Consider the following 47,286-nt stretch of genomic DNA (forward strand, 5'->3'; position numbering starts at 1 on the left):
ACCGCAGCCCCACCCGCACCAACGCCGCGTGCAACTGCTGCGACAACGCCACCAACTCCCGCGCCGTCTCCGCCGCCCGCGCCCGCGCCGCCGGATCCGACTGCCGCGCCAACGGCGCCACCAACTGCGCGAACAGACCGACCTCCCGATCCGCCGCCGTCCGGTACGCCCGCAGGTGCCGCGGCTCCAACCCGTACGCCGCCAGACCCGCCACCGCCCGCGCGATGATCAACGCGTCCGCGTCGTACCAGCCCGGCGGATCCGACACCAGCACACCGAGCCGTTCCAACTCGGCCAACGTCGACTCGTCGACGCCGCTGCGGGAAATCAACTCCGCCCGACCCAGCCGCATCTCCGACGACTCGGCGGGCTCCGCCGCCTCCCGGCCCGGCACCTCACCACCGGGACCCACCGCCACCAGATTCGGCCGCTGCCGCGCCGGCCCCGCACCCGACGAGTCCCACTCCGCCAGCTGGTCCCGGATCACCCGCAACGGCAGGTACTGGTCCCGCTGCGCGGTCAGCACGAACCGCAACCGCGCCACATCGTCCCAGCTGAACTTCCGGTACCCCGCCGGCGTCCGCTCCGGCTCCACCAGGCCCTCGGCCTCCAGGAACCGCAACTTCGAGATCGTGACGTCCGGAAACTCCACCCGCAACTGCGCCAACACCTCGCCGATGCTCATCAGCGGCGTCGCGGACGAGCGCGGCGGATCGTTCGCCGCCCCGGGCGACGTCGAAGCCGCAGGCCCGCTCACCCCCGGCCGGCCTCCTCCTCCGGACGCGGACCGGCGATGAACACCACCCGGAACTTGCCGATCTGCACCTCGTCGCCGTTGCTCAGCGTCGCCGCCTCGACCCGCTCCCGGTTCACGTACGTGCCGTTCAGGCTGCCCACGTCCCGCACGGTGAACGTGCCACCGTCCCGGTGGAACTCCGCGTGCCGCCGCGACACCGTCACGTCGTCGAGGAAGATGTCGCTGTCCGGGTGCCGGCCACTCGTCGTCACATCGTGGTCCAACAGGAACCGGGCGCCCGCGTTCGGACCCCGGCGAACCACCAGCAACGCCATCCCGGGCGGCAACGAACCGGACATGCGGCTCGGCACCACATCGGTGTCCGGACCCTCCAGCACTTCGTCGAGCGAACCGAGATTGAGCGTCGAAGTGACGTCGAGCGGGGGGAACTCGTCGTCTGGGCGCGTCATGGGGACCACCTCACGGATCTGTTTCGGTCGGCGTCGGGCAATGGCGGGTCTGGCCGCCGGGCGGAAACACACCCGGCGGCTGGCTCCCCGTGCCGGGAAGGCGCATTCCGCAACGCTCAAACTATTGGTTCTCGGTCAACTGGGCGAGCCTAGCCAGCGCCGAAAAACAGGGCAACCGGACGCGCGGACAGGAGCCCGCCGCCCGGAACGCACGAACTCAACTCTCGGTGAGCTCGCGGTACGCACCAGCGGTCAACAAACCCTCGACCGCCGCCGGATCATCCGGGGTGATCTCCACCAACCACCCCGCACCGTACGGATCCGTGTTGATCACCTCAGGGGTGTCGGCCAACGCCTCGTTGCGCGCCGCCACCGTGCCGCTCAACGGCGCGTAGATCTCCGACACGCTCTTCGTCGACTCGATCTCGCCCAGCGACTCACCCGCCGCCACCACCGCGCCCTCGTCCGGCAACTGGACGAACACGATGTCACCCAGGGCGTCCTGCGCGAAGTGCGTGATACCGATCCGGACGGCACCGCCGTCCCCACCAGCCACCCACTCGTGCTCGGCGGTGTACCGCAGATCCTCAGGAATCACCAGCTGCGTCCTTCGTCATCGGTGCACCGGGGAAAACCGGCGCGGCCGCGACCGGTCAGGAGACCGGCCGGGCGTGTTCCAGCTTGATCGGCGCGTGCAGCTGCGAAACCTCCACAGCCTCACTGTCCTCCGGCGTCACGTTACCGCCGGCCTCCTCCACCGATGCGACCACCCCGCCGGGAATGTTCAACGCCGTACGCAGCGTCGCCGGATCACCGATCACCAGGATCGTGTACGGGCCGTTCAACCGCCGCCCGTCCACCACCAGGCCACCACTGGGCCCGTCCACGAAATACGTCGACGCGATGACCCGCACCGCCGTCCCGTCCGAGCCCGCGACCTGCATCGCCTCCGCGCCCGCGCCCCGCAGCTCCTGCACCGCGTCCAGGATCCGCGCCGCCGAGATCGCCTTGTCCGGACCGTCGAACCGCACCGACAGGCCCGGCCCCACCGCCGGCAACGTGCCCGCCAGGATGCCCAGCTCGTCCGCCCGCCGCGTCGCCTCCTCCAGCGCCGCCTGCCGACCCTGCTCACCCGAACGCAACTGCCGCTGGCTCTCCTCCAGCGCCTCGATGTCCTGCCGAAGCCGCCGCTCCCGCGAGTCCAGGTCCGACGAGATCCGGACCAGGTCCTCCTCCCGCGTCGCCGCGAGAGTCGGATCCGTCGACGTCGTCTTCAACTGCACCACCAGGGTGAACCCCAGCAACGCCAGCAACACCGCGATCATCGCGCCCGCCGACGTCAACCGCCGCGACACGGGCTTCGCCCCGGCCGGCGACGGCTCCTCCGCCGGCCCCGGCTCCTCGGCTGCCGCTCCCGGCTCCTCGGCCGGCGGCGGCACGTCCTCCTGCTCGACCGGCGCCACCGGCGCCAACGGGCTCAACTCGTCCGGATCGGGCGCGTCCGGACGCGGATCCGGCTCACCGGCCGGACCCGCCGGCCGCTCCGGCTCCGCCGGCTCCGGCCAACCCGTGCCCGTCTCCCTGTGCTCCTCGCTCATCGCCACAAACCTACGCCCGGAACAGGTGCCGGCGGATCGCCGCCACGTTTCCGAAGATGCGCACCCCGAGCACGACCACCACACCCGTGGACAACTGACCGCCCACCCCCAACTGGTCACCCAGGTAGACGATCAGGCCCGCCACCAGCACGTTCGAGATGAACGACACCACGAACTGCTTGTCGTCGAAGATCCGGTCCAGCTTCGCCCGCACCCCACCGAACACCGCGTCGAGCGCCGCCACCACGGCGATCGGCAGGTACGGCTGCAACGCCGCGGGCACCGTGGGATCCAGGTACACCCCGAGCACCACACCGGCGAGCAACGCCAGCACCGCGATCATCGGCCACCTCCGGAGGGGCGAGGAGAGGAACCCGAGCCGGACGGCTCGGGACTGGTCGAACCGGCGACACCCGAACCCGACGGGCTCGGACTCACCGAAGGCTCGGCGTAGCGTAGCCGCGGCTGCGGAGCGGCCGGCAGGGTGAGGTTGTCCGCGTCCCTGACCTTGAACGACAGGCCCGTCGTCCGCTCCACGTCACGCATCAGGTCCGCCGCCCGGCTGTCCTCGAACCGGTCCCGCATCGACCCCGGCCCGATCGCCGACACCTCGTACGGGCTCGTCACCGGCCGGTAGTCCACCAGGATCGCCTCACCCGCCTGACGGATCGTCGACGTGGCCGTCAACCGCTGGCCGTTCACCGCCACCGCCTCCGCGCCCGCCGCCCACAGCGCGTTCGCCACCTTCTGCAGGTCGGAGTAGAGCACCTGCGACGGCCCCGCCTCCGCCCCGGTCACCGCGTCCTTGTCCCTCGGCGCGTCCGCCAGGCGCACCACCACACCGTCACCGCGCACCCGGCCCAGACCGGTGCCCGCCTCCAGCGTGCGCAGCCGCGACGCCTGCGAACCGCTCAACGCCGCGTCCCGCTGCCGGCTGACCTCCTCGCGCAGCTGGTCCGCCCGCGCGGTCAACCGGTCCGTCTCCGCCTCGCGCTGCTTGATCTCGGCGATCAGCCCGGCCCGCGCCTTCGCCCGACCCGGCTCCTCCGCCATCGTCTCCCGGTAGGCCACCGCGAACAGCAACCCGATCACCAGCAGCACCACCACGCTCACCGGCCGGGCGAGCACCCGCCGCAGTCGCGACGGCGGCGCCACCGCCCGCCGGGCCGCCGCGTCGGCGTAACCCGGATCGAGCGGGTTGCGGAACAGCTCGGTGAGGAAGTCCGGGGCGTACACCCGCGCCGACGGGTCACGGCCCTTGTCCTGGGGCGGCACCGCGGTCACGCCGCCGCTCCCGCGCGCCGCGCCCGCATCGCCCGCACCAGGCGGTTGGCCTGCACCACGTACATCGCGCCGGCCACCCAGTAGAGCACCAGGCCCCACCAGGCCAGCCCCCAGCCGATCGCCCCGGCCGCGTCGGCGACGCTGTCGACGGCGGACGCCAGCAGCAGGATCGGGAACGCGGCCAGCAGCAGGAACGTGGCGGTCTTGCCGACGTAGTGCACCGGCGGCGGGCCGTAGCCGTAGCGGCGCAGCACCCCCAGCGAGCCGAGCAGCAGCAGCTCGCGGGCCAGCAGCGCCCCGGTGAACTGCCACGGCACCACCTCGCGGGCGGTGAACGCCAGCAGCGTGGCCAGGATGTAGAGGCGGTCGGCGAGCGGGTCGAGCAGCTCGCCCAACCGGCTGACCTGCTGGAGGCGGCGGGCGATCCAGCCGTCCACCCAGTCGCTGGTGCCGCCGATGGCCAGCACCACGATGGCGGCCACGTCGGCCTTGACCACCAGGAACAGGTAGAGGAAGAGCGGCACACCGACGAGCCGGACGAAGCTGATCAGGTTCGGCACGGTGAGGACACGGTCCCCCACGACCTCCGCCGCACCGCCGGTAGCCGGGTGCTCCGATGGAGCCGGCCGACGCGACACCGAACCTCCCTTCGCAGCACGGTCCGGCGGCCGAGTGAACGGCCGCCGCGAGAACGTGCGCGTTGCCGGCCGGTCAGACGCCGGCGCCCTCTCTGCGATCCCGGGCTGGGACCTCCCCCTCGCGGCCCAGGATCGCGTCGATCATGGGCCGGCCAGTTGCGCTGCCACTATATCGGGCTCGCCCGACCCGCTCCGGGCCCCGCGCTGCGCCGGTGCCCAGGTTCGGACTGTGTGCGGCGCCACACCACCGCTAAGGCGTCCTAGGACACTAGTTGAATGCCATGCCCGCCGGGCCACTCGGCGCGGTATTGAGTCAGGCCGTGCGGGCGGTCGAGTCGGCGGCGGCCTGGGGAGCGTGCATCGACGCCGCCTGGCCGAACGCGACAAGCGCCAGCAGCAGCTCGTGCTGCACCCGGTTGGGCATCCGGTCCAGCACCGCCTGGACCGCCCGGTGCCGCCGCTCCGCGAGCTCACGCAGCAGGGTCTCCGCCGCGGCCGTGGGGATCAGCCGCACCTCACGCCGGTCGCGCGGGTCGGCCACGCGGCGCAGCAGGCCGACGGCCTCCAGCCGGTCGCACAGCCGGCTGGCCGACGAGGGCACCACGTCGAGCAGCTCGGCCAGCCGGTTCACGTTGGTGCGCGGGTGCGCCATGATCAGCGACAGGACCCGCAGCTGGGTCGGCGAGACGCTGACGGTGTGCCGCGAGGTGGCGGAGTCGAGCACACCGATGAGCGCTTCGGCGGCCGCATCGATGGCCGCGGCAAGATTCGGAGGTCGCTCCACCCGGTGTCCCCTGCGATCGTCCCGCTCGTGTTCGCTCCGCCGGTCCGTCACCGCCCGCCGACGTCACCGTCCGGCGGGCGGGAACCGCGCCAGTCCAGGCAGACGACGACCGCGTCGTCGCGGAGATCCGCCTCGACGTGGTACGCGTGCAGTTCGCGCATCACCGTACCAACTGCCTCGGTCGCCGGCTGCAACCGAGTGGACCGCATCGCACGCGCCATGGCCCGGTCCCCGTACGGCTCCCGGCCGGCCGGCTCGGCGGCGTACACCCCGTCACTGACCACGAAGAGCCGGTCCCCCGGCTCCACGGTGAACTCCTGCACGTCGTAGCGGGTCTCGGCGAACATGCCCAGCGGCAGTTGCTGATCCAGCGTGATCGGCGTGACCGTCCCGCCGCGCAGCCGCAGCACGTGCGGCGAGCCCGCGTCCACGGCCCGCACCACGCCCCGCCCGCTGTCCAGCTCCAGCAGCAGCGTGGCCACGTGCCGGCTCCCCCGGTGCTGGTAGAAGATGGTGTCCGAGGCCAGCTCGGCCTGCTCCACCAGGCTGCCGCCCGAGCGTCGCGCGTTGCGCATCGCGTTGACCGTCACCGCGGTGAGCAGCGAGGCGGCCAGGCCGCTGCCGGCGCCGTTGAGCACCGTGACGGTGAGCCGGTCGCCGTCGACCGACCAGTCGAAGTGGTCGCCGCCCACCGTGTACGCCGGTTCGAGCTGCCCGGCCAGCACGAAGTCGCCGTGCGTGACGCTGCGCCCGGGAAGCAGGTCCCACTGCATCTCGGCGGCCATGGTGAGCCGTTCCCGCCGGCGGGCGCGGCGGTACCGGTCGGTCTCCCGGTCGGCCGCCCGCAGCGCCACCGCCAGCTCCCCCGCGGCGTCCCGGGCCGCCGCCACCGTCGCGGCGTCCGGTGCGCCCGGCAGCTCGACCATCAGCACGCCGAGCCGCTCCCCCCACGCGGACAGCGGCAGGTAGGCGCGGCACCGGCCGTCCTCCCCGGTGTCCAGCACCGGTTCCTGGCTGCTGAAGCAGCGCTGCGCGACACCCTGGCAGGCGAGGAAGCCACCCTCGGGCAACTCCGGGTCCAGCACCGGCCAGAGCCCGGTGAACCGGTAGTCGGCCACGAACACCTCGGTCCGCGACGCGCCGAACACCCGGCGGACCGCCGCGTCCGCGGCCTCCGCCAACTGGTCGGGGGGCGCGGCGCGCAGTGCGCGCGACACCGCTCCGGACGCGTCCGGCATGCTGACATCCTCCGATGACGACTATTGCTGTAGGGCAAGCATCATACGGAGGCCCGCCGACACCGGCACGACCCGGCTCCGGCCGGCGCCGTTCGCGGTGGACGGTCCCGCCTCAGCCGGCCGGCTTGGTGGCCAGCGCGCCGTAGAAGGCGTCCGGCACCGGCTCCGGGGCGCCGGCCGGCCGCCACCGCGCCACCGGCACGATCCCGTCCGCCGTCGGCTGCCAGCGGCCCAGCAGCGGCGCGAACCGCGCGGGCGCCCGCATCCGGAACGCGGGCCCCATCAGGGCCAGCGCCTCCGGGTACGCGGCGAGTTCCTCGCTGTCGAAGTCGATCGCCAGGAAGCTGCCCGGCGCGACCGCCTCGTACAGCTCGTCGAGGGTGCGGGCGAGGGTGTCGTCGTCGAGGAACGCGGCCAGCCCGAGGAAGACCACCCCGACCGGCTGCCTGCCCCACCCCGGCACGAACCGGTGCAGCTGGGCCGGGTCGACGGTGCCGATGTCGGTGGCGTCGCCGTAGCCGTAGCCGGCCCGGTCGCTGTCGGCCAGCAGGCGCTGGCCCAGCCGGATCGTCACCGGGTCGACGTCGGTGTAGAGCACGGTGGCGTCCGGCGCCACCTCGTGCACGTTGCCCCGCGTGGGCACGCCCGCCCCGAAGACCAGGAAGCTGTCCACCCCGGCCTCGGCGATCGAGCGGACGGCCCGGCCGAGGAAGTCGCGCAGCGAACGGAAGATCTCCGCACACGGCCCGTAGGCGCCCTCGAAGGCGCCCGCCGCGGCCACGTCGACCGGGTAGTGGTGCTCGCCGCCGAGCCAGTGGTCGATCATGCGGGAGGTGCTCGGCTGGTCGGGCTCGGCCATCGACGACGCTCCCTCTGTCCGGCGACGGTCGCCAGCGTACCCACGGGTCGGCTCGCGCGGTATCGCCTCGGCGACGGCCCGGCGGCCGCGATACTGGCCGCGGGCGCCCACGGCGAGGAGGTACGCGTGAACTCGGCGAACGGCGCGGCGGTGGTGGTCGGGGTCGACGGCTCGGAGCCGGCGCGCACCGCCGTGCGCCTGGCGGCGCGGGAGGCGGCCCTGCGGCAGCGCCCGCTGCGGGTGGTGCACGGCTTCATCTGGCCGCTGCTGCGCGTACCCGTGTCGGCACCGGCCGAGGGACCACCCGGCGGCGGCCTGCGGCACCAGGCCGAGGAGCTGGTCGCCGAGGCGGTCGCCGAGGCCGAGGCGGCCGCGCCCGGGCTGCGGGTCTCCGGCGAGATCATCGACGGGGAGGCCTCCGCCGTGCTGCTCGGCGAGTCCCCGACCGCCGCGATGATCGTCCTGGGCGACCGCGGTCTCGGCGGATTCGCCGCCCTGGTCCTCGGCTCGGTCGCGATCCAGGTCGCCTCGTACGCCGACTGCCCGGTCCTGGTCGCCCGCGGCGCGGCCCGCACGGCCGGCCCGGTGGTGGTCGGGGTCGACGGCTCCACCCTGTCCCGCGCGGCCGTGGACTTCGCCGCCGAGGAGGCCGCGATCCGGGGCACCCGGCTGCACACCGTGCACGCCTACACCCACCCGGCGTCCGCCGGCCCCGGCGACATGCAACCCCTGGTGTACGAGGAGAGCGACCTGCGCGACGAGGAGGACCGGGTGCTGGACGAGTCGCTCGGCGGGCTCACCGAGCGCCGGCCGGAGGTGCCGGTCACCCGGGCCGTGGTGCACGCCCGGCCGGTCGCCGCGCTCGTCGAGGCGTCCCAGGAGGCCCAGCTCCTGGTCGTGGGCCGGCGCGGCCGGGGCGAGCTGACCGGCCTGCTGCTCGGCTCGGTGAGCCAGGGGGTGCTGCACCGCGCCGACTGCCCGGTGGCCGTGGTCCGCGCACCGGGCTGAACGGTTGGCCCCGGCCACGGCGGGTAGACCGTACGGTCAGCCACAGCGACCGGAGGAGGCAGCGATGCCAGGACCACGGCCGGGCAGCAACGCGTACGACAAGGAACGGGCGCGGCTGCGCGATGTGATCGAGCAGTCCGGGCGCGCCGCCGACCAGGAGGCGAACCAGGTCGCGAACCGGATCCTCCAGGACGACCGCGGCCAGCGGGGCGTGGTGCGGGGCGAACGGACGTTCGGGCCCAAGGGCGAGCGCGAACCGGGCGACCCGAAGTGAGGGCCGCTCCCGTGGTCGACGGCGCCATCGCTGGCGCCGTCGGCAGCGCCGCGTTGAACGTCGTGAGCTACCTGGACATGGCGGTGCGGGGGCGGCCGGCGAGCAGCACGCCGGAGCAGACCGCCGGCAGGCTGGCCGACGCGGCGCACGTGGACCTGGGGCCCGAGGCGAAGGCGGCGAACCGCCGTTCCGGCCTCGGGCCGGTCATCGGTTACGGCACCGGCATCGCGGCCGGCGCGCTGTTCGGTCTCCTGGCCGCCCGCCGCCGGATCCCCGTGCCGGTGGCCGTGGGGCTGCTCGGCGGCGGCGTCATGGCCACCTCCGACGGCTCCATCGCGGCGCTCCGGATCAGCGACCCGCGGACCTGGGGCAGGGCCGACTGGCTGTCCGACCTGGTGCCGCATCTGGCGTACGGAGCGGCGGCCGCAGCCACCTGGCGGAGGCTGCGGCCGCCGGCACGGCGGGGCTGACTCAGCCCCGCCGGTCGCTCTCGTCCTCGGCCACCGGCTGGCCGGCCGGCCCGTACGGCGACACCTGTCCCTTCGGGACGGGTCGCCCGACGTCCGCGTTGGAGCTCCCACCCTTGCCGTGCGGCCCCTTGCTCCCGCTCTGTGGAATGAGTTCCCGGCTGTCCTGGCTGGTCGCGCCCTTGTCGTTGCGGCGCAGTTCCTCCTGCTGCGGCTTGACCACAGGTCTCTCCCTCCGCTGGCGGCGCACGGTTGGACCGCGCACCTGAGCTGGGTACCCGCCGCCGGGAGACGCATTCGGGCTGGGCCGCGGGCGTCTGGTCGGCCGCCGGGCGGGTATCACCGAGGGATGCCAGACGATCGGAACGTGGCGCGGGCGCTGCTGGACCGGCAGTCCCGGACCTACGCGGAGGAGGCCGGGATCGCGCTCGCCGACCGGCCGGGCCCGCTCTATCAGCTGCTGGTGCTCACCACGCTGCTGAGCACCCGGATCCGGGCGTGCGTGGCGGTCGCCGCGGCGCGGGAACTCTTCGCCGCCGGCTGGCGCACCCCGCAGGCCATGGAGGCGGCGAGCTGGCAGGACCGCGTCGACGCGCTCGGCCGGGGCCACTACCGGCGGTACGACGAGCGGACCGGCACCATGCTCGGCACCGGGGCCCGGCTCTGCCTGGACCGGTGGCACGGGGACCTGCGCCGGATGCACAAGGAGGCCGACGGCGACCGGACCGTGCTGCGCCGGCTGCTCACCGAGTTCCCCGGCATCGGCCCCACCGGGGCGGACATCTTCCTCCGCGAGGCGCAGGCCGTGTGGCCGGACGTGCGCCCGTACGCCGACCGGCGCACCCTGGCCGGCGCGCGCCGGCTGGGCCTGCCGGCGAACCCCGGCGGTCTGGCCGGGCTGGTCGGCGAGGCCGACTTCGGGCGGCTGGCGTCGGCGCTGGTGCGGGTGGCGCTCGGCGAGGAGTCGGCCGGCGAGATCAGCCGGACCGCGGCGGCCCGCTGAGCCGGCCGCGCCTCACTTCGCCGGGCCCGGTTTGGTCAGGTTCCAGGCGAGCGCCGAGGCGAGCAGGGCCAGCAGCACCACGCCGCCGGAGATGCCCCCACCCTCCTCACCGCTGCTGCGATGCCCGGTGGCGCCGAAGTAGATCACGGCCAGCCCGGCGAGCACGGTGATGAACGTCCGCAGTCCTCGGTCCTTCACGTTCCGGACGGTACGGCGCCCCGGCGCCGCGGAAGGCCGGTTTGGCGTGCCTGTCCCCCGGTCGGGTCATTCGGCCCGGCAGCCGGCGGCCGGGCCGCGCAGCCGCACCCGGCGGATCGTCCGGTCGGACACCTCGACCACCTCGACGGTGAGCCCGGGCAGCCGGATCCGCTCCCCCGGTCCGGTGGGCAGGTGGCCCAGCCCGGCCAGGACCAGCCCGGCGACGGTGGTGTACTCCCGGGTCAGCGGGAAGGTCACCTGCACGCCGGCGTCGGGCAGGTCGTGCAGCGGGAAGTCGCCGGGGAGCAGCAGCGCGCCGTCGGGCTCCCGGACCGCCTGGTGCACGTCCCGGTCGGTCTCGTCGTACAGCTCGCCGACCACCTCCTCGAGCAGGTCCTCCATCGTGACCAGGCCGTCGACCCCGCCGAACTCGTCGATGACCAGGGCGAGCTGCTCGCGGCGCTGGCGCAGCTGCCGCATGGCGTCGGCGACCGGCAGCGTGCCGGGCAGCAGCACCGGCGGCCGGGCGCGCTGCCCGACCCCCGTACCGTCGGCGTCGACCAGGTCGCGGATGTGCACCACCCCGCGCACGTCGTCCAGCCCGCCGGGGCCGGTCACCGGCGCCCGGGAACGGCCGGTCACGGCCAGCCGGCGCATGGCGTCCGCGGCCGACAGCTCCACCGGCAGCATCGTCACCTCCCGGCGCGGCACCAGGATCTCCCGCAGGGTCCGGCCGGCGATGTCGAACGCCCCGGACAGGATCTCCCGCTGCTGCGCGGAGAGCCCCCGCTGGCTGACCAGCATCTCCCGCAGCTCCTCCTCGGTCACCTCCTGCCGGTTGGCCCGGGGGTCGCCGCCGGCCAGCCGGACCAGCAGGTCGGTGGCCCGGCTGAGCAGCCACACCGCCGGGCGGGACACCCGGGCGAGCAGGTCCAGCGGCGCGGCGCTGAGCAGCGCCCAGCGTTCCGCCGACTGCATGGCCAGCCGCTTCGGGGCCAGCTCGCCGACGACAAGCGTCACGAAGGTCAGCGCCACCGTCACCAGCACCACGGCCACCGGGTTCGCGGCCCGGCCGAGGAAGCCCAGCGGGCCGACCAGCGGCTCCGCCAGGGACACCGCGGCGGCCGCCGAGGCGAGGAACCCGGCCAGGGTGATGCCGAGCTGGATGGTGGCCAGGTAGCGGTTCGGCTCCCGGGCCAGCCGGATCAGCCGCGCCCCCCTGCGCCCGGTCCGGCCCAGCCGCCGCAGCTGTGCCTCCCGCAGGGTCACGATGGCCATCTCGCTGCCGGACAGCGCCGCGTTGATCAGCACCAGGACCAGCACCAGGACCAGCTGACCGGCCATCAGTCGGTCTCCAGGTCGTCCAGGGAGATCGCGTGGGTCATGAGCCACCGGGCCAGCGCGCCCATCCCGAACAGCCACAGCGGCGCCGACTCGGTGGTGCCGTTCGTGGCGAAGATGGCGAACCGCAGGTCCGGTGCCCGGTACGCCTCGATGCGCCACCGGTGGTTCCTGTCCCGCCAGACCGCGGAGGGGTCCATGGCGTCACGGTAGGTGACCGGGTGGGGCCGCCGGTGCCGCTTGGCTCACCCGCCCGGGCGGACCACCTCGCGGACGTCGTCGGGCAGCCGCCGCGTGGCGCCCCGCCGGTCGAGCAGCTCCAGCAGCGGCACCGCCACGCGGCGGGTGGTGTCCAGCGCCTGCCGGGCGGCGCTGAGCGTGAACGGCTGCGGCAGCCCGGCGAGCACCCGCACCGCGTCGTCCAGGGCGCCGGGCAGCAGCACCACGTTGTCGGCGAGCCGGAGCAGGGCGCCCGCGCGCACGGCCGCCCCGATCTCGCGGGGGCCGAGGCCCAGATCGGCCAGGCGGTGCGCCTCGGGGGCCTGGAACGGGCGGTCGCCGTACTCGGCGCGGACCCGGGCCACCGCACGGGCCACCGGTTCCGGCAGCGCGTCGCCGGCGGTGGCGGTGACCCGGCCGGCGCGCAGCCGCAGCGGCGGGCGCAGCAGCGCCTCCACGAGCGCCCGGTCCGGCAGGTCGAGCCGGTGCCGGAGCACGTCGACCGGCACGCCGGCCGCCAGGGGCTGCTCGCGGGCGTACCGGGCGACCTCCTCGGCGAGCCGGCGGCCCAGCTCCCGCCAGTGGTCCGGGTCGGCCAGCCAGTCCCCGGCGACCGGGGCGGCGTCGGCCGGCACGCCCATCCGGGTCAGGTCACCGGCGCGGACCAGGCGCCGCCGCCGCAGCTCCCCCGCCAGGTCGGGCCGGCCGTCCAGTCCGGCCAGCACGCTGGCCCGGGCGGCGGCCGCGCCCCGGCGGCGCAGCGGCGGCGGGTCCACGTCCAGCACGGTCACCCCGCCGCTCACGTGGTGCCGGCCCGGGTCGCGCAGCAGCGCCCGGTCGCCGATCAGCAGCGGCAGCGGGCGGGAAAGCCGGAGCCGGACGGTGTCCGGGCCGAGCGGGCGGACCCGGGCGGGCACGGCGGCCGAGCCGACGTGCAGGGTGAGGGTGGGCGGCAGGTCGGCCGCCGGATCGCCGGCGAGCCGCACGTCGAGCAGGTCGGTGGCCCGGAACCGGCCGGGACTGAGCAGGGCGTCCCCGCGGGCCACCCGGTCGCGGGGCAGGCCGCGCAGGTTCACCGCCACCCGGGCCACCGCGTCGACCTGGGCGTGGGCGGTGTTCAGCGCGTGCAGGCCACGGACCCGGACCGGTTCCCCGGTGGCGGCGAGTTCGAGCGTGTCGCCGACGCGCAGCCGGCCGCCGCCGAGGGTGCCGGTGACCACCGTGCCGCTGCCCCGGACGGTGAACGAGCGGTCCACCCACAGCCGGACCGGGGCGTCGCGGGCCGGGTCGGGCAGCCGGGCGGCCAGCCGGTCCAGCGCTGAGCGCAGCTCGGGCAGGCCGGCGCCGGTCACCCCGCTGACCGGCACGGCCTCCACCTCGCCGAGCGAGGTCGCAGCGATCTCGGCGCGGGCCCGGGCCATGGCGGGGCCGGGGTCGGCCAGGTCGGCGCGGGTCACCGCCAGCAGCCCGTACGACACCCCGAGCGCGTCCAGCGCGGCCAGGTGCTCGGCGGACTGCGGCATCCAGCCCTCGTCGGCGCCCACCACGACGAGCGCGGCCGGGACGGGCCCGACGCCGGCCAGCATGTTCGGCACGAACCGCTCGTGCCCGGGCACGTCGACGAACGCCATGGTGCCGCCGGAGGGCAGGGTGGTCCAGGCGAAGCCGAGGTCGATGGTCATCCCGCGGCGGCGTTCCTCCGCCCACCGGTCGGGCTCCATCCCGGTCAGCGCCCGGACCAGCGTGGACTTGCCGTGGTCGACGTGCCCGGCGGTGGCCACCACCCACACGGTCAGGCCCCGACCCGCAGGATCGCCGCCCGCACGTCCGGGTCCGCGGCGGCGGGCACGCAGCGCAGGTCGAGCAGGAGCCGGCCGTGCAGCACCCGGCCGAGGATCGGCGGCGCGCCGGTGCGCAGCGGCTCGGCGTACCGCTCGGGCAGGCTCAACGCCCACGAGTCGAGGTCGACCCCGGGGGCGCCGCCGCCGCCGACCACCGCCACGCTGGGCACCACCTCGGCCTTGCAGCCGTCCTCGCCGAGCCGGTCGCGGAGCCGCTCGGTGCGGGCGCGCAGCGCGCCCGGCTCCGCGTGCAGCGCCTCCCGGGTCGGGGTGGTCGGCGCGTGCAGGGTGGCGGCGAGCGCGGCCAGGGTCAGCTTGTCGACCCGCAGCGCCCGGGCGAGCGGGTGCCGGCGCAGCCGCTCGACCAGGTCCGCCGCGCCGAGCAGCAGCCCGGCCTGCGGCCCACCGAGCAGCTTGTCGCCGCTGGCCGTGACCAGGTGCGCGCCGGCGCTCAGGGTGGTCGCGGCGTCCGGCTCGTCGGGCAGCAGCGGGTCGGGGGCGAGCAGCCCGGAGCCGATGTCGGCGACCACCGGCACGCCGAGGGTGGCCAGCTCGGCGACCGGCACCGCCGAGGTGAAGCCGGTGACCCGGAAGTTCGACGGGTGCACCTTGAGCACGAACCCGGTGCGCGGCCCGACGGCGGCGGCGTAGTCCGCGAGGGCGGTGCGGTTCGTGGTGCCCACCTCGCGCAGCCGGGCGCCGGTGCTCTCCAGGAGATCGGGCAGGCGGAACCCGTCGCCGATCTCCACGAGTTCGCCGCGGCTGACCACGATCTCCCGGTCCGCGGCGAGCGCGGTGGCGGCCAGCACCAGGGCGGCCGCGCCGTTGTTGACCACATGCACGCCCGCCGCGCCGGGCACGGCGGCGGCGAGCGCGTCGAGCGCCTCCCGGCCGCGCCGGGCCCGCCGCCCGGTGCGCAGGTCCAGCTCCACGTCGGTGTGCCCGGCGGCGGCCACCAGGGCGTCGACGGCGGCAGCAGCCAGCGGGGCCCGGCCCAGGTTGGTGTGCAGCACGACGCCCGTGGCGTTGAGCACCGCCCGCGGGGCCGGCGCGGGCAGGTCGGCCAGCGCGGCCTCACGTACCTGCTCGGGGGTGAGCTCGCCGGCGCGGGCCCGCCGCTGCGCCCGGACGATCGCAGCCTTGACCCGGTCGCGGCCGAACGTGCCGGCCGCGGCGGCCAGCGCCGGATCGGCGAGCAGCGCGTCGGTCCGCGGCACCCGCCGCCGCGGGTCGACGTCACGCATCGGGTCTCCCAGGGAACGGCTTGGCGGAGACGGACGGGAATCGAACCCGCCTGGCCCGGGTCCCGGACCACACCGGTTTTGAAGACCGGGAGGGGCACCAGCCGCCTGAACGCCTCCACGAGCACTTAACCACACCTGATCTCGGGCCGCCCGGGGAGGACCGGATCAGGGCCCCGGCGTCTGGAAGTGGGGCCGTGGCTCGCCGGGAGCGGTGGGCAGGCGCGTGATCGGCGGAAGCACCAGCGCGACGAAGGCGAGGATGCCGATCACCGTGAACGGCAGGGTGTAGCTCTTGTCGCTGGCCTCGTAGAGCAGCGAGGTGAGCAGCGGACCCACCACCCCGCCGATGCTCCACGCCACGATCATCGCCCCGTAGATGGCGCCGGCGTTCGGTGTGCCGAAGTAGTCGGCCGCGGTCGCCGGCATGGTGCCGAAGCCGCCGCCGTACGCCAGGTAGACCAGGGCGGCGAGGACCGCGAACAGCCAGAACGCGGAGGCGTGCGGCAGGATCAGGAAGCAGACGCCCTGCAGGACGAGCATGCCGATGAAGGCGGTCATCCGGCCGATCCGGTCGGACAGCCAGGCCCAGGCCACCCGCCCACCACCGTTGAACAGGCCGAGCACGCCGACCATGCCGGCGGCGGTCGCGGCGCTGACTCCGGCGATCGCCTGGGCGGCGTCCGCGGCCTGGGAGATCAGCGCGATGCCGCAGGTCACGTTGAGCGTGAGGATCAGCGTGAGCAGATACCACTGCCGGGTGCGCAGGGCCTCGCCGAAGGTGTAGACCCGGGTGCCGGCGACGGCCCGGCCGCCGACCGCCGGGGTGAAGCCCGGCACCTGGTAGCCGGCCGGCGGATTCCGGAAGAAGGACGCCCCCAGCAGCACCGCGACCAGGTAGGCGAGGCCCAGCGGCAGGAAGACGCTGGTCTTGTGGTCGGTGCCGTTCAGCAGCGCCTTCGCCACCGGCGCGGTGATCACCGCGCCGAAGCCGAAGCCGGCGACGGCGATGCCGGTGATCAGCCCGCGCCGGTCCGGGAACCACTTGCTGAGCATGGCGATCGGCGTGATGTACGCGGCGCCGAGCCCGATGCCGCCCAGCACGCCGTAGGTGAGCAGCAGCAGCCACAGCTGGTCGCTCGACGACACCAGCGACGCCAGCATGGTCCCGACGGCGTAGAGGATCCCGCCGCCCAGCGCCACCGGCCGTGGCCCGCGCCGGTCCTGGATCCGGCCGCCCACCAGGCTGCCGATGAAGATGGTCCCGATCGCCACCTCGAACGGCAGCACCACCTCGGCCTTGCTCCACCCGAACTCGGCCTGGAGCGGCTTGTTGAACACGCTCCAGGCGTACACGGCGCCCAGCGCGAGCTGGACGAGCACGGCGGCGACGACGAGACCCCAGCGGCCCCGCGTCGGTGATCGATCTCCCCGCGAACTCGCGGCTGTTGTGGCCATGAGCGGTACCCCCGTATCGGCTCATGGGCCGGCGCCTGTCCTGCCTATCCCCCGTTCGGGCCGGCGCCCGGCCCGCTGATGTCTGTTCCCGGGCTCTCCCGTCGCCGGGCCCGTTCCCGCTGTGGCACCACGGTGTACTTCGGGTCCCGCGCCGAGGCGACCCCGCCGTGGAAGATGCCGAACCGGGTGCAGACCGACGCGGCGAGCAGCGCGCCGCCGGAGAGCCCGGAGAGCACCCGGCTGCGGCGCCCGGCCAGCGCGCCGAGCACCCCGGCGGCGGTGAGCGCCCGCCCGGCGCGCAGCAGCTTCCCGGCCGTGCCGGTCGCGTAGGGCTCGCTGAGCAGGCCCAGCCGGGTCTCCACCCGGTGTGAGCCCCACAGCTCCAGCGCCGCGCCGGCGACCGCGAGACGCCGCGCCGGCCCGGCCTGCCGGGTGGGCGCGGCCAGCAGCCCGACGCCGGCCCCGCTGGCCAACGCGCTGCCCGCGAAGATGACCGGCAGTTCCGGGTACGCCTCGTGCCAGGACGGCACCGCCGTGTCGGCGAGCAGCACCCCGGTGTACGTGGCCAGGGCCGGGGCGGTGACCGCGGCGGCCAGCCCGGCGGCGTTCCCGGCCGGCGGCAGCAGCCTCCGGCCGAGCCCGAGCACGCCCCGCTCCGGCAGCCAGCGCGCGGCCTCGGCGACCGCCGCGACACCGGCCGCCGGGCCGAAGACGCTGAGGATCCAGGTGCCCATCGACATCGGCGAGGTCGGCTTCGCCACCCGCAGCATGTGGTGGAACCGGGCCGGCCGGCCCAGGTCGTGGATGAGGAAGTACGTGCTGGCGCTGACCGCCGCGAGGGCGGTGACCCGACCGGCCCGGCGCAGCGCCGGGCGGTCGGTGAGCTGTCCACCGGCCGCCAGCAGCGACGACCCGGCCGCGAGCCCGCCGGTGAACAGGTACGCCGCGATGTCCCACTTCCACACCGGCGCCTTCAGGATCGGCCGCCCGTAGTACGAGGTGAACTCGGCGGGCGGCACGGTGAGCTGCTCCCCGCCGCCGCCCCCGCGGCGACGCCGGCGCCGTTCCGCCGGCGGGGCGTCGCGGGGTGGCTGCGGCGCCAGCCGCGCGTCGGCGGCCCCCGCGTCGGTGCGGGCCACGCCGGCCCCGGTGCCGGTCGCCCGGCTCCCGTTCGCGCCCGTCTTCGGGGCGTGGCCACCCGGCTGGCCGGGGCGGACCGGCCCCTCGGCGGCGAGCCGCTCGCGGAAACGGCGGAACAGGTCACCGACGGCGGGGCGGTCCGGACTCACGATGAACCTCCGACGAACGCGGCGACGGCCGCCGCCGCCATGGCCAGGGCGGCCAGCCCCGCGCGCTTCCACATCCTCGGCAGGTCCCGCGTGGTGACCACCGGGTCCGGCGGCAGGCCGTACACCTCGGGCTCGTCGAGGAGCAGGAAGAACGCGCCGTCCCCGCCGACGCCGTCGGTCGGGTCGTGGCCGTAGAGGCGGGCCTCCGGCACGCCGTGCTCGTGCAGCTTGGCGACCCGCTGCGCGGCGCGTTCCCGCAGCTCGTCCAGGGGGCCGAACTGGATCGACTCGGTGGGGCAGGCCTGCGCGCAGGCCGGCGTCTTCCCGGCGCCCAGGCGGTCGTAGCAGAGCGTGCACTTCCATGCCCGGCCGTCGTCCTTGCGCTGGTCGATCACCCCGTACGGGCAGGCGGAGATGCAGTAACCGCAGCCGTTGCAGATGTCCTCCTGCACCACGACGGTGCCGAACTCCGTGCGGAACAGCGACCCCGTGGGGCAGACGTCCAGGCAGGCGGCGTGCGTGCAGTGCTTGCAGACGTCCGACATCATCAGCCAGCGGAAGTCGGACCGGGTGTCGGCGCCGGTGGCCCGCCCGGGCGGCTGGGCGCCGGGCATGCCGAGGAACTCCGGGCCGGCCGCCATCCGCGCCGCCGCCTCCGGCCGGCCCGGCGGCAGCCCCGGGTCGGTGCCGGTGTCGGTGGCCGTGACGGCGGCGGTCGCCGCGCTGCCCGCGCTGCTCGGCGGGCCGGTCGGGTTGTCCGCGAACGCTGGGGTGCCGTGCCCGACGGGGCGGGGCTGCTCGATGAACGCGACGTGCCGCCAGGAGTTGGCGGTCAGCGCGCCGGTGTTGTCGTAGGACATGCCGAGCAGGTCGAAGCCCGAGTCCGGGACACCGTTCCACTCCTTGCAGGCGACCTCGCAGGCCTTGCAGCCGATGCAGACGCTGGTGTCGGTGAAGAACCCCATCCGGGGGCCGGCCTCGACCCAGCCGGCGTCCGGGGCCGGGTCGAGCGGGCCGTAGAGGCTGTTGACGTCAGGCATCCCCGCCCCTGTCCCGCGCCGCGTCGGCGGACCGCTCGTCGGTGCTGCCGGCGGCGTCGTCCCCGCCCGCCGTGCCGGTGGTGACCAGCGGCACCTTCCGGCCCGGCGTCAGCCCGGCCCGGCGCTGGTAGTCGGCGACCAGATCGAGTAGGGCCGGCCCGGTGGGCCGGCGGCCCGGCCGCACGTCGCAGGTGCCCACCTTGCTCTCCTGGATGAGCACGTTCGGGTCCAGGGTGATGCCGAACAGGTCGTTGGCGGAGTCGCCGGTGACCAGGCCCTCGCTGCCGAAGTGGTACGGCAGCCAGAGCTGGTGGATCACCCGGCCGTCGACCCGCAACGGGGTGAGCCGGTCGGTGACCAGCACCCGCGCCTCGATCACCGCGCGGCCGCTGACCAGGTGCGCCCAGCCGAGGTGCGTCAGCCCGACCTCGGCCGCCAGCTCCGGGGACACCTCGACGAACATCTCCGGTTGCAGCTCGGCCAGGCGCGGCACGGTCCGGCTCATCCCGCCGGCCGTGTGGTGCTCGGTGAGCCGGCTGACCGAGAACACGTACGGGAAGACCTGGCTGTGCGCCTCGGGCGGGCTCGGGTTGACCGAGTTCACCGGGTGCTCGTACACCTTGCGGGTCGGGTTGGCCTGCTGCCCGTAGAGCGGGTTGCGCATCGGGGACTCGGCCGGCTCGTAGTGCGTCGGCAGCGGCCCGTCGAGCACGCCGGTGGGCGCGTACAGCCAGGCCTTGCCGTCGCCCTGCATGACGAACGGGTCGTCCCCGGCGAGGGCTGCCGGACCCGCGGCACCCTCCGGGGGCCGGTAGCTCGGCGGTTTGGTCTTCTCGAAGTCCGGCACGTCGTAGCCGGTCCACTCGCCCTTGTCGGCGTCCCACCAGACGTACTTCTTGCGCTCGCTCCACGGCCGGCCCTCCGGGTCGGCCGAGGCGCGGTTGTAGAGGATGCGCCGGTTGGCCGGCCAGGCCCAGCCCCACTCGGCGGCCACCCAGTCCTGCTCGTGCCGGGACTTGCGGCGGGCCGCCTGGTTGACGCCGTCGGCGTAGACACCGGTGTAGATCCAGCAGCCGACGGCGGTGGAACCGTCGTCCCTGGCCTCCGGGAAACCGCCCAGCAGGCGGCCGGTGGCCACCTCGTAGCCGTTGATCTCCTTGAGCACCGCCTCGGCGCTCGGCTCGGCGTCCGGGCCGTGCGTCGGGTAGTCCCAGGCCAGGTCGAGCAGCGCCCGGTCACGGGGCTTGGTGGAGCCGGCCAGCTTCTCCCGCAGCACCCGGCCGAGGTGGTAGAAGAACCACAGCTCGGAGCGGCAGTCGCCCGGCGGGTCGACGGCCTTCTCCCGCCACTGGAGCAGCCGCTGGGTCTGGGTGAAGGTGCCGTCCTTCTCCACGTGCGACGCGGCGGGCAGGAAGAACACCTCGGTGCGGCACTCCTCCGGCACGATCTCGCCGGTGGCGATCTCCGGGCTGTTCCGCCAGAAGGTGGCGCTCTCGATCATGAACAGGTCGCGGACGACGAGCCAGTCCAGGTTGGCCATGCCGAGCCGCTGGGCGCGGCCGTGCGCGGAGCCGACCGCCGGGTTCTGCCCGAGCAGGAAGTAGCCCTTGATCTTGCCGTCGATCATGTTGAGCACCTGCTGGTAGGTGCCGTGGTCGCCGGTCATCCGGGGCAGGTAGCCGTAGCAGAAGTCGTTCTCCGGCGTCGCCGCGTCCCCCCAGTACGCCTTGAGCAGGCTCGCCGCGAAGGCCCGCGAGTTGCCCCAGAAGCCCTTCTGGCCAGGGTGCCGGATGCTGTCCACCCACTCGTCGAAGGTCGGGTGGTCGGCGTGGTGCGGCATCGGCAGGTAGCCGGGCAGCAGGTTGAACAGGGTCGGGATGTCGGTGGAGCCCTGGATGCTGGCGTGCCCGCGCAGCGCCAGGACGCCGCCGCCCGGCCGGCCCATGTTGCCCAGCAGGGTCTGGATGATGGCGCCGGTGCGGATGTACTGCACGCCGACGCTGTGCTGGGTCCAGCCCACCGAGTAGACCAGCGCCCCGGTCCGCTCCCGGCCGGAGTTCTCCGTCCAGGCGCGTGCCAGCTCCAGGAACTTCTCCTCGGGGATGCCGCAGACCCGGGCCACCATCTCCGGGGTGTAGCGGGCGAAGTGCCGCTTCAGGATCTGGTAGACGCAGCGCGGGTGCTGCAACGTCTCGTCGCGTTGGGTCTGCGCCGGCACGGGCATGCCGTGCGACTCGTGCCGCAGGCCGGCCGCGCTGTCGCGCTCCTTGCCGGTGCCCCGTTCCGCGGACTCGCTCTCGTGCCCCTCGTACTGCCAGGTGGTCTGGTCGTACGAGCCGGTCTCCGGGTTGTAGCCGGAGAAGAGCCCGTCGAGGTCCTCGGTGTCGGCGAACCGCTCGCTCACGACGGTGGCCGCGTTCGTGTACGTCAGCACGTACTCCCGGAAGTCCAGCTCGTTGTCCAGGATGTACCGCACCACGCCGCCGAGCAGCGCGATGTCGGTGCCCGCCCGGATGGGCAGGTACGTGTCGGCGAGCGCGCTGGTCCGGGTGAACCGGGGGTCCACGTGGAAAACCTTGGCGCCACGCTTCTTCGCCTCCATCACCCACTGGAAGCCCACCGGGTGGGCCTCGGCCATGTTGGAGCCCTGGATGACGATGACGTCAGCGTTGACCAGGTCCTGCTGGAAGTCCGTCGCGCCGCCGCGACCGAAGCTGGTCCCCAGACCGGGGACGGTGGCGGAGTGTCAAATGCGGGCCTGGTTCTCGATCTGGAGGGCCCCCATCGCCGTGAACAGCTTCTTGATGAGGTAGTTCTCCTCGTTGTCCAGCGTCGCCCCGCCCAGGCTGGAGATGCCCAGCGTCCGGTTGAGCGGGCGGCCCTGGTCGTCGACGTCCTCCCAGGTCTCGTCGCGGGCGGCCAGGATCCGGTCGGCGATCATGTCGAGCGCGACGTCGAGATCCAGGTCCTCCCACTCCGTGCCGTACGGCCGGCGGTAGCGCACCTTGGTCTGCCGCAGCGGGCTGGTCACCAGGCTCTTGCTGGCCGAACCCTTCGGGCAGAGCCGGCCGCGGGAGATCGGGCTGTCCGGGTCGCCCTCGATCTGGGTGACCTGCCCGTCCTTGACGAAGACGCGCTGCCCGCAGCCCACCGCGCAGTAGGGGCAGACCGAGCGGGCCATGCTGTCGGCGGTCTCGGTGCGCGCGGTCAGCGCCGCCGAGCGGGCCGACTGCGCCGCGGCGCCCCGACCGAGCGGGTCGGTGCCGGTGAGCTGCCGGTAGACCGGCCATCCCTGGATGAAGGTCTTCACACCCATCGCGGCGCACCTCCTCCCCCGTTGGTGGAAGCTGACGTTGTCGACACTAGGCCAGCAGCCGGGACGGCGCGACTCGAGCGGCCGATCGGACCGGTTCGGGGGACCGGACGGCGCCGCCTGCGTCCACATCACGGTGGAACGTGAAATGAGGTGCGTTTCAGTCAGGCATCCGACAGCGCCCACGGGTGCCGCGGGTTGATCATCGACGGATCCGGTCCCGGGGGAGGTCGTGGTGGCAACCGAACTGATGCGCGTACGCACCGACGACGGCGAGGAGGTCTTCTTCGAGATCCGTCGCCAGGAGTCTGGATTCGGTGAGGCTGGCCTCGACGACGAGAAGATCGTCGAGGCCCGCAAGCGCTTCGAGACCGGCCTGCGGGAGATCAACGTGGCTGCGCAGAAGGCGTTGGCCACCTTTCGCAACGCTGTGCACCGTCCGGACGACATCGAGATCGAGTTCGGGGTGAACTTCACCGCCGAGGCGGGCGCGGTCTTCGCCAAGACTGGGATGGATGCCCATCTCACGGTCAAGCTGACCTGGTCCGCCGCGTCAACTCCGGGTGAGGCCGCGGGGCGGTGAACTTCGAACCGGAATGGCACGCCAGGATCGCTGCCGCAGCCAGCGGCAGCGGTTTCCTCGTCGACGACCTGCACGTGCTGACCTGCGCGCACGTCGTCGGCGACCGACCGGACGCCACCGTGTCGTTCCTGGCCCTGGGGCGCGACCACGCCGTGCCGGGGACGGTGGTCTTCCGCGGTCCGTGGCGGCCCGGAGACGGGGAGGGCGACGTCGCGGTGATCCGACTCGACGAGGCGGTCCCGGTGGCCCCGGCTCGGCTAGCGCCACTGCACGGGGTGGACATCTTCGACGGGCACGACCTGGCCGCCTTCGGTTTCCCCAGCGGCTACACCGCGACCGGCCAGATCTCCTACTTCCACGCCGACCCGCAACCCCGTCTCGCCGGCCGGGCCTGCCAGACCCGCGCGCTCGACCGCAGGGGGTTCGTCCTGCGGGAGGGCTACAGCGGCTCGGCCGCCTACGTCACCGGCTCGTACGAGGTGATCGGCATGGTGATCTCCGCCGACCGCGCCGGGCCGAACGGTAGCGGCAGTGGGGTCATCCTGCCGGTCGACGAGCTGAACCGGCAGTGGCCGCAGCTCGCCGAGCGGATCCCGCTCGGGCCGTTCGGGGCCGGCCCGTACCGGGAACTGCGCGACATCCTCCAGGACGTCGATCTCCCCGACGCGCACACGCTGCGTCTGAGCGTCTTCTCTGGGCCCGACGCGCCACCGATCCACCGTCGCCCCCTGCCGTCGGTGCTGGCCGTGGTGGAGTCCGTGGCGGTGCTCACCACGCACAGCAAGGAGCGGGTCTCCGAGCTGGTCGTGCAGTTGCTGCGGGAGGTCGCCAAACGGGCGCCGCACCGCCGCAACGACCTGCACGACTGGACCGGCAGGCACGGCTGGGGCATCGACCCGGCCGTGACCGGCGGATCGTCCGTTGACACCGTCGCCCGGCAGGCGTGGGTGGTGGTACGGGTCGCCTCGACTGGGAAGTCCCGCCGGCTGCACACGCTGACCATCTGGACAGCGACGGGCCCCGAAGGCGAACTCGACGAACTGGTCCTCGACAGCATGGAGGTCTCCCGGGCAAAGGTCCAGAGCCTGGTACAGGAGAAGCTGCCACTGGCCTACGCGCGGATCCCCCGCTCCTGCGAAACGATCGGCGTCGAGTTCGTCCTGCCCCGTGGCCTGCTCGGCTGGGACGTGGAGAACTGGGTCGCCAAAGGTGACCCCGTACCGTTGGGGTGGAAGGGACCCGTCGTGGTGCGGGACGTGGACTGGTTCGACTCGGCCGCGCCGCACGAGATCCAGAAGCGCGCGCGAAAGCTCGGCGAACACCCCGGCACGCTGGACACCACGATGCGCTGGCTGGACTGTGCCAGCACCGAACCCGAGCCGGACCGGTTCACGCCCTGGTTGTGGCTGGACGACACACCGGTCGCCCTCGGCCTGGCCGGACGCTGGGCCGCTGAGCAGCACGTGCACCAGGCGGTGGCCAGCGGGGTGCCGGCGCTGCTGTGGCGCCGGACCGCGTGCGACCCGCACCCAGAGCCGACCACGACGTGCCCCGGCAGCCGATTCCACCGGGACATGGCCGAACGCCTGCGCAGCCTACGCAGCGACCAGCTGCCCGGGCAGATCCGGAAGCTCCGGGTGGAATCTGGACTGAACGACGATCCCGAACACTGTGGACGGCACGTGACACTGCTGTGGGACGAACCGCGACGACGGCCGGTCCAACTGGGCGTGGCGGAGTAAGGAGCAGACGTGTCCGAGCGACCGGGCTGGTGGATCTACCAGGGAACGGGCATCCCGCACGACGGCATCGACCGGCTGCCCGAACCGCCGCCATGGCGGCTGTTCGACGAGCACGCCACCCCGGTCGCCCCCCGGGTCGAGGAGACTCCGACCGACGTCCGACGCGGCCGGAACTACCGGCCCGACCGGGAGACCGTCGAACTGGTCAACGCGGCCATCTACCTGCGCCGCCCGCTGCTGGTCACCGGACGCCCCGGCACCGGGAAGTCCACCCTGGCCTCGGCCGTCGCGCACGAATTGCAGCTGGGCCGGCCACTGCGGTGGAACATCACCAGCCGGGTCAGCGTCAAGGACGGCCTCTACCAGTACGATCCGCTGGCCCGGCTCTACCAGGCGAAGCAGGACGGGGGCACGACCGGGGACGACGCGAGTGAGGACGTCGGTCGCTTCATCCGCCTGGGCCCTCTCGGCACCGCCTTGCTGCCGGCGGACCGCCCCCGCGTGCTCCTGATCGACGAAATCGACAAGGGCGACCTGGACCTACCGAACGACCTGCTCACCGTCTTCGAGGACGGCTCGTACGAGATCCCGGAGCTGGTGCGGCAGGCGGACCGGTCCGCCGACGCTCGGGTGATGACCGCGGACAGCACGGTCCGGGTTCCCATACACCACGGTCAGGTACGCTGCCGGACCTTCCCGATCATCGTGATGACCAGCAACGGCGAGCGGGATTTCCCGCCCGCGTTCCTCCGCCGCTGCATCCAGGCGACCCTGCCCGAACCCGACGCCGACAAGCTGACCCGGATCGTCGACGCCCACCTCGCCGAGCTGGCCCCGAGCAGCGGGGAGCTGATCCGGGCCTTTCTCGCCCGCCGCGACGAGGGCGGCCTCGCGACGGACCAGCTGCTCAACGCGATCTACCTGACCGACCAGGCGGGACGGTCCGCCGGGGTCGACCGGGACCAGCTCGCCGAGAAGGTCATGGCCCATCTGGCCCACCGGCCCGATGACGATTGACCGGCTCCATCGGGCGATCACCGCGGGCGGTGGGGACCCCACCGCCCGGGACCTCGCGGAGGCGCTCTGGCTGAGCCTTCACCTGGGTGCCGGGGCACCCGCCCCGGCACCCCCCGACCCCACGGACGACCCGCAGGACGTGGCGCCCGCCTCGGTCGAGCCCGATCCGCCGGTGACCGCCGGGCCACCGGAGCCGCCACCCCCGGACCCACCCCCACCCCGGACCGTGTCCAACCGACTGTACGTGCCGCCGGCATCACCCGGCAGCGTACGGGCCGACGAGATCGCGGTGCCGCGGTCGGCCGCGCTGTCCGACCGCCTGGGCCTCCAGCGGGCGCTGCGCCCGCTGATGCGGCGGGTGCCGTCCCCGCGGGAGCGGGTCCTCGACGAGGAGGCGACCGTCCGCGCTGTCGCCGAGCATGTGCTGGCCGACCGGCCCTGGCCCGCGGTCATGGTGCCGGCGACCGAACGGTGGCTGGAACTGGCGGTGGTGGTGGACACCACGGCGTCGATGACCCTGTGGCGGGAGCTGGCCACGGAGGTCGTGGACACTCTCTCCGGCTCGGCGGCCTTCCGCCGAGTCGCCCGTTGGCGCCTCGACCGAGACGGCGCCGGCCGGGCGGCACTGTCGACCTGGCGCGACGAAGCGCGTCCCGGGCCCGAGCTGGTGGACCCGAGCGGCCGGCGGGTTGTCCTCGTCGTCAGTGACTGCGTCGACCCGATCTGGCGCACCGGTGCCGCCGGCGCCCTGCTGCACCGGTGGGCGCGGCACGGGCCGGTGGCCATCCTCCAGCCGCTGCCCGAGAGGATGTGGTCACGCACTGGCGCCCCGACAGTGGCGGGCCTGCTCAGCGCGCCCCGACCCGGCTCGCCCAACACCGACCTCAGGTTCGACGCGTTCGACGGATCACCGGCGCCGCGGGGCACGATTGTGCCGGTCCTCGAGATCGACGCCCAGTGGGTCGGCCGCTGGACCCGGCTCGTGGCCGGGGCTCCGGCGGTCACCGGGGCCGTCACCGCGGTCACCGATGCGCGGCCGACCACCGCTCCCGTCCGGCGCGGCCAGTCACCCGAGCCGCCGCAGCGGGTCCGGCAGTTCCGCGCCTCGGCGTCCCCCGATGCCTTCCAGCTCGCCGCCTACGTCGCGATGAGCGAGCCGGTGCTGCCCGTCATCCGCTACATCCAGCAGGCCATGTTCCACCGGTCCACGCCGTCCCAGCTCGCCGAGGTCGTCCTCAGCGGGCTGCTGCGGGTGGTCGAGGCGCGCACCGGCCGGTACGAGTTCGTCGACGGGGTGCGGCCGCTGCTGCTGGACGCCCTGACCCGCCCGCAACTGTTTCGCGCTGGGGAACTGCTGGAACAGCTTTCCCGCACGGTCCAGGCCCGGCTGGGCGTGGCCCGGGACCACTTCACCGCGCTCACACCCGGCCCCGGCCGTCCCGGCGTCGCCGCCGACAGCCGCCCCTTCGCTGTCATCAACCGCACCGGCCTGGCCCGACTCGACCGGGTGGGTGCTCTCCCGGCGGACACCTCCACCGGGCCGCCGGACGACACGCGCGCGCAGGCCGGGCCCGACGACCAGGACGGGACACCCGGCGGACCCGGCGACGACGAGACCGAGGGCCCGGTCGCGGCGAGCGCCGCTCCGGCGGACCTGCTCTCGCCGTGGCGACGGGTGGTGCGCTGCACCGGTCGCCGGCGGGAGCTGGCCGAGCTGCGACGGTGGCTGGACGCACCGGGCCCGTCGTTGCGGGTGCTGACCGGTGGGCCGGGCGTCGGCAAGACCCGGCTGGTGGCCGAGCTGCTCGCCACCGAGCTCGCCGGGACCGACGAGGAGCTTCACCTCACCCTCCCGCTGGCCACGGGGGGCGAGCTAGTCGTGATCGACCGGGCCGAGACCCGCCCGGGCGCGGTGCGACGTGAGCTGGCCCGGGCCGCCCGGGGGGAGGAGGTCCGACTGCTGCTCGTCGCGCGCTCCACGGGCGACTGGTGGCAGGAACTGCGCCGCACCGGCCCGACGGACCTGGTCCACGGCGCGACGATTGACCGGCTGGCGCCACCCTGGCCGGCCGGCGAGGAACGGCAGGCCGCGCTGCGCGATGCCCTGACCGACCTCGCTGCAGCGCTGGACACGCTCGCCGGCACGCGACGCTGGCGCCCGCACGCGGAACGGATGCGGCTGCCGGACGTGGGCGACGACCGGTACGCCGCACCGATCTCGCTGCACCTGACCGCCCTGCGCATGCTCGTGCGCACCTTCCGGGGACCGGCGCCGGTGACCGCGCAACGCCTGCTGGTACGGCACCTGGCGCGGGAACGCCGGTACTGGGAGGCGACCGCGGTCGCCGCGCAGATCTCGTACGCCCGTCCGGGGGAACTCGACGAGTACGTTGCCGCCGCCACGCTCTATGGCGCCGACAACGCCCGCGACGCCCACGAGGTGATCGCCCGGCTACGGCTGGACGAGACCGCCGACCGGCAAACCCTGCACCGGGTGGCGAACTGGCTGCACGAGCTCTACCCCGATGGCGACAGCCGATACTGGGCACCGCTCAACCCGGAGGATCTCCGCTCCGAGATCGTGGTACCCGCGGTCCTGGCCCACCCCGAGCTGGTCACCGACATCCTCGCGGATCGTCCGGCCGACCAGCTGCGGCGGGCGATGAGGCTGCTGGGCCCCGGCTGCCACCGGGAGCCGCGACTGGCCGAGACGATCTGGACGGTGGTGCGGGACCGGCCGCCACTGCTGCTCGCCCTGCTCGAACAGACCCGGTCCCGCACCGCCGTGCCGCCGCCCCCGCTGGTGGAGCGGCTGCGCCGGCTGGTGACCGACCCCGGCACCCCGGAACCCGTGCTGCGCGCGGTCGCCGACGGGATGCCCGACCCGGGGGTCCTCTTCGCCGACCAGCCGGTATCCGTCTCGGAACGACTCGTCGCCGGCCTGCGCCGGCTGGCTGGACGGGACCGCTATTTGCCGGTGCTGGCGGAGGCGTTGGCCCGGCACCGGGCCCGGCTGCTGCACGACGGGATATCCGTCGACGTGACGGACGTCCTCGCCGAGGAGGTCGAGCTGCGGACGCGCATCGCGGAGCGCGCCGCGCCGCAGTCCGTCGAGCGCCTCGGGCGGCGGCTGGCCGGCACGCTGGACGCACAGGCCGAGCACCTGTCCCGGATCGGCCTCGCGGTGCAGGCGCTCAGTGCCGGCAACCGCGCGGTGGCGCAGTACCAGCGGCTGCTGCCCGGCACCGAAGGCGACCTGCGCGCGCCGCTGTGCGCCGCCGAGATCCGCCGGGCCCGGCTGCTGGACGACCTCGGCCGCACCCACGAGGGGTTCGAGGCCGCCCACGCCGCCGTGGCGCACGGCCGTGACCTCTCGGCGACGCGAGCACCCGGCGGCGCGGCCCTGCTGAATGACGCTCTCGGCACGCTGGCCGCGCTGCACCGGCGTCACGGTGACTCGGCCGCCGCCCTGACCGCCGAGAACCAGTGCGTCCGCCACTACCGGGATCTGCACGCCGCCGACCCGGCCCGCCACGCCGTGGCGTTGGGTCGGGCCCTGCTCCGGCAGGCCTTGGACCTCGACGACCTCGGCACCACAGAGCAGGCGCTGGCCAACAGCGAGGAGACGTTGCATCTGGTCCGCGACGCCGCGACGGCACCCACGGTCGAACTGGCGACCGCCCACCACTGTCAGGCGTTGTTCCTGCGGCGCCTCGGCCGGCAGGACGACGCCGCGGTCGCGCTGCGCGAGGTGGTCGCCCTGCACCGCCGCCTGGCGACCGCCGCCCCTTCCCGGTACGGCGGTGACCTGGCCGAGGTGCTGCGCCAGCAGGCGCGGATGCTCGCCGAGACCGGTCCGGTGGAGGCGGCGATCGAGGCGCAGACCGAAGCCACCGACGTGCTGGCCCGGCTGTTCCGGGAGGACCCCACCGACGGTGCCTTGCGCGGCCGGCTCGTTGCCGCGCACCGAGACCTCGCCGAACTCTGGGAACGGGTCGGTGACCGGACGTCGGCCGAGCGCCACCGGGTCCGGGCCCGGCTGCTGCGCGAGGCGGCGGGCCACCCCACTGGGCGGACCTAACCGAGCATCGTCCACACCGTCCAGCAGGTCTCCGACACCGCCGCGACCCAACGCTGCACCTCCTGCGGCAGTCCGTACCACACCGACCAGGCGGCCAGCCCGATCACCGCGGCACCGGTCAGGCTGAGCACCACCAGCCGCCACGCCCGGTAGGAGGGGGGCAGGTCAGCGGAGCGCACGGGCCACCTCCCCCCGGACGGCGCGTTCGCCGCGCAACAGCCACCGCAGCGGCTCCACCGCCGCGGGCACGTCTCGGCCGGCGAGGAAGAATCCCACCTGGGCGAAATCGCGGACAGCCGCGGTCACCAGGTGGTCCAGACCCAGCGCCTCAAGCCACCGCCGGACCTCGTCCGGTGCCGGCCCCGGCACCCCGCCCGCCGGCAGTGAGCGGAACCCGTCGGCCTTGGACACGACGACGGCCAGCCGGCACCGGCCGGTGTCCACGCCCCGGTACCGCAGGCCCACCACCACCGCCTCGTACGCCTCGAGCGGATCGGACGCGAGCCGCACTCCGGCCGGCGCACCCGCGTCGGCCGCGTCCCCGCGGGCGCCGTGGCCGGCGGGCGGGTCAAGGACGAAGAGGAAGTGCCGCGTCTCGTGCAGGTATGCGTACGACCGGCAGAGCACGGGGTCGAGCAGCCCACGGCCCGGCGCGTCGAAGAGTTGGAGCCGTTGGTTCGCGCCATGGGTCAGGACGGTCGCGGTGACCACCTCCGGCCGCAGTGGATCCCGGCCGCGGCCCCGCCGGCTGATCGAGCAGCGGTCCGGCGGGAAGAGCGCAACAAGGCCGGTGACCAGAGACTCGACCAGGGTGCTCTTGCCCGCGCCGACCGCGCCGAACAGGGCGACGCGGACCTCGCTGCTCCGGCCGCTGCCTGCGGCGAGGCGCGCCCCGCACTTGGGGCAGGACGCGGCGAGTTGGGCACCGGCCGACGCCAGTCGCACCGGCAGGACACATCCGCAGCCGCACCGCCGCCGCCAGAGTCCCCGCAGGCCGGGACGGAGCATCCGGTGCCGATCGGCGCCCGCCGGTGCGTCCGCCCCGTGTTCACCCGGGCACCGGTACTCGGGCAGCTCGACAAGGAAGTAGCAGTGCGGGCAGCACAGGTCCGTGCCGCGCCGGGTACGCCCCCAGTCGTCGGCCAGTCGCAACACACCGGTCGAGACGACAGCGAACAGCCAGGCCACCGCCACGACCGTGACGACGACCGCGCCGAGCAGGACCAGCGCGGCCACCACACCGACGGTGAGCCCGGCCAGTCCGGCGACCGGCAGCGCGAGCAGCGGCCAGCCGATCAGCACCGTCCAGGTGCGGGACCGGGCGGCGTACGGGCTCTCGGGGTCGACGTGCGGGTCCACGAAGCGCAGGTGGTAGCGCGGCAGTCTGGGCAGCGCCCGCCAGCCGCGGGACCAAAGGCCGGCTAGCCGGTCGCGGCAGCGCTCCGAGACGTGTCGCAGGTCGTAGCCGGCCTGCCGGTGGGCGTAGTGGATCCAGGCGTAGTCCTGCCGGTACGCCCCGGACCGTCCCCGCCGCGCACCGGTGAATTCGTCACGCGGGGTCCGTACGCGGGGCACCCCGGCCAGCCCGGCGAGGACGAACGTCGCCTCGGCCAGTCCCATCACCAGCCCGGCCAGGCATCCGGCGAGGAGGGCGCACAGGGCCAGCGGCCCGACCGTCACTCCGGCCAGCACGTAACCGGCCAGCGCCAGCACGACGAGCAGGACCAACAGGAGCACGCCAGGGTTCACGGATCACCGTCCGTCCGGGCGCAGGCGGCGGAACACGCCCCGCCGGGTCGTCCGCACCAGCGTCTCCCAGCGCGTCGACCACATCGGGCCCACGCCCTGGACCTGCATCGTCATCTCGTCCAGTCGCTTCTGCGAGCAGCGCGCCACCACGACGCGGACCTGCCGGTCGAGATCGGCGTGCGTACCGGTCTGGATCATCGCGGCCATCTCCGCCGACTGCCGCTCGACGTTGACCAGAACGAAGGCCAGCGCCACGTGGGCCGGCCGGGAGTTGTTCCTCAGTTCGGCGCGCAGCTTGCGGGCGCACGCCTCGGTGAGCCGGGGGACGTGCGTGAGCACGGTGAAGGCGGCGGCGGCCACCGGGGCGGCGACGAGGGCGTCGCAGAGCTGTGGCAGCCGCGCGTCCACCAGCGGCGGCGGCAGCCGCACCGACGCCAGATTCAACATCCCGAGGTCGGGCCGGACGGCCCTCACCTGGTCGAGCACGGCGGCCAGCGCCAGGTGCGCGTCGACGGCCCGCCCCACCTCGGGCGGCACTATCCAGAGCCCGTGGTCCACCAGCACCCGCACCGCCTCCACAAACTCGGGATCCGAGCGGTAGCCCAGCACGGTGGCGCCGAGATCGGCGAAGATCCGCGGGTCCAGTGGGGTGCCGGGCGGCAGCGTCCGGCACAGCATCTGGGCCTCGGCCAGACTGATCGGCCGCCCGGTCCAGATCACCGCAGCGGTGCGGTTCAACATCGCTACCTGGTGCGGCGCCTCCAGCGCGGTGTGCAGGCACTGGTCGATGAGGTCGTACTGTTGCGGTGGCGGCAGGTGTCGCAGAGCCGCGGACACCACCGCGGCGTCCAGGGGCTCGTCCAGGCGCATCGGCTCGCGCAGCAAGACGTCCCACCACTGGTCGCCCAACGCGTCGGCGATCAACGGCTCCGCCGCCAGCCGCCGGCCCAACTCCTGCCGCAACAGCCGCAGGATCTCGTCCGCGCCAGCCCACGCCTGCGGCTGGTAGGGACGCTCGGGATGGTCGGCCCAATCCAAAACGAACTGCTGCACCGCGAGTCGCAGGTCGCCGACCGGGGGGAGCAGCCGGAACCGCGCGCACAGCCGCAGCAGCAAGTCGAACCGCGCGGGGGACGCCGTACGAAGGGCATCGGTAACCGCATCGAGCGCCCGACCGTCGTCCTCCCCCGTCCAGCCGTCCGGCGGGGGCGGTGCCGGCTCGGGCAGCACCCGGCCCGTCGCCGTCGCCTCCCGCCGCTCCGCGTCGATGAGGGCCGCGCGGACGGCAACCGCGCGATTTGTGGACATGACCGCCCGGCTGGCCCGGTCGAGTTCGCGCAGCACGGCCACCGGCCACTGGTCGGCGGCCTCCACGAGCAGGTCCACGATGCCGCCGCCGTACCGGCGCACAAGCGACGGAGGTCCGTCGCGCAGCCAGGTGACCAGTTGTCCGGCCTCCTCCCGCCCGGGGCGGCGACGCAGGATCGCGGCCAGCGCGACGCCCGTGCCGGCCTCGCCCGGCAGCCCTGAGGCCGCCGCCACCTCCACCGCGTCGACCACGTCCAACGGGTCCTCGTTGAGGAACAGGTCAGTCCACCTCCGGGCGGCGGCGGTCTCGACGATCGGCGTCCACGCGTGCCGTACCAGGTCGACCACCACGTAGCCCTGGTCGTTGTCGAGGCTGGCCGCCGGGCCGGCCCAATCGGGATGCACGGCGAGGATCCGCTGCGACGCGTACGCCGGGTCGAGAGTGAAGACCTTGAACCCGGTACGCAGCGCCACCCGCTGCGGCAGCAGCAGCGTCACCGCGGTCACCCAGCGCATCACCTCCGTCGGCTCCCGCGCCACGAAGAGGATCCGCCGCCCGGACTCGGCCTGGTCCAGCAGGGTCGACAGCAGGACGGTGAGCAGGATGTCACCGTTCGGGGCCGAACGGACGAACCCCTGGGCTTCCGCCGCGCCGAAGGAGCCCGGCTGCCAGCCCGCTTCCAGCGGCGGGCAGCGGAGTCCGGCCGCCGGTTCGGTGGTCCAAAAGGGCGCCTCGAACAGCTGGGCCGGCCGTACCAGCCCGTAGGAGGTGGGGTCGCCGGTCACGATGGCGTGGGTGAGGTGGTTGCCCTCCCGCCCGCCGACGCTCTCCCGCCCCAGGTAGACGCCGGCCGAGGTGGCCAGCAGCCCGTCCCAGACGTGCGCGAAAGAAACCGGGTACGCACTGACCGGCCGCCGCTCACGCATCCAGCGTGGGGGCGGCTCATAGAGGAGGCTGCGTTGCACCACCGCCTCCGCGCCGTCGTCCGCCCGGGCGGAGCGGGACTGGAACTGCAGCCCGGGTGTGCCGAGCAGCCCCTGGCCCTCCCGGCAGTCGGTGTAGATGAGGGTGTCGAACCGGCCGGTCATTCAATCCTGCCGGGGTACGACGCCGAAGCGGTTGAGGCTGAGCAGCCAGAGCAATGGCTCGTCCACCCGGTACGGGCGCACGCCGCCGGGTTCGACGAGGGCGTTGTCGTAGTCGGGGGGCGCGCCCAGGGCGGAGACGCAGAAGTAGCGGAAGGTGCGGTAGTTCTGTCGCAGGTGCTGCTCGATGTCGTCGCCCCGCCAACTGCGCAGCAACGCGGCGACCTGTTCGTGGGTAGCCCGGCCCAGTCGCTCGTCGTACCCGGGCACCGGGCGCGGCTCCTGGCGCAGCGGATGGTCGCGGCCCAGCAGGTCGAAGAAGGCGTCCATCTTCGCGAACGCGACCGCGACGGGCTTGCTGATCCGATCGCCCCCGCCCACCCCGGTGCTCGCCCGCAGGCTCTGGGTGAGCCGGTCGACCACCGCCATGGTCTCCTCGGTGGAGCGGATCGCGGACGGCGGCAGCCGCAGCCGCTCCCGCGCCTCGGGGAGCATGAACGGGTCGAGCAGCAGGATCAGCCCGTCCGCGGCGCCGATGTAGGCCAGGTCGTACGCGCCGCTGAGAGTGCCGACGTCCTCCCCCGCGGTGTCGTGGAAGGACAGGTAGCTGGTGCGGTAGGAGGTACGGCGGCCCCAGCGCCGACGTTCGCCCCGCCACTCGAATACCAGCGGCTCGCCGCGACGTTCCCGGTTCGGCGGGGTGGGGTCCGGCAGCCGGTGCTCGGTGAACATCAACTCTACGTTCTGGGTGAGCCACGTCGAGGACGACTCCTGCCCACCCTGCCGGTCGCCGGTCATCCGGATGTCCGCCCCGAAGCGGCGGCGCAGTTCGGAGGAGCGCAGCTCCCGGGCGAGCACGGTCAGGTAGACCGACTTGCCGGTGCCCTTGCCGCCGAACATCGCGATCATCGGGCTGGAGGAGTGCCCGAAGTTCGGCGGCAACGGGGTGTGGCACTGCGGGCAGGCGCGGACCCCGGTACGGCCGCCGCAGTCGGGACACCAGGCGAGCCGTACCGGCCGGAGCCGTTGGTTGCGGGGTGGCGCGAAGGTGGGCAGCACCGCCGCGTTGAAGCCGGCCAGCCGCCTGCGGCGCTCGTCGACGCGCCGACTGCATCCGTCCCGGTCGGCGTCCCCCCGGCCGAGGCACTGGAACCACAGCGCGGCGCCGTCGATGCGCTGGTAGCAGAACGGGCATGCCACCTTGGTCATTCAGGTCACCTTCATCGACTCGACGGCGGGCAGGGCGACCACGGTCGGGACCGGGCCGCGGACGAAACACCGGATCCAGTACGGGTGGCCGCGTCTCGGCAGCGCCGGCACGATCACCTCCAGGTCGTGCGGCTCACCGGCGCGCAGGTCCAGCGGGCCGCTCTCGGCCAGCACCGTGCCCTGCTCGGCGTCCTCCGGCAGGGTGGGTTCCGAGCCGAGCACCACCGTCACCGTGACGCCGGTCAGCTCGGCGTCCGCCCGGATCCGCACGGTGAGCCGCCGCCGCACGTACCACAGCGGCTGGCGGTTCAGCGTGTACGAGACGGCCACCGGCCGCGGCGGCAGCACGACCTCGCGCGCCGCCGACCGCGCCTCGTCACCGACGACGTCGGACACCACGGTCACCCGGGCGACGGTGGGCCGGGTGACGGCCGGGATCCGGAAGCCGTTCCCGCTCGCGTACGCCGACCGGCTCACCTCGTGCCGGCTGGTCGCGTCCGGCGTGGCCCATTCGACGACGGCGTACCGGGCGCCGTGGGGCCAGATCCAAGTGACGACGACGTCGTCGCCTCGCCGTTCGGCCAACAGCCGGCGGACCGGATCGGCGATGCCGAGCGCGACGAACCGGCCCATCGTGACCCGCTCGCGGTCGATCAGGAACGGCACGTAGAGGTGATAGCCGACCGGAACCTCCGCGATGAGCCGCACCTCGCCGTCACTCTCCTCCCGGCTGCCGGTCAGTTCCGCACCGAAGGCCTCCATCTCGGCGCGCGACAGCGGGGTTTCGGCCCTCCAGCGCGGCGGCGTGGCGCAGCGGCGGATCCGGACCTGCGCGGGGCCGGCATCGCGCCAGGACACCCGTACCCGACATTGGTCGCCCCGGGCTCCCAGCGCCGTCACGGTCAGTTCGGGAACGAACTCCGGAGAATCCGTCGCCCGCTGTCCGGAGGCGGCGGCGCCCGCTGTCGCGGCTGCGCCGGTGTCGCCCCGTTCCGCGCCGGCCGTCCGGACAGGTGGAGCCGATGCGGCGGCGTCGGCCGGGCGGTCCAGCCGCGCCAGGATGAACGCGCGCGCCTCGGCTCGCCACGACGGGTCCACCGGGCGCTCCCCGCCCCACACCGACGTCTGGTCCGGCGCCCGTTCCGTCGGCGTCGTCGTACGCGCCGCCGACACCTCGTCGCGGATCCGGTTCCGCACCTGTCGGGGCGAGGTGCCGGGGGGCGCGGCGCCGTGCTCCTGCCACCAGGCAGGGTCGTTCATGAGGTCACCGGCTGTGCGGATCAGTTCCTCGTCCGCGCGGATCAGCAGTCGGCAGATCTCGGCCCGGCTGTCCGGCCCGACTGCGCGGTCCTGCCAGAACCGGCGGACGACGGCAAGGTGCTGGACGAGGTCCTGTGCCGTCCAGCCGGGTTCCACCGCGTAGCGGGCGGCGAGGTTGCCGGGTGGGAGACGCCCGTGCTGGCCCCGCAGCGGCTTGATGACCTCGCGGTCGTAGCGCTCGGCGTCGAACGCCATCGGCTCAGCCCATGCTCGACCGGCGTGGACGGAAGCCCTCGGGTATGCGGCCACTGTCCATATCCGACCCCCCTGCCGTCCCTGTCGGCAGTAAGATCATCACAATCGCGAGGCTGATCACAAGTAAGTGTCGGCGGCTGGACAGATCCGGCGTAGAAACAGTTCCGCCCCCGGCCTCGGCCGGGGGCGGAACGAGAGTCGGTGTGCAGGTCGCCTCTCGGCGAGTAGCGCGACGCGGCTCCAGCCGAACGGTATTCCGCGAAGGCAATTTAGGTGAGGCCCGGGGACACTGGACACACCGACCCTCTGCACAACGGTACTGGCTCGCTCGTTCTTCCGCCGGGTTCCGGTGACGCCGGTCACCGGAGACGCCGCTGGCCGGCACCCCAGGTTCGGGGTGCCGGCCAGCTTGCTCGGCTCAGCTGTTCCAGTACTGCGCGACGATGTCGGCGGCCTGCTGCTCCCACTGCGCGTACGCGTCCGGGTACGCCGACACCTGCACGGTCTGGGCGGCCTCGGTCAGCGGCATGGTCTCCCAGCCGTCGACCTGCTTCAGACCCTTCAGGAAGGCGAGGGTCGAGTACTCGGGGTCGGTGATCTGCTCCGGCGTGCCCCAACCACTGGACGGGCGCTGCTGGAACAGGCCCAGCGAGTCGTGGTCGTTCTGGTCACCCAGATGGCCCAGGTTCTCCAGCTTCGACTCCTGCAGGCTCGTGGCGATCGAGATGACCGCCGCCCGCTCGGGCAGGCCGGCCTTCTTCGTCGCCGCGATGATCGCCTTGGCGTTCGCCACCTGCTCGTCGCTCAGGTCGACGTGCGACTGGGCGCCCTGCACACCGTGCGGGATCAGCTTCGCGGTGTCCGGCCGGTCCGCCTGCACCACCGCGGCCTCCGACAGACCCGCCGACGGGGCCACCTCGTGGTGGTTCAGCGGACCGGCAGCCAGACCACCGGCAACCGCCAGGCCAGCAACACCCAGCACACTCTTCCGCAGCATCGTGTTCATGGGAAAGCTCCATTCGGGGGTCGGCGCGCAAGGCCGATGGGGGTCGGCCGCGCGCAAGCACCGTCAGGCGCTCAAAACGTCATGTCGGGGGATCGTCCGGCCCGCGGGGCAGAGCCACGTCGCGGCGCCGGGACCATGTACAACGACCGCCGGCCCACCCACATTCCAGGCCCGGGGCACCCGCCCTGGCGGGCCGCCCTCCTCGGTCGCGCACCCGGATACAACGACCCCCACCCACCCGCCATTCCGCCGCCGGGGTGCCGCCGGTCACCGCCGATCCGGACAACCACCCCAGGCGGCGCGGGACGGCGCGGACCGCGGATCCGGTCGACTCGGGGGTCCGGTGGCCGGCCGTGGCAGGTCAGGGCGATGGGAAAACGCCGGACAGGGGTTACCCTGACACCATGTCGGCCACCAGCACCGCGTACCTCGCCCGTCCCGGGCGACCCGCCGTGGTGGCGCGCACCCTCGGCGAGCTCGCCGGCCCCACCCGGGGCATCGTGGAGCTGCCGGTGCGCCTGATGTGGAGCAGCGAGCGCGCCTTCGACCTGGGCGACCCCGACGACCTGCTCTGGATGTACGAGAACGTGCTGCGCGAGACGAGCCGCGTCGAGGATCTGCGCGAGCTGATCCACGGGGGCACGCTGCGCCGGGTGTGGCCGATGTTGAACCTGCCCCGGGGCGTACGCCTCGCGTGGGAGAGCCGGCACCGGGGCCTGCGCGCCGCGTGACCCACCTGCACGACTTCTACCGGGAGGTGGCCCGGGTGGCCCTCGCGGCCGCCGGCCCGCACCGGTTCGTGCTGGGCGGCGGGGTGGCCTGGGCGGCGCACGGCCTGGTCACCCGCCCGACGGAGGACGTGGACCTGTTCGCCGACGTGGAGGGCGCGGCCGCCGCGGCGGCGGCCGGGGTGCGGGCCGCCCTGGAACGGGCCGGCTACCGGGTGGCCGACGCCGATCCGGACAGCGAGCTGGGCGAGCTGTTCGACGGCTACGACCGGGACCTGCGGGACTTCGTGGTGAGCCGGGACGGCCGGCAGATCCGGCTCAGCCTGGCCCGGCTCGACCGGTACCGCAGCCCGGTGGTGATGGACCTGGGGCCGGTGATGGACGTCCGGGACCTCATCGCCAACAAGACCGCCGCGCTGGTCAACCGCCGGGAGGTCCGCGACTACATCGACGTGTCGGCGGCGCTGGACCGGTACGCGGTGGCGGAGCTGCTGGAGCTGGCCCGGCAGGTCGACCCCGCGCTGGAGGACGACGACGTCCGGGCGGCCGGGCGCTACCTGGACCGGGTGCCGGACCGCCGGTTCGCCCGCTACGGCCTGGACCCCGACCAGGTCGCCGAGGTCCGCCGCCGGATGGCCGCCTGGCCGCGCTGACCGCACAGGCCGTCGGTGTTACGCCGCGAGGCCCCGTGGCGCTGCTGGTGTGAGATACCTCTGGGCGATGTGGCGTCTGTGACAGCTGGTCGTTATGGTGCGCAACGGCGCCCACGAGGCGCGTCCACCCCCATGGAAGGGCACCTCATGACCTCCTCCTCCGGCGCCTCGCGCCGCCAGGTGCTGGCCGTCGCCGCCGCCGCCGCGACCGCCCCCCTGATCGCCGGCGCTCCCGCCGAGGCCAAGCCGAAGCCGCCGAAGACCTGGGACCTGACCGTCCTCGGCACCTCGGACACCCACGGCAACGTCTACAACTGGGACTACTACCGGGACGCCGAGTTCGACGACAGCAAGCACAACGACGTCGGCGTCGCGAAGCTGGCCACCCTGGTCAACCAGATCCGCGCGGAGCGCAAGGGTAAGGCGACCCTCGTGCTGGACGCCGGCGACACCATCCAGGGCACCCCGCTGGCCACCTACTACGCCAAGCAGGAGCCGATCACCAGCACCGGTGAGACGCATCCGATGGCCAACGCCATGAACGTGCTGAACTACGACGCCGTCACGCTGGGCAACCACGAGTTCAACTACGGCCTGCCGCTGCTCGCCACCTGGATCGGCCAGCTCGGCTTCCCCGCCCTGGCGGCGAACGCGATCAACGAGAAGACCGGCAAGCCGGCCTTCCTGCCGTACGTGATCAAGGAGGTCGACCTCGGCGGGCACGACGCGCCGGCGCTGAAGGTCGGCATCCTCGGCCTCACCAACCCGGGCGTGGCCATCTGGGACAAGGGCAACGTCGAGGGCAAGCTGGTCTTCGCCGACATGGTGGCCACCGCCGCCACCTGGGTGCCGGTGATGCGCGAGCGCGGCGCCGACCTGGTCATCATCTCCGCCCACGGCGGCGACAGCGGCACCTCCAGCTACGGCCCGGAGCTGCCGAACGAGAACCCCGTCGCGCTGATCGCCGAGCAGGTCCCGGGCATCGACGCGATCCTCTTCGGCCACGCCCACAACGAGGTGCCGGAGAAGTTCGTCACCAACACGGCCACCGGTGCGCAGGTGCTCACCTCCGAGCCGTCGAAGTGGGGCCAGCGGCTCACCCGGATGGACTTCACCCTGACCCGGGAGAAGGGCCGCTGGAAGGTCGTCGGCAAGGGCTCGACCATGTTGAACACCAACACCGTGGTCGAGGACCCGGCGGTGCTCGCGGCCGTCCGGGGCCAGCACACCAAGACCGTCGGGTACGTCAACCAGGTCGTGGCGCAGTCGGAGGTGGAGCTGTCCACCGTCGAGTCGCGGTACAAGGACACCCCGATCCTGGACTTCATCAACCACGTCCAGGCCGAGGTCGTCACCGCGGCCCTGGCCGGCACCGCGTACGCGAACCTGCCGGTGCTGTCCCAGGCGTCGCCGTTCAGCCGGACCGCCGTGTTCCCCGCCGGGGACGTGCGGATCCGCGACGTCGCCGGGCTGTACGTCTTCGACAACACCCTCGAGGCGGTCGTCATGACCGGCGCCGAGGTGAAGGCGTACCTGGAGTACTCGGCGAAGTACTTCGTCACCGTCCCGGTGGGCGCCGCGGTCAACCCGGAGACGATCAGCGACCCGAACGTCCCGGACTACAACTACGACGTGATCTCCGGCCTCGACTACGACATCGACATCTCGAAGCCGGTCGGCCAGCGGATCACCCGCCTGGTCCTGCCGGGCACCGACACCCCGGTCGCCGCGGACGCCCAGTTCGTCGTGGCGGTCAACAACTACCGGCGCAGCGGTGGCGGCAACTTCCCGGGCATCGTGAAGACCCAGGTCTACAACCAGCAGCAGGAGATCCGCCAGTTGCTCATCGACTGGGCGCAGGCCAAGGGCGTCATCCGCCCGGCCGACTTCTCCGTGCCGAACTGGAAGCTGGTCCGCGAGGGCGTGCCGGTCTTCTGATCCGTACCGGTCACGACGGGCCCCGGGTGTCGCACCGGGGCCCGTCGGCGTCACCGGCCGGTCAGCCGCCCCCGGCCCGCAGGTCCCACTCGTGCTGACCACCGGTCGGGTCGGGCCGGTCCCGGCGCGGCTCGGTCTCGCTCTCGGTCGACTCCAACCGCTCCTCCGGGCGCACCCCGGGCGGCAGCTCGCCGAAGCGGACGTGCCGCAGGAACGCGTACTCCTCGTCGGTGAACGACTCACGCGGTTCGCTCATGACCGCATTGTCCGCCCGCCCGTCCCCCCGCCGCATCAACCGATCCGGCCCGGGTAAGCCGCCCCGACGACCCGTCCGGCGACGAGGTGGAGGGCGACCATGCGCGCGGTACGGATGACCGCACCCGGAGTGCTGGAGCAGGTGGAGGTGCCGACGCCGACCGCCGGGCCGGGCGAGGTGCTGCTGCGCGTCGGCGCGGTCGGCGCCTGCCACTCCGACCTGCACATCCTCGACGCGCCGGCCGGGGTCTTCCCGATCCCGATGACGCTCGGGCACGAGATCGCCGGCACCGTCGACCAGGTCGGCCCCGGCGTCACCGGGTGGTCCGCCGGGGACCGGGCGGCGATCTACGGGATCATCGGGTGCGGCCGCTGCCGGGCCTGCCTGCGGGGCGCGGAGAACCAGTGCCGGGTGGTGCCGGTCGGCGGCGTCGGGCTCAGCCGCGACGGAGGGCTGGCCGACCAGGTGGTGGTGCCCGCCTCCCGGCTGCTGCCCGTCGGGGACCTGGACCTGACCCAGGCGGCGCCGCTCACCGACGCCGGGCTGACCCCGTACCACGCCGTCGAGCTGGCCCGGGACCGGCTGCGTCCCGGCACCTCCTGCGTGGTGATCGGCATCGGCGGGCTGGGGCACATGGCCGTGCAGATCCTGGCCGCCACCACCGCGGTGCGGATCATCGCGGTGGACACCAGCGTCGCGGCCCTGGACCTGGCCGGGCGGATGGGAGCGCACGACCTCGTGCAGGCCGGCCCGGACGGCGTGGACCGGATCCGGGCGCTGGTGGGCCCGCCGCCGGACGGCGCGGACGTGGTGCTCGACTTCGTCGGCGCGGACCCCACCGTCACCACCGCCCGGCAGGTGGTCGCCACCGGCGGCCAGATCCTGCTGGTCGGCCTGGCCGGCGGCACCCTGCCGGTGCGGCCGGTCGCCGACGAGCCGCCGACCGTCCCGCTGGAGACGGTGGTCGAGGTGCCGTTCTGGGGCACGCGGGCGGAGCTGCAGGAGGTGATCGCGCTGGCCCGGACCGGGCACCTGCGGGCCGACGTGCAGACGTTCCCGCTGGCGGACGCTCCCGAGGCGTACGAGCTGCTGCGCCGCGGGGAGATCCACGGCCGCGCGGTCGTCGTGCCCTGACTACCGCGCGTGCTCCGCGGCGTCCGGCTGCCGCGGCGGCAGCCGGTCCAGCAGGGCCAGGCCGGCCCGCACCGGGCGGCGGGCCAGCACCCGCGCGAAGCTGGCCTGCCCCTGGCAGAACCGGACGAACATCCGCCAGCCCGGCGGGGTCGCCAGCAGGGCGTGGAACACGTCCGGCCGCCGCGTGAAGACCTCCAGGAGGCGGTGCCCGGCCCGCATCTCCGGCACCAGCCCGCGGTGGACCTCCCGCTCGTAGGTGTCGAGGTCGCCGCCGGCCACCGCCTCGCCGGCCAGCCGGCCCGACCGCAGGGCGAAGCTGATGCCCTCCCGGCTCCACGGCTCCAGCAGGCCCGCCGCGTCGCCGGCGACGAGGACCCGGCCGCGGCGCAGCGGCGAGTCCTCCGCCCGGCACCGGGTCAGGTGCCCCGAGTCGTGCTCCGGGGTGAGCCCGGCCAGGCCCAGGCGGGCCACGAAGTCGCGCAGGTAGGCGCGGGTGCGGTCACCCTCGCCCCGGGCGGCGATGACGCCGACGGTGAGCCGGTCGCCCTTCGGGAAGACCCAGGCGTACGAGCCGGGGACCGGCCCCCAGTCGATGAGCACCCGCCCCCGCCAGCGGTCCGCCTCGGCGGGTGGGACCGGCAGCTCCAGCTCCAGCCCGAGGTCGACCTGCCGCCACGTCACCCCGACGTGCCGGGCCGTCACGCCCGACGAGCCGTCGGCCCCGATCACGGCGTGGGCGCGTACCGTGTCGCCGTCGGCCAGCCGCAGGCGTACCTCGTCGGGGTCCTGCTCGACGGCGCGGACCGCGACGCCCTCGCGGACCTCGACCCCGGCGGCGACCGCGGCGGCGCGCAGCCGGTCGTCGAACTCCTCCCGGCGGACCATGGCCACCAGCGGCGCGGAGTGCCGGCGGGTGAAGCCGCGTCGCCCGTCCCGGGTGAACGTGATCCGGTCGACGCGGTCGTGCGCGGGCACCTCGATCCGGTCGGCGATCTCGGTCAGCGACGTGCCGATGAGGCCCCCGCCGCAGGTCTTGTACCGGGGATGGGTGGCCCGCTCGACCACCAGGGTGCGGACGCCGGCCCGGGCCGCCGCGTACGCGGCGGAGAGGCCGGCGGGGCCGCCACCGACCACGACGAGGTCCCAGATGATCACGGGAGCAGCCTAGGCCACGGCGCCGACCGCCCGCCCGGCGCGCGCCGGCCCCGACCCCCCGATCGGGTGGGCATCATCGGACGCCGCCCGGGTAACCGCCCGGCGCAGACCGCCCGCCGGTCGGGCGGTCCACGCCGAGGAGGGAAGCGATGCAGCAGGTACGGCTGTCTGCCATCGAGGAACGGGTGTACCAGGCGGTGACCGCGCTCGAGGTGCGGGGCCACGTCCCCTACCCGGACCTGATCGCCCAGGAATCCGGTATGACCGAGGAGGAGCTCCGCGAGCCACTGCACCTGCTCACCGAGCGGGGGCTGCTGCACCGGGAGGACTCCCCGATGGCCGGCCTGGACTTCGGGCCGCGGTGGTGCGCACGCCAGCCGACGTGACATCGTCGTTTGCCCCACCGGGGGCCGGGTAGCGATCGGGAATGCATGATCGGCGGTCTTCGGGAGGCACGATGAGCACGGAACGGTCGTCGGCGCCGGTGGACACCGGCGGATCTGACGACCGGCGCCGCTGGAAAGCACTCAGCGTCGGCCTGGTCGCGGCGTTCATGACCCTGCTCGACGTCAGCATCGTGAACGTCGCCGTGCCGTCGATCGACCGGGCGCTCCACGCCACACCCAGCGATCTGCAGTGGGTGCTCTCCGGCTACGCGCTGACCTTCGGTCTGGTGCTGGTGCCGGCCGGGCGTTTCGGGGACGCCCGCGGCCGGCGTACCGCGTTCGTGGTCGGGGTGGCGCTGTTCACCGTGACCAGCGCGCTGGCCGGCCTGGCCCGCTCGCCGGAGTGGCTGGTCGTCGCCCGGCTGGTCCAGGGCGCCGCCGCCGGCGTGGTCAACCCCCAGGTGAGCGGCATGATCCAGCAGTTGTTCCGGGGCGCCGAGCGGGGCCGGGCATTCGGCCTGCTCGGCGCCACCATCGGCATCTCCACCGCGGTCGGCCCGCTGCTCGGCGGGCTGCTCATCCAGCTCGGCGGCGAGGAGCACGGCTGGCGCTGGGTGTTCTTCGTGAACATCCCGGTCGGCATCCTCGCCGTGGTGCTCGGCTGGCGACTCATCCCGGCCCGCCCGGCCGGCCAGCCGGACCGGCACCGCCTGGACCCGGTCGGCGTGGTGCTGCTCGGCGTCGGGGTCACCATGGTGCTGCTGCCGCTCGTCGAGCGGGAGCAGTGGCGCGGCCCCGGCAAGTGGGCGCTGATCCCCGCCGGGCTGCTCTTCCTGGCCGGCTTCGCCCTGTGGGAACTGTGGTACGGCCGGCACCGGCCGCCCCTGTTCGACCTGCGGCTGTTCCGGATGCGCTCGTACAGCCTGGGCTCGCTCATCGGCCTGGTCTACTTCGCCGGGTTCACCGCGATCTTCTTCATCTTCACGCTCTACCTGCAGGTCGGGCTCGGCTACAGCGCGCTCGTCGCCGGCCTGGCGATCACCCCGTTCGCGCTCGGCGCGGCGGCCGCCTCCGCGGTGGGCGGCCGGGTCGTCACCCGGTACGGCCGACCGCTGGTCGCCGCCGGCCTGCTGGTGGTGATCCTCGGCCTGCTCGCCACCGTGTGGGTGCTGCGGGACGAGCCCCGGCACTCGGTGCCGCTGCTGCTCGCCGTGCCGTTCCTGCTCGCCGGGCTCGGCAGCGGCCTGGTCATCGCGCCGAACCAGACCCTGACCCTCTCCGAGGTGCCGGTGCCGCAGGCCGGCAGCGGCGCCGGCATGCTGCAGACCGGGCAACGCATCGGCTCGGCGGCCGGCATCGCCGCGGTCGGCGCGCTGTTCTTCTCCACGCTGGCCGACAGCCGGGGCGACTTCACCGTCGCCTACCGGCACTCCCTGCTGCTGGCCGTCGCGATCATCGCGCTGGCGCTGGTGGCCGCGCTGGTCGACGTCGTCGCCGGCCGGGGCCACTCCGACTCGTCCTCCTGACCCGCGCGACCGGGGACGGCCGGTCCGCGCCGGCCCCGCCGTGCCGCCCCGGCTCGAATTGAGAACCGGCGCAGAACAGCTTGCGAATTCGCCGTCCCAAGGGGTGCGTCGGAGACGTAGACGGCGGTAGATACATGGGTCATGACGAACACCCTCGACCGTCGTACCCTCCTGCGCCTCGCCGGCGCCTCCGCCGGCACCGCCGTACTGGCCGGCACCACCCTCGCCGGACCCTCCCCCGCGGGCGCGGCCACCGCCGCGTTCCGGCACGGCGTCGCCTCCGGTGACCCGCTGCCGGACGGGATCCTGCTGTGGACCCGGGTCACCCCGACCCCCGACGCCCTGCCCGGCTCCGGCCCGGACGTGGAGGTGACCTGGCAGGTGGCCACCGACCCCGACTTCCGGTCTCCGGTGGCCGCCGGCACGCTCACCACCGGTCCGGCCCGGGACCACACGGTGAAGATCGCCGCCTCCGGCCTGGCCCCCGCCACCACCTACTGGTACCGCTTCGGCCACGCCGGCGCCTGGTCGCCCACCGGCCGGACGATGACCGCCCCGCCGGCGGACGCCGCCGTCGACCGGCTGCGGATCGGCGTGGTGTCCTGCGCGAACTGGGAGGCCGGCTACTTCGCCGCCTACCGGCGGCTGGCCGACCGGGGGGACCTCAACCTCGTCGTCCACCTCGGCGACTACATCTACGAGTACGGGACCGGCGAGTTCGCTGCCGCCGGCCGGGTGGTCCGGCCGACGCAGCCGGCGCACGAGGTGCTCACCCTGGCCGACTACCGGATCCGGCACGCGCTCTACAAGACCGACCCCGACCTGCAGGCGCTGCACGCCGCCGTGCCCTGGGTGATCACCTGGGACGACCACGAGGTGGCCAACGACGAGTGGTCCGGCGGCGCGGAGAACCACACGCCGGGCGCCGAGGGCCCGTTCGCCGACCGGCTGGCCGCCGCCCGGCAGGCGTACCTGGAGTGGATGCCCGTGCGGATCGGCGCGGACGGGGCGATCTACCGGCGGTTCCGGTTCGGCCGGCTCGCGGAGCTGTCCATGCTGGACCTCCGCTCTTACCGGTCGGCGCAGGCGTCCGGCGACGACGTCGACGACCCGGACCGGACGATCACCGGCGACGCGCAGATGGCCTGGCTGAAGGCGGGGCTCGCCGGCTCCGCCGCCCGCTGGAAGCTGGTCGGCAACCCGGTGATGATGGCCCGGCTGGACGTCGGGGCGTTGCCGTCCTGGCTGCTCGGCCCGCTCGGGAAGCTGCTCGGCATCCCGGAGAACGGCGCGGTGCTCAACGCCGACCAGTGGGACGGCTACAACGCCGACCGCAACGAACTGGTCAACCACCTGCGGGCCACCGGCACCCGCGACGTGGTCTTCCTGACCGGAGACATCCACACCTCGTGGGCCAACGAGGTCACCACCCGGACCACACTGTTCGAGCCGGCCGCCGCGGAGTTCGTCGTCCCGTCGGTGACCAGCGACAACGTCGACGACTTCCTCAGGCTGCCGGCCGGCAACCCGCTGAGCCGGCTCGGCGCGGGGCTCCTCCGCTCCACGAACCCGCACGTGCGCTGGGCCGAGCTGGACGGGCACGGGTACGGGGTGCTCGACGTGACCCCGCAGCGCTGCCGGATGGACTGGTATCACCTCACCGACCGGACCAGCGCCACCAGCGGCAGCCGGTGGGTGGCGGGCTGGTCGGTGGGGACGGGCTCGTCCCGCCTGCGCGCCGAGAGCGCCCCGGTGTGAAGACGCCGCTGGCCGGCACCCCCGTGTTTCGGGGTGCCGGCCAGCGTTCGTTTGCTGGGTGTCAGCTGTTCCAGTGCTGGTGGACGATGTCGGTGGCCTGCTGCTCCCACTGGGCGTAGGCGTCCGGGTAGGCCGACACCTGCACGGTCTGCGCGGC

Annotated in this window: 43 protein-coding genes and 1 tRNA gene (1 of these 44 only partly in view); 15 read left to right on the top strand and 29 right to left on the bottom strand. The window is 74.0% G+C overall.

What is annotated here, in order from left to right:
* The 10 genes from NFX44_RS15480 to NFX44_RS15525 all read right to left on the bottom strand — a co-directional run.
* Nucleotides 1-685, bottom strand: the 5' portion of a protein-coding gene (locus NFX44_RS15480; protein WP_262284243.1) for a MerR family transcriptional regulator. 17 nt of this gene lie to the left of the window's left edge; the window shows 685 of its 702 coding nt (coding positions 1-685); its start codon is at nucleotides 683-685; the stop codon falls past the left edge of the window.
* A 68-nt stretch (nucleotides 686-753) separates the two neighbouring features.
* Nucleotides 754-1,206, bottom strand: coding sequence for an FHA domain-containing protein (locus NFX44_RS15485; protein ID WP_007071101.1), 453 nt, complete (start codon nucleotides 1,204-1,206; stop codon nucleotides 754-756).
* Nucleotides 1,207-1,423: 217 nt separating this feature from the next.
* Entirely contained in the window at nucleotides 1,424-1,804 is a 381-nt protein-coding gene (gene gcvH, locus NFX44_RS15490; protein ID WP_262284244.1) for a glycine cleavage system protein GcvH, read from the bottom strand.
* A gap of 55 nt (nucleotides 1,805-1,859) precedes the next feature.
* Nucleotides 1,860-2,804 carry a DUF881 domain-containing protein gene (locus NFX44_RS15495; RefSeq protein WP_262284245.1) on the bottom strand — a complete coding sequence of 315 codons (945 nt, stop codon included), beginning with the start codon at nucleotides 2,802-2,804 and terminating at the stop codon, nucleotides 1,860-1,862.
* Nucleotides 2,805-2,814: 10 nt separating this feature from the next.
* A complete protein-coding gene (locus NFX44_RS15500; RefSeq protein WP_007071104.1) occupies nucleotides 2,815-3,147 on the bottom strand; it encodes a small basic family protein in 333 nt (110 codons plus the stop codon).
* Nucleotides 3,144-4,088, bottom strand: coding sequence for a DUF881 domain-containing protein (locus tag NFX44_RS15505; protein ID WP_262284246.1), 945 nt, complete (start codon nucleotides 4,086-4,088; stop codon nucleotides 3,144-3,146). The genes NFX44_RS15500 and NFX44_RS15505 overlap by 4 nt, the downstream gene beginning before the upstream one ends.
* Nucleotides 4,085-4,669 (bottom strand): CDP-alcohol phosphatidyltransferase family protein, encoded by a 585-nt coding sequence (locus NFX44_RS15510; protein ID WP_262284247.1) that lies wholly within the window; start codon nucleotides 4,667-4,669, stop codon nucleotides 4,085-4,087. Before NFX44_RS15510 ends, NFX44_RS15505 begins: the two co-directional genes overlap by 4 nt.
* A gap of 370 nt (nucleotides 4,670-5,039) precedes the next feature.
* The gene (locus tag NFX44_RS15515; protein ID WP_262284248.1) at nucleotides 5,040-5,510 is read right to left on the bottom strand and encodes a MarR family transcriptional regulator; all 471 of its coding nucleotides are present in this window, start codon (nucleotides 5,508-5,510) and stop codon (nucleotides 5,040-5,042) included.
* A 47-nt stretch (nucleotides 5,511-5,557) separates the two neighbouring features.
* Nucleotides 5,558-6,748 carry a PP2C family protein-serine/threonine phosphatase gene (locus NFX44_RS15520; protein ID WP_262284249.1) on the bottom strand — a complete coding sequence of 397 codons (1,191 nt, stop codon included), beginning with the start codon at nucleotides 6,746-6,748 and terminating at the stop codon, nucleotides 5,558-5,560.
* 112 nt (nucleotides 6,749-6,860) lie between these two features.
* Entirely contained in the window at nucleotides 6,861-7,607 is a 747-nt protein-coding gene (locus NFX44_RS15525; RefSeq protein ID WP_262284250.1) for an SAM-dependent methyltransferase, read from the bottom strand.
* Between the two features lie 126 nt (nucleotides 7,608-7,733).
* Here NFX44_RS15525 and NFX44_RS15530 point away from each other — a divergent pair, with 126 nt between their 5' ends.
* The 3 genes from NFX44_RS15530 (at nucleotide 7,734) to NFX44_RS15540 (ending at nucleotide 9,359) form a co-directional block, all read left to right on the top strand.
* Nucleotides 7,734-8,615: a universal stress protein gene (locus NFX44_RS15530; RefSeq protein ID WP_262284251.1), complete on the top strand. Its 882-nt coding sequence runs from the start codon at nucleotides 7,734-7,736 to the stop codon at nucleotides 8,613-8,615.
* A gap of 64 nt (nucleotides 8,616-8,679) precedes the next feature.
* Nucleotides 8,680-8,889, top strand: a complete 210-nt coding sequence (locus NFX44_RS15535; RefSeq protein ID WP_091258078.1) for a phosphatidylethanolamine-binding protein — start codon at nucleotides 8,680-8,682, stop codon at nucleotides 8,887-8,889.
* Nucleotides 8,886-9,359, top strand: a complete 474-nt coding sequence (locus NFX44_RS15540; RefSeq protein WP_262284252.1) for a hypothetical protein — start codon at nucleotides 8,886-8,888, stop codon at nucleotides 9,357-9,359. The genes NFX44_RS15535 and NFX44_RS15540 overlap by 4 nt, the downstream gene beginning before the upstream one ends.
* 1 nt (nucleotide 9,360) lies before the next feature.
* On the opposite strand, the gene NFX44_RS15545 is transcribed toward NFX44_RS15540, so the two are convergent.
* Complete coding sequence (locus NFX44_RS15545) at nucleotides 9,361-9,579, bottom strand: hypothetical protein (protein ID WP_262284253.1); 219 nt, start codon at nucleotides 9,577-9,579, stop codon at nucleotides 9,361-9,363.
* A 126-nt stretch (nucleotides 9,580-9,705) separates the two neighbouring features.
* Here NFX44_RS15545 and NFX44_RS15550 point away from each other — a divergent pair, with 126 nt between their 5' ends.
* Nucleotides 9,706-10,359: a hypothetical protein gene (locus tag NFX44_RS15550; protein WP_262284254.1), complete on the top strand. Its 654-nt coding sequence runs from the start codon at nucleotides 9,706-9,708 to the stop codon at nucleotides 10,357-10,359.
* A 12-nt stretch (nucleotides 10,360-10,371) separates the two neighbouring features.
* Here NFX44_RS15550 and NFX44_RS15555 read toward each other — a convergent pair whose 3' ends face one another.
* The 10 genes from NFX44_RS15555 to fdh form a co-directional block, all read right to left on the bottom strand.
* A complete protein-coding gene (locus tag NFX44_RS15555; protein ID WP_151461500.1) occupies nucleotides 10,372-10,557 on the bottom strand; it encodes a hypothetical protein in 186 nt (61 codons plus the stop codon).
* Between the two features lie 66 nt (nucleotides 10,558-10,623).
* The gene (locus NFX44_RS15560; protein ID WP_262284255.1) at nucleotides 10,624-11,901 is read right to left on the bottom strand and encodes a hemolysin family protein; all 1,278 of its coding nucleotides are present in this window, start codon (nucleotides 11,899-11,901) and stop codon (nucleotides 10,624-10,626) included.
* A complete protein-coding gene (locus tag NFX44_RS15565) occupies nucleotides 11,901-12,098 on the bottom strand; it encodes a hypothetical protein (protein WP_091258094.1) in 198 nt (65 codons plus the stop codon). Before NFX44_RS15565 ends, NFX44_RS15560 begins: the two co-directional genes overlap by 1 nt.
* Nucleotides 12,099-12,143: 45 nt before the next feature.
* Nucleotides 12,144-13,907: a selenocysteine-specific translation elongation factor gene (gene selB, locus NFX44_RS15570; RefSeq protein ID WP_262284256.1), complete on the bottom strand. Its 1,764-nt coding sequence runs from the start codon at nucleotides 13,905-13,907 to the stop codon at nucleotides 12,144-12,146.
* Between the two features lie 2 nt (nucleotides 13,908-13,909).
* On the bottom strand, nucleotides 13,910-15,202 hold the full coding sequence (gene selA, locus NFX44_RS15575; RefSeq protein WP_262284257.1) for an L-seryl-tRNA(Sec) selenium transferase: 1,293 nt from the start codon (nucleotides 15,200-15,202) through the stop codon (nucleotides 13,910-13,912).
* A 21-nt stretch (nucleotides 15,203-15,223) separates the two neighbouring features.
* Nucleotides 15,224-15,319: transfer RNA gene (locus NFX44_RS15580), tRNA-Sec, on the bottom strand.
* 48 nt (nucleotides 15,320-15,367) lie between these two features.
* Nucleotides 15,368-16,582 carry an OFA family MFS transporter gene (locus NFX44_RS15585; protein ID WP_262284258.1) on the bottom strand — a complete coding sequence of 405 codons (1,215 nt, stop codon included), beginning with the start codon at nucleotides 16,580-16,582 and terminating at the stop codon, nucleotides 15,368-15,370.
* A gap of 119 nt (nucleotides 16,583-16,701) precedes the next feature.
* A complete protein-coding gene (gene nrfD, locus NFX44_RS15590; RefSeq protein ID WP_262284259.1) occupies nucleotides 16,702-17,946 on the bottom strand; it encodes an NrfD/PsrC family molybdoenzyme membrane anchor subunit in 1,245 nt (414 codons plus the stop codon).
* Nucleotides 17,943-18,986: a 4Fe-4S dicluster domain-containing protein gene (locus tag NFX44_RS15595; RefSeq protein WP_262284260.1), complete on the bottom strand. Its 1,044-nt coding sequence runs from the start codon at nucleotides 18,984-18,986 to the stop codon at nucleotides 17,943-17,945. Before NFX44_RS15595 ends, nrfD begins: the two co-directional genes overlap by 4 nt.
* Nucleotides 18,979-22,302, bottom strand: a complete 3,324-nt coding sequence (gene fdh, locus NFX44_RS15600; protein WP_262284261.1) for a formate dehydrogenase — start codon at nucleotides 22,300-22,302, stop codon at nucleotides 18,979-18,981. The genes NFX44_RS15595 and fdh overlap by 8 nt, the downstream gene beginning before the upstream one ends.
* A 232-nt stretch (nucleotides 22,303-22,534) precedes the next feature.
* On the opposite strand from fdh, the gene NFX44_RS15605 reads away from it, so the two are divergent.
* From NFX44_RS15605 to NFX44_RS15620, 4 genes are read left to right on the top strand one after another with little or no spacing between them, the layout of a single operon-like run.
* Complete coding sequence (locus NFX44_RS15605) at nucleotides 22,535-22,882, top strand: CU044_2847 family protein (protein WP_262284262.1); 348 nt, start codon at nucleotides 22,535-22,537, stop codon at nucleotides 22,880-22,882.
* On the top strand, nucleotides 22,879-24,624 hold the full coding sequence (locus tag NFX44_RS15610) for a serine protease (protein ID WP_262284263.1): 1,746 nt from the start codon (nucleotides 22,879-22,881) through the stop codon (nucleotides 24,622-24,624). The genes NFX44_RS15605 and NFX44_RS15610 overlap by 4 nt, the downstream gene beginning before the upstream one ends.
* 9 nt (nucleotides 24,625-24,633) lie before the next feature.
* The gene (locus tag NFX44_RS15615; protein ID WP_262284264.1) at nucleotides 24,634-25,641 is read left to right on the top strand and encodes a MoxR family ATPase; all 1,008 of its coding nucleotides are present in this window, start codon (nucleotides 24,634-24,636) and stop codon (nucleotides 25,639-25,641) included.
* Nucleotides 25,631-29,722 (top strand): SAV_2336 N-terminal domain-related protein, encoded by a 4,092-nt coding sequence (locus NFX44_RS15620; RefSeq protein WP_262284265.1) that lies wholly within the window; start codon nucleotides 25,631-25,633, stop codon nucleotides 29,720-29,722. The genes NFX44_RS15615 and NFX44_RS15620 overlap by 11 nt, the downstream gene beginning before the upstream one ends.
* Here NFX44_RS15620 and NFX44_RS15625 read toward each other — a convergent pair.
* The 6 genes from NFX44_RS15625 to NFX44_RS15650 form a co-directional block, all read right to left on the bottom strand.
* Entirely contained in the window at nucleotides 29,719-29,901 is a 183-nt protein-coding gene (locus NFX44_RS15625; RefSeq protein WP_262284266.1) for a hypothetical protein, read from the bottom strand. The two genes, NFX44_RS15620 and NFX44_RS15625, sit on opposite strands and share 4 nt — an antisense overlap.
* Nucleotides 29,888-31,459, bottom strand: a complete 1,572-nt coding sequence (locus NFX44_RS15630; protein ID WP_262284267.1) for a GTPase domain-containing protein — start codon at nucleotides 31,457-31,459, stop codon at nucleotides 29,888-29,890. The genes NFX44_RS15625 and NFX44_RS15630 overlap by 14 nt, the downstream gene beginning before the upstream one ends.
* A gap of 15 nt (nucleotides 31,460-31,474) precedes the next feature.
* Nucleotides 31,475-33,868 (bottom strand): GTPase-associated protein 1-related protein, encoded by a 2,394-nt coding sequence (locus NFX44_RS15635; RefSeq protein ID WP_262284268.1) that lies wholly within the window; start codon nucleotides 33,866-33,868, stop codon nucleotides 31,475-31,477.
* Nucleotides 33,869-35,074 carry a zinc ribbon domain-containing protein gene (locus tag NFX44_RS15640; RefSeq protein ID WP_262284269.1) on the bottom strand — a complete coding sequence of 402 codons (1,206 nt, stop codon included), beginning with the start codon at nucleotides 35,072-35,074 and terminating at the stop codon, nucleotides 33,869-33,871. It lies immediately after the preceding gene.
* The gene (locus NFX44_RS15645; RefSeq protein WP_262284270.1) at nucleotides 35,075-36,589 is read right to left on the bottom strand and encodes a DinB family protein; all 1,515 of its coding nucleotides are present in this window, start codon (nucleotides 36,587-36,589) and stop codon (nucleotides 35,075-35,077) included.
* Nucleotides 36,590-37,007: 418 nt separating this feature from the next.
* On the bottom strand, nucleotides 37,008-37,595 hold the full coding sequence (locus tag NFX44_RS15650; RefSeq protein WP_262284271.1) for a hypothetical protein: 588 nt from the start codon (nucleotides 37,593-37,595) through the stop codon (nucleotides 37,008-37,010).
* Nucleotides 37,596-37,999: 404 nt separating this feature from the next.
* On the opposite strand from NFX44_RS15650, the gene NFX44_RS15655 reads away from it, so the two are divergent.
* The 3 genes from NFX44_RS15655 (at nucleotide 38,000) to NFX44_RS15665 (ending at nucleotide 40,914) form a co-directional block, all read left to right on the top strand.
* Nucleotides 38,000-38,326 (top strand): hypothetical protein, encoded by a 327-nt coding sequence (locus NFX44_RS15655; RefSeq protein ID WP_262284272.1) that lies wholly within the window; start codon nucleotides 38,000-38,002, stop codon nucleotides 38,324-38,326.
* Complete coding sequence (locus tag NFX44_RS15660) at nucleotides 38,323-38,976, top strand: nucleotidyl transferase AbiEii/AbiGii toxin family protein (protein ID WP_262284273.1); 654 nt, start codon at nucleotides 38,323-38,325, stop codon at nucleotides 38,974-38,976. The genes NFX44_RS15655 and NFX44_RS15660 overlap by 4 nt, the downstream gene beginning before the upstream one ends.
* A 147-nt stretch (nucleotides 38,977-39,123) precedes the next feature.
* Nucleotides 39,124-40,914, top strand: a complete 1,791-nt coding sequence (locus NFX44_RS15665) for a bifunctional UDP-sugar hydrolase/5'-nucleotidase (protein ID WP_262284274.1) — start codon at nucleotides 39,124-39,126, stop codon at nucleotides 40,912-40,914.
* Nucleotides 40,915-40,975: 61 nt separating this feature from the next.
* Here NFX44_RS15665 and NFX44_RS15670 read toward each other — a convergent pair whose 3' ends face one another.
* Nucleotides 40,976-41,170, bottom strand: a complete 195-nt coding sequence (locus NFX44_RS15670) for a hypothetical protein (RefSeq protein WP_262284275.1) — start codon at nucleotides 41,168-41,170, stop codon at nucleotides 40,976-40,978.
* Nucleotides 41,171-41,284: 114 nt separating this feature from the next.
* On the opposite strand from NFX44_RS15670, the gene NFX44_RS15675 reads away from it, so the two are divergent.
* On the top strand, nucleotides 41,285-42,304 hold the full coding sequence (locus tag NFX44_RS15675) for an NAD(P)-dependent alcohol dehydrogenase (protein WP_262284276.1): 1,020 nt from the start codon (nucleotides 41,285-41,287) through the stop codon (nucleotides 42,302-42,304).
* On the opposite strand, the gene NFX44_RS15680 is transcribed toward NFX44_RS15675, so the two are convergent.
* Nucleotides 42,305-43,459, bottom strand: a complete 1,155-nt coding sequence (locus tag NFX44_RS15680) for a geranylgeranyl reductase family protein (RefSeq protein WP_262284277.1) — start codon at nucleotides 43,457-43,459, stop codon at nucleotides 42,305-42,307. It abuts the gene before it with no gap.
* A gap of 149 nt (nucleotides 43,460-43,608) precedes the next feature.
* Between NFX44_RS15680 and NFX44_RS15685 the strand changes: the two genes are divergently transcribed.
* The 3 genes from NFX44_RS15685 to NFX44_RS15695 all read left to right on the top strand — a co-directional run bounded on the left by NFX44_RS15685 (nucleotide 43,609) and on the right by NFX44_RS15695 (nucleotide 47,129).
* The gene (locus NFX44_RS15685) at nucleotides 43,609-43,845 is read left to right on the top strand and encodes a hypothetical protein (RefSeq protein WP_262284278.1); all 237 of its coding nucleotides are present in this window, start codon (nucleotides 43,609-43,611) and stop codon (nucleotides 43,843-43,845) included.
* A 71-nt stretch (nucleotides 43,846-43,916) separates the two neighbouring features.
* A complete protein-coding gene (locus NFX44_RS15690; RefSeq protein ID WP_262284279.1) occupies nucleotides 43,917-45,371 on the top strand; it encodes an MFS transporter in 1,455 nt (484 codons plus the stop codon).
* Nucleotides 45,372-45,512: 141 nt separating this feature from the next.
* Nucleotides 45,513-47,129 (top strand): alkaline phosphatase, encoded by a 1,617-nt coding sequence (locus tag NFX44_RS15695; RefSeq protein ID WP_262284280.1) that lies wholly within the window; start codon nucleotides 45,513-45,515, stop codon nucleotides 47,127-47,129.
* The last annotated feature ends 157 nt before the right edge of the window (nucleotides 47,130-47,286 follow it).

Origin of the sequence: Micromonospora sp. MA102, assembly GCF_025460765.1 — a bacterium.
GTDB lineage: Bacteria > Actinomycetota > Actinomycetes > Mycobacteriales > Micromonosporaceae > Micromonospora > Micromonospora halotolerans.

Excerpts from the sequence above, each read along its gene's own strand:
- NFX44_RS15485 (WP_007071101.1), bottom strand. The coding sequence starts at position 1,206 with ATGACGCGCCCAGACGACGAGTTCCCCCCGCTCGACGTCACTTCGACG.
- NFX44_RS15495 (WP_262284245.1), bottom strand. The coding sequence starts at position 2,804 with ATGAGCGAGGAGCACAGGGAGACGGGCACGGGTTGGCCGGAGCCGGCG.
- NFX44_RS15500 (WP_007071104.1), bottom strand. The coding sequence starts at position 3,147 with ATGATCGCGGTGCTGGCGTTGCTCGCCGGTGTGGTGCTCGGGGTGTAC.
- NFX44_RS15520 (WP_262284249.1), bottom strand. The coding sequence starts at position 6,748 with ATGCCGGACGCGTCCGGAGCGGTGTCGCGCGCACTGCGCGCCGCGCCC.
- NFX44_RS15525 (WP_262284250.1), bottom strand. The coding sequence starts at position 7,607 with ATGGCCGAGCCCGACCAGCCGAGCACCTCCCGCATGATCGACCACTGG.
- NFX44_RS15535 (WP_091258078.1), top strand. The coding sequence starts at position 8,680 with ATGCCAGGACCACGGCCGGGCAGCAACGCGTACGACAAGGAACGGGCG.
- NFX44_RS15550 (WP_262284254.1), top strand. The coding sequence starts at position 9,706 with ATGCCAGACGATCGGAACGTGGCGCGGGCGCTGCTGGACCGGCAGTCC.
- NFX44_RS15560 (WP_262284255.1), bottom strand. The coding sequence starts at position 11,901 with ATGGCCGGTCAGCTGGTCCTGGTGCTGGTCCTGGTGCTGATCAACGCG.
- NFX44_RS15565 (WP_091258094.1), bottom strand. The coding sequence starts at position 12,098 with ATGGACCCCTCCGCGGTCTGGCGGGACAGGAACCACCGGTGGCGCATC.
- selA (WP_262284257.1), bottom strand. The coding sequence starts at position 15,202 with ATGCGTGACGTCGACCCGCGGCGGCGGGTGCCGCGGACCGACGCGCTG.
- NFX44_RS15595 (WP_262284260.1), bottom strand. The coding sequence starts at position 18,986 with ATGCCTGACGTCAACAGCCTCTACGGCCCGCTCGACCCGGCCCCGGAC.
- NFX44_RS15620 (WP_262284265.1), top strand. The coding sequence starts at position 25,631 with ATGACGATTGACCGGCTCCATCGGGCGATCACCGCGGGCGGTGGGGAC.
- NFX44_RS15635 (WP_262284268.1), bottom strand. The coding sequence starts at position 33,868 with ATGACCGGCCGGTTCGACACCCTCATCTACACCGACTGCCGGGAGGGC.
- NFX44_RS15640 (WP_262284269.1), bottom strand. The coding sequence starts at position 35,074 with ATGACCAAGGTGGCATGCCCGTTCTGCTACCAGCGCATCGACGGCGCC.
- NFX44_RS15645 (WP_262284270.1), bottom strand. The coding sequence starts at position 36,589 with ATGGCGTTCGACGCCGAGCGCTACGACCGCGAGGTCATCAAGCCGCTG.
- NFX44_RS15650 (WP_262284271.1), bottom strand. The coding sequence starts at position 37,595 with ATGAACACGATGCTGCGGAAGAGTGTGCTGGGTGTTGCTGGCCTGGCG.
- NFX44_RS15655 (WP_262284272.1), top strand. The coding sequence starts at position 38,000 with ATGTCGGCCACCAGCACCGCGTACCTCGCCCGTCCCGGGCGACCCGCC.
- NFX44_RS15665 (WP_262284274.1), top strand. The coding sequence starts at position 39,124 with ATGACCTCCTCCTCCGGCGCCTCGCGCCGCCAGGTGCTGGCCGTCGCC.
- NFX44_RS15670 (WP_262284275.1), bottom strand. The coding sequence starts at position 41,170 with ATGAGCGAACCGCGTGAGTCGTTCACCGACGAGGAGTACGCGTTCCTG.
- NFX44_RS15675 (WP_262284276.1), top strand. The coding sequence starts at position 41,285 with ATGACCGCACCCGGAGTGCTGGAGCAGGTGGAGGTGCCGACGCCGACC.
- NFX44_RS15685 (WP_262284278.1), top strand. The coding sequence starts at position 43,609 with ATGCAGCAGGTACGGCTGTCTGCCATCGAGGAACGGGTGTACCAGGCG.
- NFX44_RS15690 (WP_262284279.1), top strand. The coding sequence starts at position 43,917 with ATGAGCACGGAACGGTCGTCGGCGCCGGTGGACACCGGCGGATCTGAC.
- NFX44_RS15695 (WP_262284280.1), top strand. The coding sequence starts at position 45,513 with ATGACGAACACCCTCGACCGTCGTACCCTCCTGCGCCTCGCCGGCGCC.